This window comes from Burkholderia semiarida (assembly GCF_029268935.1).
GTDB lineage: Bacteria > Pseudomonadota > Gammaproteobacteria > Burkholderiales > Burkholderiaceae > Burkholderia > Burkholderia semiarida.
In genome coordinates this window covers 317415-373691 of the sequence record NZ_JAHLCL010000003.1, presented here as the reverse complement: position 1 = coordinate 373691, position 56277 = coordinate 317415, and the positions used below count along the sequence as shown (strand labels likewise).

The 56277-nt window shown below is 68.3% G+C and carries 52 protein-coding genes (1 of these 52 cut by a window edge); 22 read left to right on the top strand and 30 right to left on the bottom strand.

The window, feature by feature from the left end:
- Positions 1–251 precede the first annotated feature (251 nt).
- Together KPB06_RS05470 and KPB06_RS05465 are read left to right on the top strand one after the other, a co-directional pair.
- The gene (locus tag KPB06_RS05470; RefSeq protein ID WP_059585406.1) at positions 252–1538 is read left to right on the top strand and encodes a sensor domain-containing phosphodiesterase; all 1287 of its coding nucleotides are present in this window, start codon (positions 252–254) and stop codon (positions 1536–1538) included.
- Between the two features lie 232 nt (positions 1539–1770).
- Complete coding sequence (locus KPB06_RS05465; protein ID WP_059608800.1) at positions 1771–2496, top strand: copper homeostasis protein CutC; 726 nt, start codon at positions 1771–1773, stop codon at positions 2494–2496.
- Between the two features lie 29 nt (positions 2497–2525).
- Here the strand turns inward: KPB06_RS05465 and KPB06_RS05460 are convergent, their stop codons facing one another.
- The 12 genes from KPB06_RS05460 to aceK form a co-directional block, all read right to left on the bottom strand.
- A complete protein-coding gene (locus tag KPB06_RS05460) occupies positions 2526–2927 on the bottom strand; it encodes a hypothetical protein (RefSeq protein ID WP_059585404.1) in 402 nt (133 codons plus the stop codon).
- A gap of 201 nt (positions 2928–3128) precedes the next feature.
- Positions 3129–4148, bottom strand: coding sequence for a biotin synthase BioB (gene bioB, locus KPB06_RS05455; protein WP_059585403.1), 1020 nt, complete (start codon positions 4146–4148; stop codon positions 3129–3131).
- A gap of 41 nt (positions 4149–4189) precedes the next feature.
- Positions 4190–4909: a dethiobiotin synthase gene (gene bioD / locus KPB06_RS05450; protein ID WP_059585402.1), complete on the bottom strand. Its 720-nt coding sequence runs from the start codon at positions 4907–4909 to the stop codon at positions 4190–4192.
- Positions 4906–6093, bottom strand: coding sequence for an 8-amino-7-oxononanoate synthase (gene bioF, locus KPB06_RS05445; protein ID WP_059641326.1), 1188 nt, complete (start codon positions 6091–6093; stop codon positions 4906–4908). Before bioF ends, bioD begins: the two co-directional genes overlap by 4 nt.
- On the bottom strand, positions 6090–7436 hold the full coding sequence (gene bioA / locus KPB06_RS05440) for an adenosylmethionine--8-amino-7-oxononanoate transaminase (RefSeq protein WP_275906079.1): 1347 nt from the start codon (positions 7434–7436) through the stop codon (positions 6090–6092). Before bioA ends, bioF begins: the two co-directional genes overlap by 4 nt.
- Positions 7437–7818: 382 nt before the next feature.
- Positions 7819–9168: a type II toxin-antitoxin system HipA family toxin gene (locus KPB06_RS05435; RefSeq protein WP_275906080.1), complete on the bottom strand. Its 1350-nt coding sequence runs from the start codon at positions 9166–9168 to the stop codon at positions 7819–7821.
- On the bottom strand, positions 9168–9557 hold the full coding sequence (locus tag KPB06_RS05430; protein ID WP_226290322.1) for a helix-turn-helix domain-containing protein: 390 nt from the start codon (positions 9555–9557) through the stop codon (positions 9168–9170). The genes KPB06_RS05435 and KPB06_RS05430 overlap by 1 nt, the downstream gene beginning before the upstream one ends.
- Positions 9558–9705: 148 nt before the next feature.
- The gene (locus KPB06_RS05425; RefSeq protein WP_060966589.1) at positions 9706–10977 is read right to left on the bottom strand and encodes a dienelactone hydrolase family protein; all 1272 of its coding nucleotides are present in this window, start codon (positions 10975–10977) and stop codon (positions 9706–9708) included.
- Between the two features lie 106 nt (positions 10978–11083).
- The gene (locus KPB06_RS05420; protein ID WP_275906081.1) at positions 11084–11521 is read right to left on the bottom strand and encodes a YchJ family protein; all 438 of its coding nucleotides are present in this window, start codon (positions 11519–11521) and stop codon (positions 11084–11086) included.
- A gap of 39 nt (positions 11522–11560) precedes the next feature.
- Positions 11561–12238 carry an SDR family oxidoreductase gene (locus KPB06_RS05415; RefSeq protein ID WP_059585396.1) on the bottom strand — a complete coding sequence of 226 codons (678 nt, stop codon included), beginning with the start codon at positions 12236–12238 and terminating at the stop codon, positions 11561–11563.
- Between the two features lie 102 nt (positions 12239–12340).
- On the bottom strand, positions 12341–13111 hold the full coding sequence (can, locus tag KPB06_RS05410) for a carbonate dehydratase (protein ID WP_275906082.1): 771 nt from the start codon (positions 13109–13111) through the stop codon (positions 12341–12343).
- A gap of 55 nt (positions 13112–13166) precedes the next feature.
- Entirely contained in the window at positions 13167–14984 is a 1818-nt protein-coding gene (gene aceK, locus KPB06_RS05405; protein ID WP_059585394.1) for a bifunctional isocitrate dehydrogenase kinase/phosphatase, read from the bottom strand.
- Positions 14985–15287: 303 nt separating this feature from the next.
- On the opposite strand from aceK, the gene KPB06_RS05400 reads away from it, so the two are divergent.
- Positions 15288–16367: an MBL fold metallo-hydrolase gene (locus KPB06_RS05400; RefSeq protein ID WP_275906083.1), complete on the top strand. Its 1080-nt coding sequence runs from the start codon at positions 15288–15290 to the stop codon at positions 16365–16367.
- Positions 16368–16383: 16 nt separating this feature from the next.
- On the opposite strand, the gene KPB06_RS05395 is transcribed toward KPB06_RS05400, so the two are convergent.
- From KPB06_RS05395 to argS, 6 genes are all read right to left on the bottom strand, one after another.
- Complete coding sequence (locus KPB06_RS05395; protein WP_275906084.1) at positions 16384–18027, bottom strand: ABC-F family ATP-binding cassette domain-containing protein; 1644 nt, start codon at positions 18025–18027, stop codon at positions 16384–16386.
- A 192-nt stretch (positions 18028–18219) separates the two neighbouring features.
- Positions 18220–19815 carry an ABC transporter substrate-binding protein gene (locus KPB06_RS05390; RefSeq protein WP_124659242.1) on the bottom strand — a complete coding sequence of 532 codons (1596 nt, stop codon included), beginning with the start codon at positions 19813–19815 and terminating at the stop codon, positions 18220–18222.
- Between the two features lie 407 nt (positions 19816–20222).
- Positions 20223–20996, bottom strand: coding sequence for an SDR family oxidoreductase (locus tag KPB06_RS05385; RefSeq protein WP_059585389.1), 774 nt, complete (start codon positions 20994–20996; stop codon positions 20223–20225).
- A 19-nt stretch (positions 20997–21015) separates the two neighbouring features.
- A complete protein-coding gene (locus tag KPB06_RS05380) occupies positions 21016–21654 on the bottom strand; it encodes a thiol:disulfide interchange protein DsbA/DsbL (RefSeq protein ID WP_011694426.1) in 639 nt (212 codons plus the stop codon).
- A 70-nt stretch (positions 21655–21724) separates the two neighbouring features.
- Positions 21725–22624: an SPOR domain-containing protein gene (locus KPB06_RS05375; RefSeq protein WP_104011854.1), complete on the bottom strand. Its 900-nt coding sequence runs from the start codon at positions 22622–22624 to the stop codon at positions 21725–21727.
- 120 nt (positions 22625–22744) lie between these two features.
- Positions 22745–24526 carry an arginine--tRNA ligase gene (gene argS / locus KPB06_RS05370; RefSeq protein ID WP_124659243.1) on the bottom strand — a complete coding sequence of 594 codons (1782 nt, stop codon included), beginning with the start codon at positions 24524–24526 and terminating at the stop codon, positions 22745–22747.
- A gap of 200 nt (positions 24527–24726) precedes the next feature.
- Between argS and KPB06_RS05365 the strand changes: the two genes are divergently transcribed.
- Positions 24727–25050 (top strand): DUF1840 domain-containing protein, encoded by a 324-nt coding sequence (locus tag KPB06_RS05365; RefSeq protein WP_006489103.1) that lies wholly within the window; start codon positions 24727–24729, stop codon positions 25048–25050.
- 314 nt (positions 25051–25364) lie between these two features.
- Here KPB06_RS05365 and KPB06_RS05360 read toward each other — a convergent pair whose 3' ends face one another.
- From KPB06_RS05360 to KPB06_RS05335, 6 genes are all read right to left on the bottom strand, one after another.
- On the bottom strand, positions 25365–25952 hold the full coding sequence (locus KPB06_RS05360) for a hypothetical protein (protein WP_275906085.1): 588 nt from the start codon (positions 25950–25952) through the stop codon (positions 25365–25367).
- Between the two features lie 143 nt (positions 25953–26095).
- On the bottom strand, positions 26096–28813 hold the full coding sequence (gene metH / locus KPB06_RS05355) for a methionine synthase (protein ID WP_179231745.1): 2718 nt from the start codon (positions 28811–28813) through the stop codon (positions 26096–26098).
- 41 nt (positions 28814–28854) lie between these two features.
- Entirely contained in the window at positions 28855–29922 is a 1068-nt protein-coding gene (locus tag KPB06_RS05350; protein WP_034189174.1) for a homocysteine S-methyltransferase family protein, read from the bottom strand.
- Between the two features lie 200 nt (positions 29923–30122).
- On the bottom strand, positions 30123–30380 hold the full coding sequence (locus KPB06_RS05345) for a BTH_I0359 family protein (RefSeq protein WP_006477667.1): 258 nt from the start codon (positions 30378–30380) through the stop codon (positions 30123–30125).
- Positions 30381–30628: 248 nt separating this feature from the next.
- Complete coding sequence (locus KPB06_RS05340; protein ID WP_089465299.1) at positions 30629–31876, bottom strand: DUF3108 domain-containing protein; 1248 nt, start codon at positions 31874–31876, stop codon at positions 30629–30631.
- A 114-nt stretch (positions 31877–31990) separates the two neighbouring features.
- Positions 31991–32857 carry an IclR family transcriptional regulator gene (locus tag KPB06_RS05335; protein ID WP_124863404.1) on the bottom strand — a complete coding sequence of 289 codons (867 nt, stop codon included), beginning with the start codon at positions 32855–32857 and terminating at the stop codon, positions 31991–31993.
- A 129-nt stretch (positions 32858–32986) separates the two neighbouring features.
- Here KPB06_RS05335 and KPB06_RS05330 point away from each other — a divergent pair, with 129 nt between their 5' ends.
- The 6 genes from KPB06_RS05330 to rfaE2 all read left to right on the top strand — a co-directional run bounded on the left by KPB06_RS05330 (position 32987) and on the right by rfaE2 (position 38993).
- Positions 32987–33979, top strand: a complete 993-nt coding sequence (locus KPB06_RS05330; protein ID WP_059585383.1) for a fumarylacetoacetate hydrolase family protein — start codon at positions 32987–32989, stop codon at positions 33977–33979.
- A gap of 118 nt (positions 33980–34097) precedes the next feature.
- Positions 34098–34925: an enoyl-CoA hydratase/isomerase family protein gene (locus tag KPB06_RS05325; RefSeq protein WP_059837340.1), complete on the top strand. Its 828-nt coding sequence runs from the start codon at positions 34098–34100 to the stop codon at positions 34923–34925.
- A 78-nt stretch (positions 34926–35003) separates the two neighbouring features.
- The gene (locus KPB06_RS05320; RefSeq protein WP_059585381.1) at positions 35004–35750 is read left to right on the top strand and encodes a PhaM family polyhydroxyalkanoate granule multifunctional regulatory protein; all 747 of its coding nucleotides are present in this window, start codon (positions 35004–35006) and stop codon (positions 35748–35750) included.
- A gap of 24 nt (positions 35751–35774) precedes the next feature.
- Positions 35775–37001 (top strand): patatin-like phospholipase family protein, encoded by a 1227-nt coding sequence (locus KPB06_RS05315; RefSeq protein ID WP_059641366.1) that lies wholly within the window; start codon positions 35775–35777, stop codon positions 36999–37001.
- A gap of 466 nt (positions 37002–37467) precedes the next feature.
- Positions 37468–38346: a ferritin family protein gene (locus KPB06_RS05310; RefSeq protein ID WP_275906086.1), complete on the top strand. Its 879-nt coding sequence runs from the start codon at positions 37468–37470 to the stop codon at positions 38344–38346.
- Between the two features lie 161 nt (positions 38347–38507).
- Positions 38508–38993 (top strand): D-glycero-beta-D-manno-heptose 1-phosphate adenylyltransferase, encoded by a 486-nt coding sequence (rfaE2, locus tag KPB06_RS05305; protein ID WP_012329309.1) that lies wholly within the window; start codon positions 38508–38510, stop codon positions 38991–38993.
- A gap of 16 nt (positions 38994–39009) precedes the next feature.
- On the opposite strand, the gene KPB06_RS05300 is transcribed toward rfaE2, so the two are convergent.
- The 3 genes from KPB06_RS05300 to KPB06_RS05290 form a co-directional block, all read right to left on the bottom strand.
- Entirely contained in the window at positions 39010–39252 is a 243-nt protein-coding gene (locus KPB06_RS05300; protein ID WP_059575981.1) for a hypothetical protein, read from the bottom strand.
- A 201-nt stretch (positions 39253–39453) separates the two neighbouring features.
- On the bottom strand, positions 39454–40254 hold the full coding sequence (locus tag KPB06_RS05295; RefSeq protein ID WP_059642779.1) for a type III pantothenate kinase: 801 nt from the start codon (positions 40252–40254) through the stop codon (positions 39454–39456).
- Positions 40251–41171 (bottom strand): biotin--[acetyl-CoA-carboxylase] ligase, encoded by a 921-nt coding sequence (locus tag KPB06_RS05290; RefSeq protein WP_059575984.1) that lies wholly within the window; start codon positions 41169–41171, stop codon positions 40251–40253. The genes KPB06_RS05295 and KPB06_RS05290 overlap by 4 nt, the downstream gene beginning before the upstream one ends.
- A gap of 277 nt (positions 41172–41448) precedes the next feature.
- Here KPB06_RS05290 and KPB06_RS05285 point away from each other — a divergent pair, with 277 nt between their 5' ends.
- Together KPB06_RS05285 and KPB06_RS05280 are read left to right on the top strand one after the other, a co-directional pair.
- Entirely contained in the window at positions 41449–42246 is a 798-nt protein-coding gene (locus KPB06_RS05285; RefSeq protein ID WP_275906087.1) for a PAAR domain-containing protein, read from the top strand.
- A complete protein-coding gene (locus KPB06_RS05280; RefSeq protein WP_081066517.1) occupies positions 42222–42809 on the top strand; it encodes a type VI secretion system amidase effector protein Tae4 in 588 nt (195 codons plus the stop codon). Before KPB06_RS05285 ends, KPB06_RS05280 begins: the two co-directional genes overlap by 25 nt.
- A 365-nt stretch (positions 42810–43174) precedes the next feature.
- Here the strand turns inward: KPB06_RS05280 and KPB06_RS05275 are convergent, their stop codons facing one another.
- Together KPB06_RS05275 and KPB06_RS05270 are read right to left on the bottom strand one after the other, a co-directional pair.
- On the bottom strand, positions 43175–44020 hold the full coding sequence (locus KPB06_RS05275; RefSeq protein ID WP_124658668.1) for a tetratricopeptide repeat protein: 846 nt from the start codon (positions 44018–44020) through the stop codon (positions 43175–43177).
- An 8-nt stretch (positions 44021–44028) separates the two neighbouring features.
- Positions 44029–46098, bottom strand: a complete 2070-nt coding sequence (locus KPB06_RS05270) for a bifunctional 2',3'-cyclic-nucleotide 2'-phosphodiesterase/3'-nucleotidase (RefSeq protein WP_275906088.1) — start codon at positions 46096–46098, stop codon at positions 44029–44031.
- Positions 46099–46433: 335 nt separating this feature from the next.
- Here KPB06_RS05270 and KPB06_RS05265 point away from each other — a divergent pair, with 335 nt between their 5' ends.
- From KPB06_RS05265 to KPB06_RS05220, 10 genes are all read left to right on the top strand, one after another.
- Positions 46434–47558 carry an MlaE family ABC transporter permease gene (locus tag KPB06_RS05265; protein WP_059575991.1) on the top strand — a complete coding sequence of 375 codons (1125 nt, stop codon included), beginning with the start codon at positions 46434–46436 and terminating at the stop codon, positions 47556–47558.
- Positions 47555–48469 carry an ABC transporter ATP-binding protein gene (locus KPB06_RS05260; RefSeq protein WP_099316859.1) on the top strand — a complete coding sequence of 305 codons (915 nt, stop codon included), beginning with the start codon at positions 47555–47557 and terminating at the stop codon, positions 48467–48469. The genes KPB06_RS05265 and KPB06_RS05260 overlap by 4 nt, the downstream gene beginning before the upstream one ends.
- A gap of 17 nt (positions 48470–48486) precedes the next feature.
- Entirely contained in the window at positions 48487–49416 is a 930-nt protein-coding gene (locus KPB06_RS05255) for an MlaD family protein (RefSeq protein ID WP_059575996.1), read from the top strand.
- 38 nt (positions 49417–49454) lie between these two features.
- The gene (locus KPB06_RS05250) at positions 49455–50078 is read left to right on the top strand and encodes an ABC-type transport auxiliary lipoprotein family protein (protein ID WP_059575998.1); all 624 of its coding nucleotides are present in this window, start codon (positions 49455–49457) and stop codon (positions 50076–50078) included.
- Between the two features lie 43 nt (positions 50079–50121).
- Complete coding sequence (locus KPB06_RS05245) at positions 50122–51273, top strand: VanZ family protein (RefSeq protein WP_059576002.1); 1152 nt, start codon at positions 50122–50124, stop codon at positions 51271–51273.
- A gap of 144 nt (positions 51274–51417) precedes the next feature.
- Positions 51418–51735, top strand: a complete 318-nt coding sequence (locus KPB06_RS05240) for a (2Fe-2S) ferredoxin domain-containing protein (protein WP_050018157.1) — start codon at positions 51418–51420, stop codon at positions 51733–51735.
- Positions 51736–51748: 13 nt separating this feature from the next.
- Entirely contained in the window at positions 51749–52393 is a 645-nt protein-coding gene (locus tag KPB06_RS05235; RefSeq protein WP_012329296.1) for an alpha/beta hydrolase, read from the top strand.
- A 508-nt stretch (positions 52394–52901) separates the two neighbouring features.
- Positions 52902–54212 (top strand): D-alanyl-D-alanine carboxypeptidase family protein, encoded by a 1311-nt coding sequence (locus KPB06_RS05230; RefSeq protein ID WP_059642762.1) that lies wholly within the window; start codon positions 52902–52904, stop codon positions 54210–54212.
- A 48-nt stretch (positions 54213–54260) separates the two neighbouring features.
- Positions 54261–55187, top strand: coding sequence for a D-amino acid aminotransferase (locus KPB06_RS05225; protein ID WP_059576005.1), 927 nt, complete (start codon positions 54261–54263; stop codon positions 55185–55187).
- Positions 55187–55495 (top strand): HP0495 family protein, encoded by a 309-nt coding sequence (locus tag KPB06_RS05220; RefSeq protein ID WP_011546305.1) that lies wholly within the window; start codon positions 55187–55189, stop codon positions 55493–55495. The genes KPB06_RS05225 and KPB06_RS05220 overlap by 1 nt, the downstream gene beginning before the upstream one ends.
- A 22-nt stretch (positions 55496–55517) precedes the next feature.
- Here KPB06_RS05220 and KPB06_RS05215 read toward each other — a convergent pair whose 3' ends face one another.
- Positions 55518–56277, bottom strand: the 3' portion of a protein-coding gene (locus KPB06_RS05215) for a transcriptional regulator GcvA (protein ID WP_226224887.1). 230 nt of this gene lie beyond the right edge of the window; the window shows 760 of its 990 coding nt (coding positions 231–990); the start codon falls outside the window, past its right edge; the stop codon is at positions 55518–55520.

The window sequence follows — 56277 nt, the reverse complement described above, 5'->3', positions numbered from 1 at the left end:
CGGATGCGTTCGAGCGGCCGGTGCGTGCGCACGGAAACGGTGCGCGGATGGCGCGCCACGATGGTGCGGCGGCGCGGCGCGGCCATGCGGCGCATGGGTTCCGCACGCCTTGCACGGAGCTTGCTTGAAGGTGGGCAGCCGCCCGGCACGTGTCGGGCAACCGAGGGTCCAACCATGACATTGCGCGCGCCGTCCCGGTCGTCGTCCATGACGCCGGACGTCGCGTTCGACTGCACCACCAGGAGGAAGGCATGACGATCGTGCAACAGGAGCGTCCGGCCGCCGCGTCGCCGTACCGGTTCGAGCGGGAGATGAGCTCCGGCTTCGAACGGCTCGCGACGCAGCACCGCGACCTGACGCTCACGACCGTGTTCCAGCCGATATTCAGCCTGTCGCACCAGCGCGCGGTCGGCTACGAGGCGCTGCTGCGCGCGCACGATGCGCTCGACCGCGCCGTGTCGCCGCTCGACGTGTTCGGCGAAGCCGCGCGCCAGGGCGAACTGCTGCAACTCGACCGGCTCGCGCAGGCGCTGCATCTGGAGAACTTCGCGCTGCTCGGCGCCGAGCGCGAGTGGCTGTTTCTCAACGTCCACCCGGGCGTGCTCACCGATCCGTTCCAGGCGGCCGCGCTGCTCGCGAACCTGAAGCGGCTCGGCATGCCGCCGCGGCGCATCGTGCTCGAAGTGCTCGAACAGCGCGCGGACGACGTCGAGCGGCTCGCGGAGGCCGTGCGCGAGTTCCGCACGCACGGCTTCCTGATCGCGCTCGACGATTTCGGCGCGGGCCACTCGAATCTCGAGCGGATCTGGCAATTGAACCCGGACATCGTGAAGCTCGACCGGATCATGCTGTCGCACGCGGCGCACCGTACGGGGCTCACCGCGATCCTGCACGGGCTCGTGACGCTGTTGCACGAGGCCGGCAAGCTCGTGCTCGTCGAAGGGATCGAGACCGAGCACGAAGCGCAGATCGCGCTGTCGTGCGAGGCCGACTTCGTGCAGGGCTACTACTTCGGCCGCCCGGCGCCGGGGCTGCCCGACAGCGCGACCGCGACCGGCTGCATCGGCGAGCTGACCGAGCGCTATCGTCAGCAGACCGAAGCGCGCGAGCGGCGCGACGCGCAGCGGCTCGCACCGTACCTGCGCGCGTTCGAACGGGCCGCCGAGCGCCTCGAGGCCGGCGAGCCGCTCGACGAGGTGTGCTGGAACTTCCTCGCGCTCGACGCGGCCGCGCGCTGCTTCCTGCTCGATGCGCACGGCCGGCAGTCGGGCCGCAACGTCGTGCTGCGCGCCGATCGCGCGCTGGCCGAGGCGCGCTTTTCGCCGCTGGCCGACGCGCAGGGCGCGAACTGGCTGCGCCGGCCGTATTTCCGCTCGGCGATCGCCGAACCGGGGCGCGTGCAGGTCACGCGGCCGTACCTGTCGATCAACGAGGCGCAGCCGTGCGTGACGCTGTCGGTGGCCGTGCGCGTCGGCGACGCGCAGCGCGTGCTGTGCGGCGACATCGACTGGATCGACGAGGACGCGCAAGTCGCGTAGCGAGGTGCGGCTCGCACGCGGCGAGCGGCCGCGCCGTTCCGGTTCGTGCCCGCCACGGCGGTGACGGCGGTGTCCGCGCGCGTCGGCGTGTGGCGCATGCGGCGCGGCTGAAATACGCGGCTGAAATACGCGGCAGAAGTACGCGGCGGAAGTACGCGGCCGCCGGCACGCTGGCGTCCGTCACGCGGCTCGGCTAGGATGCGCGAATTGTCCTGACGATTCGCAAGCCGCCATGAACCGACCCGCTGCTTCTTCCGTCCTCCTCGAAGTGATCGCCACGACCGTCGGCGATGCAAGGACCGCCGCCCGCGCGGGCGCCGACCGCCTCGAACTCGTGACCGCGATCACCGAAGGCGGGCTGACGCCCAGCGTCGGCCTGATCGAGGCCGTCGTGGCCGCCGTGCCGATTCCCGTCAACGTGATCGTGCGTCCGCACAGCCGCTCGTTCGTCTATGACGCCGACGACATGCGCGCGATCGAGCGCGACGTGCGTGCGGCCGTCGCGGCCGGCGCGAACGGCGTCGTGTTCGGCGCGCTCGACGCGCGCGGCGACATCGATCTCGGCGCGCTGGCCCGCGTCGCGGCCGCCGCGGACGGGCGCCCGCTCACGTTCCACCGTGCGTTCGACGTCGCGCGCGACCTGAACGCCGCGTTCGATGCGCTGCTGCGCGTGCCGGCCGTCACGTCCGTGCTGACGTCGGGCGGCCATCCGTCGGTACTCGACGCGGCCGCGACGATCACGCGGCTCGTGCGGCAGGCGGCAGGCACGACCTGCACGGTGCTGGCCGGTTCGGGGCTCACGATCGATGCGGTCGGCGATTTCGTTCGCGCCACCGGCGTGCGCGCGGTGCATTTCGGCTCGGGCGTGCGGCCGCGCGGCGAGGTGCTGGCGCCCGTCGACGGACAGCGCGTCGAGCGCGTGCGCGCGGCGCTCGACGGCGCGGCGTCGCACGTGTGATGCTGCCGCGACGCACTCGACGGCGTGTATCAGTCGTAACGAATCGCCAGATCCTTCAGGATCTCGACGTTGCCCCATTTGAACGAACAGCGTCGACCGACTTCGATCGCGTGGCCGTCCTGTGTTTCGCTGACCGGCGTGCAGCCGCCGGAGATTTTCACGGTGGGCGTGCCTTGCTGCGACAGCGGGAATTCGATCGCCGCATCCTTCGGGATCGTGTGCGTGAGGGCAACGTCTTCGATATAGTCGTCCGGCAAGACGAAGATCAGCGCGCGGTCGACCTTGAGCGTGTAGTAGTCGTGCTGGAACGGTACGCTGGTCACGCATAGTTCGCTGGTGTGTCCGTTCAGCGTCTGCGTCGAGCATTTCGGTGCCGCGGCATGCGCGGTCGTGGCGACGAGGGCGAGCAGCGTCAGTGCTGTTTTCTTCATTCGTGTTTCCCCGGATGTAACTGGATACCCGCACGTCCGACGGGTATTCGTTGCACCCGGCGATCGCAGCGGAGACGCAATGTTAGTGCGAAGTTTGCGTCGCTGCTCGCGATCGGTAACGCAATTTGACAAAGCATGAAAAAAGCCGGGGCGCGCCCGGCTTCTCCATTTGCGCACAGTACGCGTCCCACTTGCTACCGCTTACGCGTGTTCCGCCAGCGCGTCGGCCTGGCTCGCGCGGATGCCGAGGCGCTCGAACAGCGCGCGGTCGCGCTGCGTCTGCGGGTTGCTGGTCGTCAGCAACTGGTCGCCGTAGAACATCGAGTTCGCGCCGGCGAGGAAGCACATCGCCTGCATCGCGTCGTCGAGCTGCTCGCGGCCGGCCGACAGGCGCACGACGGCCTTCGGCATCGTGATGCGCGCGACCGCGATCGTGCGCACGAACTCGAACGGATCGAGCGGCGCGGTGCCTTCGAGCGGCGTGCCTTCGATCGCGACGAGGTTGTTGATCGGCACCGATTCCGGATACGGGTTCAGATTCGCGAGCTGCGAGATCAGCCCCGCGCGTTCGCGGCGCGACTCGCCCATCCCGATGATGCCGCCGCAGCACACGTTGATGCCCGCGTCGCGCACGCGGTCGAGCGTGTCGAGGCGGTCCTGGTACGTGCGCGTCGAGATCACCTGGCCGTAGAACTCCGGCGACGTGTCGAGGTTGTGGTTGTAGTAGTCGAGGCCCGCGTCGGCGAGCTGCCGGGCCTGCTCGTCTTCCAGCATGCCGAGCGTCATGCAGGTCTCAAGGCCGAGCTCCTTCACGCCGCGCACCATCTCGGTCAGCGCCGGCATGTGGCGCTCCTTCGGGTTGCGCCACGCGGCGCCCATGCAGAAGCGGCTCGCGCCGTTCGCCTTCGCCGCGCGCGCGGCGTCGAGCACCGCGTCGACGTCCATCAGCTTCTCGGCCTTCAGGCCCGTGTCGTGATGCGACGACTGCGAGCAGTAGCCGCAATCTTCCTCGCAGCCGCCCGTCTTGATCGACAGCAGCGTCGAGAGTTGCACCGCGTTCGCGTCGAAGTGCTCGCGATGCACCTGCTGCGCGCGGAACATCAGGTCGTTGAACGGCAGCTCGAACAGCGCGACGACGTCGGCGACGCGCCAGCGCTGCGGCGCCGGAGCGGCCACGGGGATCGCGTCGGGTTGCACGGCGGCGGTCTGGGCTTGGGTCATTTCTTTTTCCTGTCCTGGGCGGGATTGGGGGATCGGTTGGGTCAAGGCCGCGCGGCGCGCAGCGACTCGACGAGCGCGGCGATGTCGAGCATCGCCGCGGCGGATTCGGGGGCGGCCGGCGTCAGGTGCGCGATGCGGCCGATCAGCGGCGCGCGGTGCTCGCGCGCGAGCCAGTCGCCAATCGTCGCGACGTTCTCGTCGGCGAACGACATCGCCGGGTCGACGTGGTTCGCGACCCAGCCCGCGAGCGTGAGGCCGCGCTGGCGAATCGCATCGGCCGTCAGCAGCGCGTGGCTGATGCAGCCGAGCCGGACGCCGACGACGAGGACGACGGGCAGGCCGAGCGCGACCGCGAGATCGGCGGTGTCCTGCGTGTCGTTCAGCGGCACGCGAAAGCCGCCGACGCCTTCGACGACGACGACGTCCGCGCGCGTCAGCGCTTCGCGATGGCACGCGACGATCGTGTCGAGGTCGAGCGTCACGCCTTCGCGTGCGGCGACGATATGCGGCGCGGCCGGCGCTTTCAGCAGGAACGGCGTGCGCAGCTCGGGCGGCAGCACGACGTTCGCGGCGGCGTCGAGCTGGTCGGCGTCCTCGTTGCGCCACACGCCGTCGCGTTCGTACGCGCCGGCCGCGACCGGCTTCAGCGCGGCCGCGCGCAGCCCGTGCCGCGCGAAGCCGTGCAGCATCGCGGCCGACACGAAGGTCTTGCCGATTTCGGTGTCGGTGCCGGTCACGAAGACGGAGAGCGGGGCGGTCATGCTGCGGCCTCCTCGCTGGCCTGGATCAACGCGGCTTCGAGCCTGGCGAGATCGTCGAACGAATGCGCGGCCGACAGCGACACGCGCAGCCGCGACGTGCCGGCCGGCACCGTCGGCGGCCGGATCGCGGGCACCCACAGGCCGTGCGCGTCGAGCGCGCGCATCGCGGCGAGCGTCGCGTCGTTGCTGCCGATCACGAGCGGCTGCACGGCCGTGTGCGAATCGACCGGCTGCCAGCGCGTGTTGCGCAGCAGCGCGCGCGTGCGTTCGATCAGCGCGGCGAGGTGCGCGCGGCGCGCGTCGCCTTCGTCGCCCGCGATCACCTTCAGGCTCGCCGATACCGCGTGCGCGACGGCCGGCGGCGCGGCCGTCGTGAAGATGTAGCTGCGCGCGCGCTGGATCAGCCATTCGATCACGGTTTCGTGCGCGATCACGAACGCGCCGGCGACGCCGGCCGCCTTGCCGAGCGTGCCGACGTACACGAGATGCGGCGAACGCAGCGCGGCGGCCGCGAGCGCGCCGCGACCCTGCGGGCCGAGCACGCCGAAGCCGTGCGCGTCGTCGACGACGAGCCACGCGCCGTGGCGTTCGGCCAGCGCGACGAGTTCGGCGAGCGGTGCAATGTCGCCGTCCATGCTGAACACGGTGTCGCTGACGATCAGCTTCGTTTCCGCATCCGATGCGTCGAGCAGCGCGGCGAGCGCGGCGGTATCGGCGTGCGGATAGACCTGCACGTTCGCGCGCGACAGCCGCATGCCGTCGATCAGCGACGCATGGTTCAGCGCGTCGGAGAAGATCGTCGCGCCCTTGCCGGCGAGCGCGGTCATCGCCGCGAGGTTCGCCATGTAGCCGGTGCTGAAGTACAGCGCGCGCGGCGCATCGGAGAAGCCGCCCGCGAAGCCCGCGAGTTCGTCCTCGAGCCGGGCGTGCGCGCGCGAATGGCCGCCGAGCAGGTGCGAGCCGCCGCTGCCGGAGCCGTAGCGCTGCGCGCCTTCGGCGAACGCGGCGACGAGCGCCGGATGCGCGGCGAGGCCGAGGTAGTCGTTGCTCGCGAAGCCGACGATCTCGCGGCCGTTCACGGTCATGCGCGCGTCGCACGCGGTGTCGGCGATGCGGCGCACGCGGCGCAGCCCTTGCGCGTCGAGGTCGGCGAGGCCGCGTTGCAGGGTGTCGAGCAGGCTCATCGGCCGAGATCCTCCAGCGTGGCGTCGAGCGTGTCGCGCGTGCGCCGCGCGAGCCACGCGATGTCGTCGTCGCTCATCACGTACGGCGGCATCAGGTACACGGTCGTGCCGATCGGGCGCAGCAGCAGTTCACGTTCGAGCGCGCGCTCGAAGAACCGCCGCGAGAAGCCGTGCGCCGCGTCGCCGTCGAGCGCGACGTCGAACGCGAACAGCGTGCCGCGCTCGCGCAGGTGGCGTACGTGCGGATGGGCGCCCAGCGGCGCGAGCGCCGCGCGCAGCGTCGCCGATTTGCGGGCGTTGCTCGCGAGCACGTCGTCGCGCGCGAACAGGTCGAGCGTCGCGAGCGCCGCGCGGCACGCGAGCGGGTTGCCCGTGTACGAATGCGAGTGCAGGAAGCCGCGCGTCGTGTCGTCGTCGTAGAACGACGCGAACACGTCGTCGCGCGTGAGCACCAGAGACAGCGGCAGGTAGCCGCCGCTGATTCCTTTCGACAGGCACATGAAATCGGGCCAGACGCCCGCCTGTTCGCACGCGAAGAAGGTGCCCGTGCGGCCGCAGCCCACCGCGATCTCGTCGGCGATCAGGTGCACGCCGAATTCGTCGCACAGTGCGCGCAGCCCGCGCACGTACGACGGATCGTGCATGGCCATGCCGGCCGCGCACTGCACGAGCGGCTCGACGATCAGCGCGGCGATCCGGTCGCCGCGTTCGACGAACAGGCGCCGCACGTCCGCGAGCGCGCGGCCCGCGACGTCGGCGGCCGTCTCGCCCGGCAGCGCGCCGCGCGCATCGGGCGACGCGACCACGTGAGCGTGGCGGATCAGCGGATCGTACGCATCCTTGAACAGCGCGACGTCGGTCACGCCGAGCGCGCCGATCGTCTCGCCGTGATAGCTGTTCGCGACGCAGACGAATTCCTGCTTGTTCGCGCGGCCGCGGTTGCGCCACGCGTGGAAGCTCATCTTCAGCGCGATCTCGACGGCCGACGCGCCGTCCGACGCGAAGAACGCATGGCCGAGCGTGCGGGCGGTCAGCGCGTGCAGCCGTTCGGCGAGCTCGATCGCCGGTTCGTGCGTGCAGCCGGCGAGCATCGCGTGCTCGAGCGTGTCGAGCTGGTCCTTCAGCGCCGCGTTGATGTCCGGGTTCGCATGGCCGAACAGGTTGACCCACCACGAGCTGATCGCGTCGAAGTAGCGGCGGCCGTCACGGTCGACCAGCCACACGCCCGCGCCGCGCGCGACGGGGACGAGCGGCAGGCGCTCGTGATGCTTCATCTGGGTGCAGGGGTGCCAGACCGCGCGCAGGCTGCGCGCGACCCAGTCGTCGGTGGCTGGCGTACTCAAGGCGACTCCGGGGGGTAAAACGGCCGCGCGGTATCGACGGGGGCCGCGCGGCGGGATACGAAACGCGCAGAGATTAGCGTGTTCCGCCGGACGTTGCACTAGCGGTTACAAACGCCGCGCAGCCTTGCTGGGCGGGAGTTCGGCGCAGTTCGGGGGGGCTCGGAACGGAACGCGGCGGATCGGCCGAAATGCACGCAGATGACGACGGTCGAGTGACACCCCCCGACAGAAAAAAATCGCGGGGCGGGGCGGCCGGGCAGCGAAATATGGGGAAGGATGATGGTGCGGTGTTGGCGGCGACAAGGGGCGAACTTGCTGCGCGCAGGGTCGATCGACCGGGTGGTGCAATGCCGGACCACTGAGCGAAATCGAGCGGTCAGGTTCAGGGCAATGCTTTGCGAAGTGCCGCGTCGGCCACGTGGTCGATGTGACGGAACGCCGGCGCAATCTTGTCGACTTCCTTGTCAGGCACGCCATGCTCTTCGAAACACGTCTTCCATTCGCGTGTCGGTTGCCAGACTTCAGCAATCGCGAGTCCGGCGTCTGATTTCGAAAGGCCGAATGCATCCCGGGCATTGAACGCGTTATCCAGGGTGGCGAGCCGCCCCTGCGGGCCGATGCCGAGGTGGAGATAGCGCTCGTGTGCAGTGCTCGGCCGGGGCAGAACATCGTATAACGGGCTGAGACGCCAGCCGGGGAGACGCGGGTCGCGAATGAATCCGTGGTTGCGCAAATGGTCATCGTCGTTGCTCACGAGGATGTTAAAGACCATCCGCTTGAACAGTTCCCGGTTGTCGGCTCGAATTGCGTCCACGTGCCCGTGCTGCCGGATCGCGTGAGCCACGTCCTGATAACTTTTCTCCATCGATTCCATCTCGGAACAGCCGACCAGCGTCAATGCGCTCGCGAAGGGCACTCTTCGCTCGGTTGCCCCGGCACGGGGAGGCAGATAGAGCGCGTCGTCCCCTCGAAGGGCGTCGAATTCGGGGTGAGTCCAGTACCGGTCGAATCGGCGGATCAACATGACTTGTCGGCCGCCGACGTCGACGATGCGGGTAGGTGGGACCCGAATGCCGCACCGGGCCGCAAGACGAAGCGTGGCCTCTTCGATGACCGTCACGTTCAGCCGGTCGCTACGACTCGGGAATTTGGCCAGCCAAAGCACGCCGTTTTCGTCCCGCACCGTAGCCTTTGGCCGGGCGCCGCCGAGACCGCTGCCCTGTACGAAGATGGCTTCGAGTTCGGCCGGCACGGGCTCGCCTTCCTCGATGCGCGCTGCCGAATCGATCAGATATTCGAGCCTGTGCAGGCCCTTGCCGGCTTGCGGGCCTGGAGGGGTGTCCAGATTCGCCCGGATATCGAGCGCACCAATCCGCTGACTGCCCGCGTGGAGGAGATAGGTGGATTCGGGCAGTGTGTTGGCCCGGACTTTGAGTTTGGCTTCGATGACACGCCGTCCCCATGCATCGGGCGCGGCGTCGCGAATCCCGCCGAACTGCGTCAACCCGCCCGCCGGGAAGTTCATCTTGCCGCGTGTCTCGTTCTTTCTCGCCAGACTCAGGCTCACCGGGTCGATTTCGATGGCGTTGGGCCGATCGATATAGCGCAACCCGTACGCGAAGCTCGATGCCTGTAGATCCGCACCGTCTTCGGTCATTTGAAGCAGCCCCGCGGGTGCCCAGTCATCGTCGAGATAGGCAAACACGGCGAGTCTTTTGACGACGGCGACCATCAGAAATCAAGATCCTTGAGTTCGTTGTCCGTGAGAGATCGTACGCGTCGACTGCGTTCGCGGGCCGCCTGTGCCTTGAGCGACGGGTCTGTTCCGGAGAGCAGTTCCAGCAGGGTCGTTTCCGGTGCAATCGCGTCGAGATACCGCAGCCACTGTCCCAGCGCGACGCCAGGATCGCCTTTCTCGATGCGATAGGCGGTATTGCGTGAAAGCCCGGCCCGGGTGGCCGCCTCGCTCTGCTGGATGCGCCGCGAGATGCGCAGACGGGCGAGCGCTTCTCCGACACGCGCGGCTTCCGCGAGAACGGTGGGGCTGGCGGCCGCAGCTTGATTGACCTTCATGCTCGTAAAATCGATCGTTAAGTCGATTATGATCGAAATAACGATCATGATAGATCATGCCAGCTCGAATTCAAGCCGATTGCGCGTAAAAACGAGCATTACGCGGTGAGTGCTCGATTTGACGAGCAGGCGGGAGCGTGCCGCGATGACCTTGAAAGGACGGGGCGTGCGAGGCGGGAAGAACGACAGCCGCGCGTCAGCGCGAAGCCAGCGCGCGCGTATCGGTGTCGCGGATGTGATCGTCGCCGTTGTCGGCCGTCTGCGTCGGGCTGGCGTTCCACACGACGCGGTCGTTGACCGCGTACAGCCGGCACGCGCCCGCGCCTTGCTTCGCGCAGTTGTCGAGCGCGAGCGCCATCGGGTCGTCGCCGCCTTCGGCCCACGACCACGCGCCTTCCGACGACACCGCGAACGCGCGGCTCGGATGCTGGTTCAGGAAGCGGCGATAGCCTTCGCGGCCCGCTTCGTCGACGTACGGCACCGCGTTGACCGCGTCGATCGACGCATAGCCGCTGGCCTTCGGCTCGTGCGGGTTCGCGACCGCATAGCGCACCGCGGTCGGCAGGTTCAGTTCGGCGAGGAATGCGTTCACGGCCGGCCACCAGACGGGCACGCCGTCGCGATCGACGATCAGCCGGTGCGCGTCGTCCTTGTAGCGGCCGAAATCGATGAAGCGGGCTTGCGTGCCGTGCGACACGTACGCATCGTGCATCTGGGCGACGAGCGCGGGCGTCCATACCGAATCGTTGTCGCCGTACAGCCACAGCGACCGCACGGCCGTATGCGCGCCATACTGGTCGAACGCATCGACGAGATTGCGCTGCCAGCCGTCGCACAGGTCCTGGCGCAGCCCGCCGGAGAAGTTGATGATGCCGCGTACGCCGGCTGCCGCTTCGGTGCCGTATGCGACCGACACGAGCCCGCCATGCGACGTGCCGGCGACGACGATGCGCGACGCATCGACGTACGGCTGGCGCGACATGTAGCGCACCGTCGCGTCGACGTCGGCGGCCTGCGCGAGCCCGTTCTTGCCGACGTTGCAGCCTTCCTGCCGGTACGTGCCGTCCGAACCGGCGAAGCCCTGGCGATTCGGCGCGATCACCGCATAGCCGCGCCGCACGAATTCGCGCGCGAACGCGAGCGGCCGGCTGCGCGGCTGCAGATGGAGATCGCCGGTATTTTTACCGTGGTTGAAGACGACGAGCGGGAACGGGCCGGGGCCGTTCGGCTTGAAGAGCGTCGCCTCGAGCGTGACGGCGCCCGAAGCATCGGCCGGAATGCGCAGGATCTGTTCGTTGAGGTCGGCGGCGACCTGCGGCAGGTTCGCGTCGGCGTAGTCGAAGCGCTCGGCGTGCGCGAGCGATCCGCTGGCGCCCGCCCCCGTAGCGGCGCCCGGCAGCGTACCGGCCTGAGCGGCCGACAGCGCACAGGCCGCCATCCATCCCACCAATACCTTGCTGAACGCCATCCGTAAGCCCTGCCATGCAACATGACCAATTCGAGGCCATCGTAGCCCGACAAAATCAGGTTGTGCAATGCGGGAATTACCCGGCGTCTGACATGGCAACTATTTGTCAGCGTTCATTTACTTCGCCGTCGACATAACGCCAGAAACCGTGCTCGTCGCGCTCGAAACGGCTCGTCTCGTGGAGCCGGTAAGCGCGCCCGCCAACCTTGTAGCGCGCCACGAATTCGACCTCCGCGTGCCGCTCGTCGAGCGGCACGTGGCGTTTGACCGCGAGGCCGAGCCAGCGCGGCGCGTCCGGTGCTTCCGGGTCGGTGTCGAGATCGGGCGGGCAGGTGCGCGCGGCCCACGTCGCGCGCAGGTAATCGGTCGCGCCGAGCACGTACGCGCTATACCGCGAACGCATCAATTCGAGTGCGGTGGCGGCGGCCTCGCCGCCGTCGATGAAACGGCCGCAGCAGGCCGCGTAGCGCGGCGCCGGGGCTTTGCGGGCGGGCGCGGGAGACGCGCCGCCGCACGGGCACGCGTCAGGTCGGTTCAAAATCATGCGAAATGTGAATTAACAACGATCGGTTGCCGGTGCCGCTCACCAGCTCAGCTCGACGCCGTCGTACTGGAAGAACCGGCCGTTCGCCTGGGACACGTCGGAACCCGATTCGGCGATCACGCGACGCATGCCGGTCACGCTCGTTTCCGGGTCGATCGCGGCCTGCGCGCCGCCCATGTCGGTGCGCACCCAGCCGGGATGCAGCGAAATGCACGCGGCATGGCGCGTCTGCAGCGAAGCGATGCGCAGCGCGTCGTTCAGCGCGGCCTTGCTCGCGCGGTACAGCCAGCCGGTCGTGCCGGTCGCCTCGGCGATGCTGCCCATCCGGCTCGACACGACGGCCAGCACGCCGCGCGCGTCCTCGACGAGCGGCAGCAGGATCGGCAGCAGCTGCATCGGCCCGCGCACGTTCGTGTGCATCACCGCGTCGAAATCCTCGGCGGTGATCGTCTCGACGCCCTCGGTGCGCGGCCCGTACACGCCGGACACGAGCACGGCCGCATCGAGCCGCTCGCCGTCGAGCTTCCAGCCGAGCGCCGCGATCTGCTCGGGCTGCGCGATGTCGAGCGCATGCGGCTGCGCGCCGAGCGCGCGCAGCGCATCGAGCGACGCCGCGTCGCGCGCGGTGGCGATCACGTTCCAGCCGTCGCGCCGGTATTGCCGGACGAATTCGCGGCCGAGGCCGCGCGATGCGCCGACGATCAATACGGTTTTCATGCCTGTCGCTCCTTGCGGTGGCGCCACCGAGGCAGTGCCGTTGTCAGATCCGTTCGACGCGTGCCGCGGCCGCGTCGCAGCCGCCGCCCGGCGGCTGGCGCGTTACTGCTGCGCGTCGTCGCACGGCTTGAGCGTCGCGGCGACCGCCTGCGCGACGCTTTCGAGCCGGGCGGCGTCCGCCGCGACCATGTCGTTGTCCGGCGCATGCTCGCCGCCGGCGGTGAGCGCGGCCACGCAGCGCCGGTAAGTCGAGTCGAGCGCGTCGAAGTTCGACACGGCCATCCCGAGGTTGCGCATCCGGCCGTCATGCACGCCGTACACGAGCCCGTGCACGGTGAGCGACTGGCCGCGCGCCCACGCGTCGTTGACGATCGTCGTGCGGCACACGTTGACGACCTGTTCGATCGCATTCAGCTCGATCAGGCGACGGTAACGCGCTTCGCCGACCGGCCATTCGTCGAGCAGCGCCGCATGGCGCTCGCGTACGTCCTGCACGTGATGCAGCCAGTTGTCCGCGAGGCCGACACGGCGGTTGTGCAGCGCCGCGTTCACGCCCGAGCAGCCGTAGTGGCCGACGACCATGATGTGCTTGACGCGCAGGATGTCGACCGCGAACTGGATCACCGACAGGCAGTTCAGGTCGCTGTGCACGACCACGTTCGCGATGTTGCGGTGCACGAACACTTCGCCCGGCGGCAGGCCGATGATCTGGTTCGCCGGCACGCGCGAATCCGAGCAGCCGATCCACAGATATTCCGGCGCCTGCTGGTCGGCGAGTCGTGCGAAGAAATCGGGATCGTCGGCGAGCTGGCGCTTGACCCAGGCATCGTTGTTGTCGAACAGATGTGAAAGCGGATTGTCTGGAGTAGTCATCGGTGTGGCTTCCGTTGGCGGAAATCGGTCGATATCGGATTCGGTGTTGCCGGCGTCAGGCGGCGCGCTGTGCGTCGCCCGCGCCGTCGTCGAGGCCCGTCGCGCCGAAGCGCGCAGGGTAGCGCACGCTAAAGCGCAGGGCCGCATCGTACGGATAAAAATCGGGCAATTCGCCCTGCATCAGCTTGTCCTTGCTCGCCTGCCACAGCGCCGGATCGAAAAAGTCCGCGTGATGCTTCATGAAGACGCTGCGCACGCGCGGGTCGCCGAGCAGGAACGGCCCGTAGGTCTCCGGAAAGATGTCGTGCGGGCCGACGGTATACCACGGTTCGCCGGACAGCTCGTCTTCCTCGTTGCGCGGCGGCGGCACGCGCCGCACGTTGCAGTCGGTCAGGTACTCGATCTCGTCGTAGTCGTAGAACACGACGCGGCCGTGGCGCGTGACGCCGAAGTTCTTGTACAGCATGTCGCCGGGGAAGATGTTCGCCTTCATCAGCTCCTTCACCGCGTTGCCGTATTCCTTCACGCCGTGCTCGACGTCCGCGTCGCTGCCGTTCTGCAGGTACAGGTTCAGCGGCGTCATCCGGCGCTCGATGTACAGGTGCTTGATCACGAGCTTGTCGTCCTCGTACTCGAGCAGCGACGGCACTTCCTTCTCGAGTTCACGCACGAGCGCATGATCGAGCCGCGCGAGCGGCAGCGCGACGCTCGAATACTCGAGCGTGTCGGCCATTCGCCCGAGGCGGTCGTGGCGCTTCACGAGCTGGTACTTCTCCATGATTTGCGCGCGCGTCGTTTCCTTCGGCGGCGGGAATTGATCCTTGATGATCTTGAACACGTACGGGAACGACGGCAGCGTGAACACGAGCATCACGAGGCCCTTGATCCCGGGCGCGATGATGAAGCGGTCGCTCGAATGCGACAGATGGTGCAGCAGGTCGCGGTAGAACAGGTTCTTGCCCTGCTTCTGCAGCCCGACCGACGTGTAGATCTCGGCCTTCGGCTTGCCCGGCATGATCGTGCAGAGGAACTCCACGTACGCGGACGGCACGCCCATGTCGACGAGGAAGTACGAATGCGAGAAGCTGAAGATGATCTGCAACTGCTCGCGGCGCAGCAGCACGGTATCGAGCGCGAGCACGCCCGGGCGCACGTGGCGGATCGGCACCGCGAACGGCAGCACGCGGTCGGCGTTGATGATGCGGCCGACGATGTACGCGCTCTTGTTGCGGAAGAACAGCGACGACAGCACGTGGATCTGGAAATTCGGCGCTTCGTCGAAGTGGCCGAATTCATCGTCGATCGCCTGCATCACGCAGCCGATGTCGCGCGTGAGATCCTCGAACGCCGGCTCGAGCTGGAAGTTCGTGACGATGCGCTCGAGCGTGGCCGCGAGCCCGTCGGTGCCCGGATAGTACGCGCGGTACGTCGGTTTCGCGGCCGGCTCGTCGTTCTCCAGATACTCGGTCGAGATCGCCGGGCGCACGAAGATGAAATCGTTGCTGAAATACGAGCGGTGCAGGATCTTGCAGCACACCGAATTGAAGAAGGTTTCCGCGCACTCGGGCTGGCGGTGCGACGTGAGCAGGCCGATGTAGTGCAGCTTGATCTGCTGCCAGACTTCGTCGTCGATGTTCTCCGCGTCGTATTCGTCTTCCAGCACCTCGACGCATTCCTTCACGCGATCGTCGTACGACGTGATCCGCTCGCGCGCGAGCCGCTGCAGCCCGTGCCAGTCGCCGCGCTCGAACAGCGTCTTCGCATCGACCGCCGCCTCGCGGAAGATCCGGTAATGGCGATCGAAGTATTCGAGCATCGTCTGCGCGACGTCGAAACCGATCTGCGACGACAGCAGTTTGGGGAAGTGATTCATCGCGTGCAGGCTCGTTCAAGGGGCTGTAAGCACTCGCCATTTTAGCGCCCAAGTCGGCGTTTCAATGACTTTCGCGGTGATGCGCGAATGGTCGTCAATCGGCGTGTTGATCGCCGTTGGGCGCCGTTCAATGCATCTTCGCGTAAAGATACGGGTACGGAACCGATTCTGACACGAACTTTTTTTGGCGCGTCGGCAGGGGCCGGGCACGTGTTTCGCGCGACGGCGATAGAATCGACGCACCGCCCGCCGCACCCTGCCGCCGGCGCGCCTTCGCACCGATAACGACGAGACGCCCCACCGATGAATGCCCTGGAACACCAACTCGACTACCCCTTCGCCGATACGCTGCCCGCCGCGGGCGACACGTTCGAGGTCGCGCCCGGCGTGCGCTGGCTGCGCATGCCGTTGCCGTTCTCGCTCGATCACATCAATCTCTGGCTGCTGCGCGACGAGATCGACGGGCAGGCCGGCTGGACGGTCGTCGATTGCGGGATCGCGTCGGACGCGATCCGCACGCACTGGGAGCAGATCTTCGACACGCAGCTCGACGGCCTGCCCGTGCTGCGCGTGCTCGTCACGCACTGCCACCCCGATCACTTCGGCCTCGCGAACTGGCTGTGCGAAGGCGGCGACAAGGGCCGCTGGAACGTGCGGCTGTGGATGACGCTCGGCGAATACCTGTTCGGCTGCCTGATGGCGGCCGGCAACGGGTCGAACGCGGGCGGCGCGGCCGCCGCCGATCACTTCGCGCGCCACGGCCTGACCGATCCGGCCGCGCTCGACAAGCTGCGCAACCGCCGCAGCTACTACTCGGATCTGGTGCCGGCCGTGCCGCCGCGCTACCGGCGCCTGCGCGAAGGCGACGAGGTGACGATCGGCGCGCGCACGTGGCGCGTCGTCACCGGCTTCGGCCATTCGCCTGAACATTGCGCGCTTCACAGCGAAGCCGACGGCGTGCTGATTTCCGGCGACATGGTGCTGCCGCGCATTTCGACGAACGTGTCGGTGTTCGACCTCGAGCCCGAAGCGAACCCGCTCGCGCTGTACCTGGAATCGCTCGGCCGCTACGAGACGATGTCGCCCGACACGCTCGTGCTGCCGTCGCACGGCAAGCCGTTCCGCGGCGTGCGCACGCGCATCGCGCAACTGCGCGAACACCACGATGCGCGCCTGGCCGAAGTGCGCGTCGCGTGCGCGGAAAAGTCGATGAGCGCGGCCGACATCGTGCCGATCATGTTCCGCCGCCGCGAGCTCGACATCCACCAGATGACGTTCGCGCTCGGCGAGGCGCTCGCGCACCTGAACCTGCTGTGGCTCGCGGGCGAACTCGTGCGCGAGCAGGGTGACGACGGCGTGCTGCGGTTCCGCGCCGCCAGCTGAGCGCGCTTCGTCATCGTTACACGACGGGTTCGTAACGCCATCCGTCGGGATGCCACTGCATCGTGTGCGTCGGTTCGAGCGCCGCGAGAAACGCGGCGTCGTGCGACGCGACCACGAGCGCGCCCGGGAAACCCGCCAGCGCGGCTTCGATCGCACGCACCGATTCGAGATCGAGGTGATTGGTCGGCTCGTCGAGCAGCAGCAGTTGCGCGGGCGTGCCGCGCCACAACGCGCACGCGAGCGCGGCCTTCAGCCGTTCGCCGCCGCTCAGTTGCCGCGCCGGTTGCGTCGCACGTGTCGCGTCGAGCTGCAGCAGCGCGAGACGGCTGCGCAGGTCGCCTTCGGCGAGCGGCGTATCGAGCAGCCCGAGTTGCTCGACGATCGAGCGCTCCGGGTCGAGCAGTGCGAGCCGCTGGTCGAGATACGCGGCGCTCACGTGCGTCGTGCAAGTGCCTGAGCGCGGCGCCAGCTCGCCCGCGAGCATCCTCAGCAACGTCGACTTGCCGCAGCCGTTCGGGCCCGTCAGCGCGATGCGCACGGCGCCGCTGGCCGACCACGTGATCGCGTCGGCGTCGCCCGCGACGCGCCACGGCAGTTGCGCGCGTTCGAGCGTGAACAGCTGGCGGCGCGCGCTGACCTCCGTGCCCGGCAGCGACACCAGTACGGGCGCGTCGGTTTCGACGCGCGCGGCCGCTTCCTGCACGCGCGTGTCGAGCGTCGCCTTGAAGTCGCTCTGATGACGCCGGACCGTCCCCATGATGGCGCGCGCGGCGCCCTTGCGGCGCTGGCGCGCCATCGACGACAGGTTGGCCGCCTTCGCGTCGCGCAGCGACGCGGCCGCATGGCGCTGGATCGTGTCGTGTTCCTGTTCGAGCCTGCGCCGCACGCGCTCGCGCTCGGTGCGCACATGGTCGAGCGCCGCTTGCGCGGCTTCCTGTTGCGCGTCGCGCTGCGCACGGTAGAGCGCGTAGTTGCCGCCGTACGAGCGCGCGCCGTGCGGCGTCAGCTCGACGATGCGCTGCACGCCGGCGAGCAGCGCACGGTCGTGGCTCACGATGACCACGCCGCCGCGCCAGCCGTCGAGCGCCGTGCGCAGCCACGCGCGGCCCGGTGCGTCGAGATGATTGGTCGGTTCGTCGAGCACGAGCAGGCCGGCGCCGGACAGCAGCGCGCCGATCAGCGCGACGCGCGCGAGCTGGCCGCCGCTCAGCGTGTGCGCGGGCGTGTCGGCGCGGACATCGTGCAGGCCAGCCGCGTCGAGCGCCGCGCGCAGCCGCTCCGCGAGATCCCAGCGATCGCCGATCAGGTCGAAGTCGTGCGGCCCCGCGCGGCCGTCCGCGAGACGCGCGAGCGCGCCGAGCGGCGCATCGAGCGCGGCGATCTGCGCGACGGATCGCGGGGCGGCCGTGGCGTCGTGGTCGTGCTGCTGCGCGACGTAGACGACCTGCGCATGTCGCTCGACCGTCCCCGCACTCGGCGCGCGGCGGCCCGCGATCAGTTGCGCGAGCACGCTCTTGCCGACGCCGTTGCGGCCGACGATGCCGGTCGGCGTGCGATCGATGGTCAGGTCGAGCGAATCGAACAGCGTGACGCCGTCGTCGAAGCGGAAGGAAACGTGATGAAGCGCGACGAGCGCGCCGGTGGGCGTGGCTGCAGCCATAAGCACCTCCAAAAATGCGTGAAGACCTTCGCGCGCGGCGTGCGTGGCACGGGCGGCGAAAACATTTCGGGAAGGCTTAGTTGTTCACTTTGGCTGGCGTCCGGTGTGAGGAATGAGCGCGCAGTGTAGCAAGCGCGGCGCGCGGGCCGCAAGCGAGCGGCATGTGCGCCGTCGCTTGCGCGCCACGCGAGGTTACTGCACCGCGACCGTCGCGAAGTTCTGCCGTCCGAACGGACTCACGTGATAGCCGCTCACGTTTGTGCGCGTCAGCGCGGCCGCGGTCGGGTAGCCGAGCGGGATCCACAGCGCCTGGTCGTGGATGATCTTCTGCGCGCTTTCATAGAGCTTCGCGCGCTTGGCCTGGTCGGCGGTCGACTTGCCGTCGGCGATCAGCTTGTCGAGCTGCGCATCGCAGAAGCGCGCGAAGTTGATGCCCGACTTCACCGCGTTGCAGCTGAACAGCGGCGACAGGTAGTTGTCCGGATCGCCGTTGTCGCCGGCCCAGCCCATGAACAGCATGTCATGCTGGCCGAGCTTCGCCTGCTTGATCAGTTCGCCCCATTCGATCACTTTCACTTCCGCTTTCACGCCGATCTTCGCGAGGTCGGCTTGCAGCAGCTCGGCGCCGGCTTTCGGGTTCGGGTTCAGCACGCTGCCGGTCGGGCGCGTCCAGATCGTCGTCGAGAAGCCGTTCGGGAAGCCGGCCTGCGCGAGCAACTGCTTCGCCTTCGCGGGATCGTACGCATACGGCGCGATGTCCTTCGCGTAGCTCCACGTGTTCGGCGGATACGGATTGTTCGCGGCCGTCGCGGTGTTGTCGAACACGACCTTCAGGTAGGTCGCGCGGTCGAACGCGAGATTCAGCGCCTCGCGCACCTTGTCGTTGTCGAGCGGCTTCTTCTGCGTGTTCAGCGCGACGAACGCGGTCATGAACGCGGGCGTCTGCACGACCTTCAGCGCGCTGTCGCCCTTCGCGGCGAGCACGTCTTGCGGCTTCGGCGACAGCGCGATCTGGCATTCGCCGGCCTTCACCTTCTGCATGCGCACCGATGCATCGGGCGTGATCGCGTAGATCAATCGATCGACCTTCGGCTTCGCACCCCAGTAGGTCGGGTTCACGTCGTAGCGGATCAGTGCGTCCTTCGTATAGCTCTTCAGCACGAACGGGCCGGTGCCGACCGGCTTCGCGTTCAGGTCGGCCTGCTTGCCGGCCTTGAGCAACTGGTCCGCGTACTCGGCCGAGTAGATCGACGCGAAGCCCATCGTCAGGATCGGCACGAACGTCGCGTTCGGCTCGTTCAGCACGAACTTCACCGTGCTGTCGTCGACCTTGGTCACCGATTTCACGAGCTTCACGAGGCCCATCGACTGCGCATGCGGAAAACCGCTCGCGCCGGCCACCTTGTGCCACGGATTCGCATCGTCGAGCATTCGCGTGAACGTGAACACGACGTCGTCCGCGTTCAGCGGGCGGCCCGGCTTGAAGTAGTCGGTGGTCTGGAACGCGACGTTCGGGCGCAGGTGGAACGTGTACGTGAGGCCGTCGGCGCTCGCTTCCCATTTGTCCGCGAGCGCGGGCACGACCTTCTTCGCGGCTTCGTCGTAGGACACGAGCGTGTTGAAGATCACGTCGGCCGACGCGTTGGTCGTGACGAGCGAGTTGTACTGCACGACGTCGAAGCCGTCCGGGCTCGATTCCGTGCAGACGGTGAGCGGCTTGGCGGCGGCGAGGCCGGGAGCGGCAAGGGCCGCGGCCACGGCGGCCGCGGCGAATAGCTTGACGTGCATAGGATCTCCCACGTGGCTTGTGTTTTTCGCTGGATGACGGAGGCGGGCGCGGCCCGGCAGCGGGCAGGGCCGGCGCGGCTGGCGAATAGGATACCGTCAAAGCGCGCGACGCGTGGAAAAAGGCGCCGGAACGCGACGAATTGACCGAAAAAAGGCTGCGATGGCGACGGAACGGGTGTTGATGCGGCCGTGCGGGGAGGGCGAGCGCGGCGCGGCAGGCGAGGGGCGAGGCGGGCGGCTGCGAATGCGCGGCGCGAGCGACGGAACGGGCAGGATCGCGGCAGCGGTGCGCGGTATGTGGCGCGACACGAAGGTAGAGGCCCGCGCGGATTCGCGCGGTATGGCGAGGCAGATCGGGCCAAGGCCCGACAGGACCCGGCGACGCGCACGCCGGATCCGCGGCGCACTCAGTGCGCGCCGGCCTTCGGCTTGCGCGGCGCCTTCTCGAACAGGCGGTCGTACAGCCAGCGCGGCAGCACGTGCAGCACCTTCGCGACGACGCCCATCTGCCACGGAATCACGCGGAACGCGTGCTGCCGGGCGATCGCCCGCGCCGCGCGCGCGGCGAAGCGGTCGGCGTCCATCAGGAACGGCATCCGGTACGGATTGTGCGCGGTCATCGGCGTGCGAATGTAGCCGGGCGCGATCGTCACGACGCCGACGCCGGCCGGGCGCAACTCGACGCGCAGCGATTCGAGATACTTGATCGCGGCCGATTTCGACGCGCTGTACGCGCCGGAGCCGGGCAGCCCGCGCACGCCGGCGACGCTCGCGACGCCGACCAGCGTGCCGTGGCGCGCGGCCGTCATCGGGCCGACGAACGGCTCGAACGTCGCGACCATCCCGTAGTAGTTGATGTCCATCACGTCGCGGAACGTCGCGAGGTCGCCCTGGCCCGTGACGGCGCCCTGGCTGATGCCCGCGTTCGCGATCACGACGTCGGGGCAGCCGTGCGCGGCGATGAACGACGCGGCGGCGGTGGCCAGCGCATCGGCGTCGCGCACGTCGGCGGAATAGACGGAGATGGAGAGCTTGGGGAACCGCCGCGCGAACGCATCGAGTGCATCGGTGCGGCGCGCGACGAGCGCGAGCGTGGCGCCCTGGCGGGCGTATTCCTCGGCCATCGCGAGGCCGAGGCCGCTCGACGCGCCGGTGATGAAGACCTTCAGCGGAGTAGTCATGCCGGCGCGCGGGCAGGGATCAGAGCTTCTTGTCCTGAACCTGCTTCACGAGGAAGTCGAGCACCTGGGCGGTACCCGGGATGCTGTTCGTGTAAGCGGGTCCCGTCTTGTACTTGCCCTGGACGACGACCGTCGGCACGCCGTCGATCGCGTAGTCCTTCAGCAGCTTGGCCGACTGGTTCACCTCGCCCTGCACGCTGAACGAGTTGTACGCGTCCATGAACTTCTTCTTGTCGACGCCCTGCGTGGCCAGGAAGTCGGCCTGCGCCTGCGGCGTCAGCAGGTAGTTCTTCTGCTTGTGGATCGCGTTGAAGATCGCCGGCGTGACCTTCTCGGAAATGCCGAGCGCGGACACCGCGTAGAACAGCTTCGAGTGCGGGAGGAAATCGTCACGGAATGCGACCGGCACGCGCTTGAAGTCGATGTTGTTGCCCTGCTTCTTCACCCAGGCCTCGATCGTCGGCTCGAATTCGTAGCAGTGCGGGCAGCCGTACCAGAAGAACTCGATCACCTCGACCTTGCCGGCCGGCGCCGACACCGGCTGCGGCGACTTCATCACCTCGAAATCCTTGCCGGCGGCCGGCGCGGCGGGCGAAGCCTGGGCGAGGCCGGCGGCCAGGCCCAGGGACAGAAGGAGCGTGCTAAGCAGTTTTTTCATGTTGTGAACGTCGAATCGGTTGCTCGGGTTACGGAACGTAACGGGTTCTGCGTGGGCGCGGCCGGTTGGCTTACTGCTTCGTGAAGCGGATCACCGCCGTGTCGACACCTGCATCGGACAGGCGCTGACGGGCCGAGTTCATATCCTCGAACTTCGAGAACGGGCCGACGCGCACGCGGAAATAGGTCACGCCGCTGACGTCGCGCTTCGACACCTTCGACTCGAAGCCCTGGAAGCCGAGGCGCGCACGCTGCTGTTCGGCATCGCCTTCCGTCTTGTACGCGCCGACCTGCAGGAAGTAGCCGGTGTTCGCGTCGTTCGCGGTCGGCGGCTTCGCCGCTGCCGCCGCGGCGGCGGCCGACGACGTCGGCTTCGGCGTGTTCGCGGCCTGCTGCTGTTGCTGCTGCTTTTGCGCGGCGGCCTGCTGCGCCTGCTTCTGCGCGGCGAAGCGTGCGAGGTCGTCCTCACCGCCTTGCTGCTGTTGTTGCTGCGCCTGTTGCGTCTTCTTCGGCGGCGGCGTGGTGTCGGCCGGCTTCGGTGCGACGGCGACGCCGTTGCCCGACGACGGATTGTTCGACGCGGTGGCGTTGCTCGAGCCAGCGGCGCCGTTCGCGTTGCCCGACGGCGGCACTTCGACGATCTGCGGCTCGGGCAGCAGGCCGCCGCCCTGAGTCTGGTTCGCGGCCTGGCCGGGCGCGGTGTTCGGCGGTGCGGATTGCGCGGCCTGCGGCACCGGCTGGCCGGGCGTCTTGCCCTGCAGCGCGCGGTTCGGGTCGAACTGCTGCGGCTGGCTCGCGCCGTTGTCGGCCTGCGGCGGCGCGACCTTCGACACGAACGGCGACGGCGAACGCGTGATGTAGAGCGCCACCACCACGGCGATCGCGAGGCCGACGATCAGGCCCAGTACGATTCCAAGAAATGTCCCTCCGGCTTGTTTCGATTGCTTCGAAGTTCGGCGTGGTTGTGCCATTGCTTGAGTCACCTGCAAAAAGAATCGTGAGAGGGCTGCGACGGGCGCCCGACGGCGGGCAATCCGACGGCGGGCGTTGCCGCAGCCAGTCGCGGCCCGGTTCGGGCCGCGCGGACATCCTTACATCTTGGCGGGGGCGGACACGCCGAGCACCGTCAGGCCGTTCTCGAGCACCTGACGGGTCGCGGCGAGCAGCGCGGCGCGCGCATTGCGCGGCGCTTCGTCGTCGACCAGCACGCGCTCCGCATTGTAGAACGAGTGGAATTCGCCAGCGAGATCGCGCAGGTAGAACGCGACCGCGTGCGGCGCCAGCTCGTTCGCCGCGTGCGTGAGCATGTCCGGATACTCGGCCAGCTTCTGCATCAGCGATGCCGCCTGCGCGCTCGTCAACTGCGACAGGTCGGCGCCCGGCAGTTGCGCGACGTCGACGTTGTAGCGCGACTTCAGTTCGTTGAGCACCGAGCAGATCCGCGCATGCGCGTACTGGACGTAATAGACCGGGTTTTCGTCGTTCTGTTTCAGTGCGAGATCGATGTCGAACACGAACTCGGTATCGGCCTTGCGCGAGATCAGGAAGAAGCGCACCGCGTCGCGGCCGCGCGTGATGGTTGCTTCGTCGATCAGGTCGGGGGCCGCTTCCTGGCCCGCCGCCGCGCCGCCCGACCATTCGATCAGGTCGCGCACCGTCACGTAGCTGCCCGCGCGCTTCGAGATCTTCACTTCCTGGCCGTCGCGCATCACGGTGACCATCTTGTGCAGCACGTAGTCGGGATAGCCCTTCGGGATCCCGATGTGCAGCCCCTGCAGGCCGGCGCGCACGCGCGCGATCGTGCCGTGGTGGTCCGAACCCTGGATGTTGATCACCTTCGTGAAGCCGCGTTCCCACTTCGTCACGTGGTATGCGACGTCCGGCACGAAGTACGTGTACGTGCCGTCCGACTTGCGCATCACGCGATCCTTGTCGTCGCCTTCGTCGGTCGTGCGCAGCCACAGCGCGCCGTCCTGCTCGTAGGTCATGCCGGCCTTGACCAGCGCGTCGACCGTCTTCTCGACGCGGCCCTCGCTGTACAGCGACGACTCGAGGTAGTACTGGTCGAACTTCACGCCGAACGCCTGCAGGTCCATGTCCTGCTCGCGACGCAGGTACGTGACCGCGAACTTGCGGATCGCGTCGAGATCCTCGACGTCGCCCGCACCCTTGACCGGCTCGCCGTCCGATGCGGCGACCGTTTCGCCGTTCAGGTAGTCGCGCGCGATGTCGGCGATGTACTCGCCGTTGTACGCGGCTTCCGGCCAGCCCGCGTCGCCCGGCTTCAGGCCGCGGGCGCGCGCCTGCGTCGAGATCGCGAGGTTGCCGATCTGCACGCCCGCGTCGTTGTAGTAGAACTCGCGGTGCACCGCATAGCCCTGGCTCGCGATCACGTTGGCGAGCACGTCGCCGAGCGCGGCCTGGCGGCCGTGGCCGACGTGCAGCGGGCCGGTCGGGTTGGCCGACACGAATTCGAGCAGCACCTGCTTGCCTTTCTCGCGATCCGACGTGCCGAATGCGCGGCCCTGCTCGAACACGGCGGCGATCACCGCCTGCTTCGCGGCGGCCGACAGGCGCAGGTTGATGAAGCCGGGGCCGGCGATCTCGGCGGCTTCGACGAGGCCTTGCGCGGCCGGCTGCGCGGTGAGCGCGGCGACGATCCGTTCGGCGAGCTGGCGCGGGTTCGTGCCGAGCGGCTTCGCGAGCTGCATCGCGACGTTGCACGCGACGTCGCCGTGCGCGGCGACCTTCGGGCGCTCCAGCGTGATGGTCGGGGCGACGAATGCTGCGTCGGCGCCTTTCAGCGCGTGTGCGACCTGCTTGACGCTATCCGCGAGCAGGGCTTCGAGGGTCTGTTTGTGTGCTGGCAGCATGCTGGTAGAAGGCTTCGTTGGTGGGGGCCGGAAATGCTGGCCCGCCGGCGCGCTTTTTAAGCGCGCGTTTCAGGGATCGCAGAATTTTAACAGGTGCTAATATGCCGCTCAGGCGGCCCGCGTCCGCGAGGCCGGACGCCGGTCTGCCGGCGTTCCCCAACCTCGCCGCGCAGGCACAACAAGATGAAAAGGGAATTGTCATGATTACGTTCAAGAGCAAGGCGGCACAGGATCTCGACGTGCTGAAGGATTTCGCCGTGTATGTGCTGGGTCTCGTCGGCAAGCAGCTGGGCGAGCGCGGTGTCATTACGCACGACGAACTGGACCACGCGATCGCCAAGCTGGAAGGCGCGGTCGCGCAGGCCAAGCAGGAGCGCGCCGAGCACGCCGGCCATTTCCACGAGGACGAAGCCGACCACGCGCACCACGAAGTGCCGCCGAGCCTGGCGCAGCGCGTCGCGCCGTTCCTGACGATGCTGCGCGAAGCGAAGGCTGGCCAGGCCGACGTGCACTGGGGCTTCTGAGCTTCCTTCTTCCTTGCCGGGCGGATCGAACGGTCGGCCAGACAGGAAAAAGCCCGCTTTCGAGCGGGCTTTTTATTTTGTCTGATGAAATGGTGGCGGGGCAGTAGGCGGGCGCGACGAAATGGGGCGGCAGTGCGGGCCTGCCTTGACCGATAGGTGAAATTCCTTATAATTCAATGCAAGACTATGTGAAAGCGGGTGCGAAAACATAGCGCCGCCCGGGCAACCGGGTCCCACCTGGAGTGGGTATTTCGTCGAAAGACGGAAAGAGAATCCCGCATGCGACGGCTGCCGAAAGGCGGCCGTTGGTTTTTCTACGCCCGGATCTTGCGGCCTTCCAGGCTTGCGCGCAGCAACGTGCGCAACGCGACTTTCCGGGCTTCCCGCTGGCGTCGGGTGAGTCCGCCATCCAGCACGTAGGCCGACTGCACGCGCAGGATGAGCCGGCGTTTCCTGATCCGGTCCTTCGCCACCTCGAAGAACACGGCATACACGCGCTGCGTGCCGTCTGACGCGACCTCTTCCACCGTCACGAAATTGGGCTGCCGTTCATCCGCGACAACGATCCGCCGCGTCGCCAGCCCGACGATCACGCCGCGCAACAGCTGCCGTGACGCGCGATACCGGTCCGCGCAGAGCACACGTGTCTCGCGGCCGTCGTCGTAGATCTCGTCGTCAGGAATGGTGTCGCGGGTCCGCCCGTCCCATTTGAGGCTGCGTGTGAAGCAGTGACAGGAGAACAGGACCAGAACCGTCACGTCGAAGCCGGTTTCCAGATCGCAGGTGAACGTCAACGGGCGCAAGTGGCTCAGGTCCCAGCTTTCGCCGCGATAGCGGGTGGGCGGGAACGGGGTGGCGGCGTCGAGCGGTGTTTCGGTGATCCTGATCTCGAAGGAAGGCATGGCTGCGGGGGTGTCGGGTCGAGAGATTGCAGCGTTGATCGACGAATATTGAGATTAGTTATCCTGAATAAGTGGTGGGGTAGACAACGCGCCCCGAGATCGGGGCGCGTGACGGTAAGTCGCGGCTGCGCGCCGCGGCTCGATTACAACTGCGGCGCGAGCGCGCGGCGTGCGTCGTCGAGCGACAGCGCCATGCGCCGTGCATAGTCCTCGAGTTGATCCTGCCCGATTTTACCGACCGAGAAGTAACGGCTGTCCGGATGCGCGAGGTAGAAGCCCGACACGCTCGCCGCCGGCAGCATCGCCAGCGAGTCGGTCACGCTCATGCCGATCTCGTCCGCGTGCAGCACGTCGAACATGTCGCGCTTCACGAGGTGGTCGGGGCAGGCCGGGTAGCCGGGCGCCGGGCGGATGCCCGCGTACTTCTCGGCGATCAGCGCGTCGTTGTCGAGCGTCTCGCCGCTCGCATAGCCCCACAGCTCGCGCCGCACGCGCGCGTGCATCGCTTCGGCGAACGCTTCCGCGAAGCGGTCGGCGAGCGCCTTGAGCATGATCGCGCTGTAGTCGTCGTGATCGGCTTCGAACTGCTTTTCCTTCACGTCGACGCCGAGGCCGGCCGTCACCGCGAACATCCCGATGTAGTCGGTGACGCCCGACTCTTTCGGCGCGATGAAATCGGCGAGCGAGCGGTTCGGCCGCATCACGCCGTCGACCACCGGGCGCACGCTCTGCTGGCGCAGGTTGCGCCACGTGAGCAGCACCTCGGAGCGCGACTCGTCGCTGTAGATCTCGATGTCGTCGTCGTTGACGGTGTTCGCCGGCAGCAGCGCGATCACGCCGTTCGCGGTCAGCCAGCGCCCCTGGATCAGGCGCGCGAGCATCGACTTGGCGTCGGAGAACACGCGCCGCGCCGATTCGCCGACGATCTCGTCATTCAAAATCGCCGGGTACGGGCCGGCGAGATCCCAGGTCTGGAAGAACGGGCCCCAGTCGATGTAGTTCGCGAGCTCGTTCAGGTCGTAGTTCCTGAACACGCGGCGGCCGATGAACTTCGGCTTCACCGGCTGGTAGCCGGCCCAGTCCACCTTGGTCTTGTTCGCGCGCGCCTCGGCGAGCGTGACCATCGGCTGCGCCTTGCGGTTCGCGTGCTGGTCGCGAATGCGTTCGTAGTCGGACTTCAGCTCGTCGAGATACTTCGCCGCGCCTTCGTCGGACAGCAGGTTCGACGCGACCGACACCGAGCGCGACGCATCGGGCACGTAGACGACCGGGCCTTCGTAGTGCGGCGCGATCTTCACGGCCGTGTGCACGCGCGACGTCGTCGCGCCGCCGATCAGCAGCGGAATCTTCTTCACGCGGAAGTAGTCGTCGCGCTGCATTTCGGACGCGACGTACGCCATTTCCTCGAGGCTCGGCGTGATGAGGCCCGACAGCCCGATGATGTCCGCGCCTTCGACCTTCGCCTTCGCGAGGATCTCGTTGCACGGGACCATCACGCCCATGTTGACCACTTCGAAGTTGTTGCACTGGAGCACGACCGACACGATGTTCTTGCCGATGTCGTGCACGTCGCCCTTCACGGTCGCGATCACGATCTTGCCCTTCGCGCGCACGTCGCCGCCCGCTTCCGCGAGCAGGCGCTTTTCTTCCTCGATGAACGGGATCAGGTGAGCGACCGCCTGCTTCATCACGCGCGCCGATTTCACCACCTGCGGCAGGAACATCTTGCCCTGGCCGAACAGGTCGCCGACGACGTTCATCCCGTCCATCAGCGGCCCTTCGATCACGTTGATCGGACGGCCGCCGGCCGCGGCGATCTTCGCGCGCGCTTCTTCGGTGTCCTCGACGATGAAGGTCGTGATGCCGTGCACGAGCGCGTGCGCGAGGCGCTTCTCGACCGGCTGGTTGCGCCATTCGAGGTTCTCTTCCTTCTTCGCGGCGCCGGTCTTGAACTTGTCGGCGATCTCGAGCAGGCGATCGGTGGAATCCGCACGGCGGTTCAGGATCACGTCCTCGACGCGCTCGCGCAGCTCGGCGTCGAGATCGGCGTATACGCCGAGCTGGCCCGCGTTCACGATGCCCATGTCCATCCCGGCCTGGATCGCGTGATACAGGAACACGGTGTGGATCGCCTCGCGTACCGGGTCGTTGCCGCGGAACGAGAACGACACGTTCGACACGCCGCCGCTCACCTTCGCGTACGGCAGGTTCTGCTTGATCCAGCGCGTCGCCTCGATGAAGTCGACCGCGTAGTTGTTGTGCTCCTCGATGCCCGTCGCGACCGCGAAGATGTTCGGGTCGAAGATGATGTCCTCCGGCGGGAAGCCGACTTCGTTCACGAGGAAGTCGTACGAGCGCTTGCAGATCTCGGTCTTGCGCTCGTACGTATCGGCCTGGCCGGTCTCGTCGAACGCCATCACGACCGCGGCCGCGCCGTAGCGGCGGATCAGGTTCGCGTGGTGGCGGAACGCGTCCTCGCCTTCCTTCAGCGAGATCGAGTTCACGATCGCCTTGCCCTGCACGCACTTGAGGCCGGCTTCGATCACGTCCCACTTCGACGAGTCGATCATGATCGGCACGCGCGCGATGTCCGGCTCGGATGCGATCAGGTTCAGGAAGCGCACCATCGCCGCCTTCGAATCGAGCATCGCCTCGTCCATGTTGACGTCGATCACCTGCGCGCCGTTCTCGACCTGCTGGCGCGCGACGGCGAGCGCCTCGTCGAACTGGCCGTTGAGGATCATCCGTGCGAACGCCTTCGAGCCGGTGACGTTGGTGCGTTCGCCGACGTTGATGAAGAGCGTCCCGGGCGTGACGTTGAACGGCTCGAGGCCGGCAAGGCGCATCATGTGATCGGTCATGGCGGTGCGAATTTGGTGATGAAGGACGTGGGGCAGGCGGGTCAGGCGTTGTCGCTGTACTGGTTCGGCCAGCGGCGCGGCTTCACGTCGGCGAGCGCCTTCGCGATCTCGGCGATGTGCTCGGGCGTCGTGCCGCAGCAGCCGCCCGCGAGGTTCACGAGCCCGGCCTGCGCGAATTCCTTCAGCAGGCCCGACGTGACGTCCGGCGTTTCGTCGAAACCGGTGTCGCTCATCGGGTTCGGCAGGCCCGCGTTCGGGTAGCACGACACGTAGGTGTCGCACAGCTTCGCGAGCTCGGCGATGTACGGACGCATCAGCGCCGCGCCGAGCGCGCAGTTCAGGCCGAACGTGAGCGGCTTCGCGTGACGCAGCGAATTCCAGAACGCCTCGACGGTCTGGCCCGACAGGATCCGGCCCGACGCATCGGTGACGGTGCCCGAGATCATGATCGGCAGGCGCTCGCCGGTGTCCTCGAACAGCTCGTCGAGCGCGAACAGGGCGGCCTTCGCGTTCAGCGTGTCGAAGATCGTCTCGACGAGGAACAGGTCGACGCCGCCGTCGAGCAGCGCCTTCGCCTGCTGGTAGTACGACGTGCGCAGCTCGTCGAACGTGACGTTGCGGGCGCCCGGATCGTTGACGTCCGGCGAGATGCTGGCCGTCTTCGGCGTCGGCCCGATCGCGCCCGCGACGAAGCGCGGCTTGTCCGGCGTCGCGTATTTCGCGGCCGATTCGCGTGCGAGCTTCGCCGATTCGACGTTCATCTCGACGACGAGATCTTCCATCCCGTAGTCGGCCTGCGCGACGGTCGTCGCGCCGAACGTGTTGGTTTCGACGATGTCGGCGCCGGCCGCGAAGTACTGGTCGTGGATCTCGCGGATGATCTGCGGCTGCGTGAGCGACAGCAGCTCGTTGTTGCCCTTGATGTCGCGCGGGAAATCCTTGAAGCGCTCGCCGCGATACGCGGCCTCGTCGAGCTTGTAGCGCTGGATCATCGTGCCCATCGCGCCGTCGAGGATCAGGATGCGCGATTTGAGCAGCGCGGGCAGGGCGGCGCCGCGCGTGTAGGGCGCGTCGAGCGGGACGGAAGCGGCGAGAGGAGTCGCAGACATGGGCGGAAGACCGGCGAAGACGGAAAACCGTCATTGTAGCCGGTGCGTCAAGCGGTCGCCGCCCTGGCCGCGCCGGCCGGGCGGCCGCCAAATGAAAGCCCCCGCCGGCGAGCCGGACGGGGGCAGGATCGGAGTGCACGCGGCGCCGCGTCGATGCGCGGCGAATGGCCCGGCCGCGTGGCGCGCCGGGCCGCGAGTCGTCAGTGCAGCACGACGGGCATCATCATCAGGCTGTCGAATTGTCCGAGGAATTCGTCGACTTCGTCGAGCGACGGTTCATCCTCGATCAACTGCTTCACGTGCGCGCGGAATCGTTCGGCAAGTTCGCCGTCGATGAAGATCTCGCGCTGCGCGTTCTTGTCGACGATTTCATATCCGCCGGCATTCATCAGGTGATGGCCGGCCTGCGGCGCAAATTCGACGACGCAGTAGTTGGGGCTGTTGTAGATCATTTGCATGGCGGCACTCCTCTTCGCAGTGGCATCTGGCCTTGTTGTCCCCTAGGTGGGGCAAGCCTTGCCGGTTTCAAGGGGCTTGCGCTGCACACCCCGTTCCTCCCGTTCGCGTGGGGTGTATCGGTTAGAAGCCGATGTCTATCAAACGTTTCTCATTGTGAGCCGGTGGACTGAAATAGTTGTTAAAGAGTGTCATCGGCCATTTCCGGGAAAACTGTAATCGGTCGAAATTGCCGATTCGTGCATGTTTTTTACTGTGTGACAACCGAGGAGGCCGGTGGTTGCACGGTTGCAGCGGGCGTGGACGGCGCCGCTTGCGCGGGCGGCGCGGCCGGCACATCGGGCGCCGGTGCGGCGTCGGGCGCGCTCGTTGCGCCGCCGGGCGGTGCTGCATCCGCAGGCACGTCCGGTGCGGCGAGGCGGCCGTGCCACAGCAGCTCGATCTGCGCGCCGTTCGGCTCGGTCTGCACGAGCCGCGCGGGCAGCCAGCCGAGCGACGGCGCGAGCCACATGTCGATGCGGCGCGTGTCGCCGTCGCGGCGCGGCAGGCGCATGAAGTGCCGCGCGGCGATGATGCCGGCCTGCGTCTGCACCTGCTCGTCGCCGATCACGGTGATCGGCCAGGTCTCGCCGCTGTTGTTGTCGATCACGAAGAACTGCTGCGTGACGCCCGGCTTGTACGCGGAAGGATTGCCGCGCACGAGCCCCGACAACTGCATCAGCATGCTGAAGCGGTCCTGCACGCCATCGGGCAGCGGCGCGTTGTTCGGCGTGCGCGTGAACACGACCTGCCGGATCTCGCGGTTGAAGATCGCGATGTCCTCCGGCCGCTTGCCCCGCTTCTCGACGTAACGGTCGGGCGCGACGCCGAATGCATCGATGCGGCCTTCGCTGCGATAGGCGAACGGGCCGACGAACGGCACGGGCATCGACACCGACAGGTCGTAGGTGTGCCCGTCGGTGCGCCAGCGGATCGTGCCGATCATGTTCTGCATGCCGTTGTAGAACGTGTCGTACTGCAGGTCGCCGGACGGCGGCGCGGCGAACTTCACGCCGCTCGCGGCAGGCCCCGGCGTCGCGGCGCTGGCGCCGGCGGCCGGCGCGGCGTGCGCGCCCGAGGCGCCCGGTACGCCGCTCGCGGCGGACGCGGCGGCAGCCGGCGGTTCGCCGTGCTCGGCCGTCTGCGTCGACGTGAGGACCGGTTCGTCCGGCGGCGCGGGTTTCGGCGGGGCCGCCTTCGGCGCGGCGGGTGCGGCCGGACGTTCGACCGGCTTCGACTCTGGCGGCGCAGGCTGGCGTTCGATCGGCCGCGGTTTCAGCAGTTCGATCTGCACGGGGATGTCGGCGGGCGGCGGCGGCGTGAACGATTCGCGGTTGCGCATCAGCCAGAACCCCGCGAGCGCGTGCAGCACCAGCACGGCGACGAGCGCGACGCCGACGCGCAGCCAGCGGCGGGGCGGGGCGTAACTCGGGCGAAGGTCGGCAGGCTGCATGGGCATCGGAACGGGGTCGGGGCGCGTGCGTGACGTCGGGCGCGCGGCGCGCGCCACAGGAATCGGACCGCCGGATGCGCCGCGCGTTCGCGACGCGTGACGTGGGGTGAGCCGGAGGCGTCAGGCGTCGCGTGCGTCGGGACTATAGCCGAGTTCGTAAGACAGTTTCCGCGCGCACGCGCGCAGCGCCGTGTCGATCTCGCCGCCCCACGCGATGTCGAACGAGCCTTCCTGGCCGAGCGCGACGATCGCGAGCGCGAGTTCGCCGACCGCGTCGAACACCGGCATGCAGAACGCGTGGATCGTCGGCAGCAGCATCCCCTCGACGCGCGCGGCCTGGTGCCGGCGCACGTCGGCGAGCACGGCGTCGACTTCGTCGAGCGTGCGCGGGCCGCCGTGGTGCGGCGAGCGGCGCGTATCGGCGAGTTCGCGCTCCAGCATCGCGGCGGTCTTGCTGCGCGGCAGGTACGCGGCGAACAGCAGGCCCGTCGCGGAGCCGAGCAGCGGCATCACGTCGCCGAGCTTCAGCGACGCCTTCGCCGGATGGCTCGATTCCATCCAGTGCACGATCGTCGGCCCCTGGTTGCCCCATACCGCGATGCCGACCGTCTGGTCGAGGCGGTCGCGGAATTCGGTCAGCGCGATCCGCGCGAGCTTCACGCCGTCGACGCGCGCGAGCCGCGCGAGGCCCATCTGCAGCGCGAAGCCGCCGAGCTCGTAGCGGCCCGAGACGGGATCCTGCGACACGACGCCGAGCCGCGAGAAGCTGACCAGGTAGCGGTGCGCCTTCGCCGGGCTCATGCCCGCGCGCTGCGCGAGATCGCGCAGCATCATCGCGCGCGGCTCGCTCGTCAGCACGTCGAGCAGGCGGAAGCCGACCTCGATCGACTGGATGCCGGAACGGACCTTCTCGCCGTGTTCGCCGGACGCGGTGTCGTCGGTATCGGAGTCGGTGAGATCGTCGTCGGGAAGCGGGCTGGCGGGCATGGGCAACGGGTGCGCGAAAATGCGGCAGGAAACGGGGTGAAAACGGCGCGCGCGATCGGGGCGCGCCGCATGGATTCACCATCGTAAAATAGATTCCCTCCATCGTCACTACAACGGCAGATCCTCCCTATGAAACTTGCTTCGCTGAAGGACGGCACGCGCGACGGCCAGCTGATCGTCGTGTCGCGCGACCTGCACACCGCGGCGATCGCCGATGCGGTCGCGCCGACGTTGCAGCGCGTCCTCGACGACTGGGCGTTCTACGCGCCGCAACTGCGCGACCTGTACGACGCACTGAACCACGGCCGCGCGCGCAACGCGTTCGCGTTCGATCCGGCCAACTGCATGGCGCCGCTGCCGCGCGCGTTCCAGTGGGCCGACGGCTCCGCGTACGTGAACCACGTCGAGCTCGTGCGCCGCGCGCGCGGCGCGGAGATGCCGCCCGAGTTCTGGACCGATCCGCTGATGTATCAGGGCGGCAGCGACGATTTCCTGGGGCCGCGCGACGACGTCGTGTGCCCGTCCGAGGAATGGGGCATCGATTTCGAGGCCGAAGTCGCGGTGATCACCGGCGACGTGCCGATGAGCGCGTCGCCCGACGCCGCGCTGAAGGCCGTGCGGCTCGTCACGCTCGCGAACGACGTGTCGCTGCGCAACCTGATTCCGGCCGAACTCGCGAAGGGCTTCGGCTTCTTCCAGAGCAAGCCGGCCACCGCGTTCGCGCCGGTCGCCGTCACGCCGGACGAGCTCGGCGACGAATGGCGCGAGGGCCGCGTGCACCGCCCGATGATCGTTCACTGGAACGGCAAGAAGGTGGGGCAGCCCGATGCGGGCACCGACATGGTGTTCCACTTCGGCCAGCTGATCGCGCACGCGGCGAAGACGCGCAACCTGCGTGCCGGCTCGATCGTCGGCTCCGGTACGGTATCGAACAAGGATGCGAAGCGCGGCTATTGCTGCATCGCCGAGAAGCGCTGCCTCGAGACGATCGAGCACGGCGCGCCGCAGACCGAATTCATGCGTTACGGCGATACCGTGCGCATCGAGATGTTCGATGCGGCCGGCAAGTCGATCTTCGGCGCGATCGAGCAGTCGGTTTCCCCACCCGACGGCGCGGCATAGGCAACGCGGCGGCGGCACCCGGCCTCGGCCCGCGCGCCGGGTTTCGCCCGATGTTTGACCGCGCGGGCTTGGCTACACTCGATTCAAGCGTTCGAGCGCCTCGAACAAGGAGCAGCAGATGGCCGATCTCGCCGCGTACGGCGGTTACGAAGCACTGAAGGTGACGCGCCGCGATCATGGCGTGCTCGATATCGTGATGAGCGGCGAGGGTGCGAACCGCAGCGGCCTCGCGACCGCGAACGCGCGCATGCATCGCGAGCTCGCCGACATCTGGCGCGACGTCGACCGCGATCCCGACACGCGCGTCGCGGTGATCCGCGGCGAAGGCAAGGGCTTTTCGGCGGGCGGCGATCTCGCGCTCGTCGAGGACATGGCGAACGATTTCGACGTGCGCGCCCGCGTGTGGCGCGAGGCGCGCGACCTCGTCTACAACGTGATCAATTGCAGCAAGCCGATCGTGTCGGCGATGCATGGCCCGGCCGTCGGCGCGGGGCTCGTCGCCGGGCTGCTCGCCGACATCTCGATCGCCGCGAAGGATGCGCGCATCATCGACGGCCACACGCGGCTCGGCGTCGCGGCCGGCGACCACGCGGCGATCGTGTGGCCGCTGCTGTGCGGGATGGCGAAGGCGAAGTACTACCTGATGCTGTGCGAGCCCGTGAGCGGCGAGGAGGCCGAACGGATCGGGCTGGTCTCGCTCGCGGTCGAGCCCGCCGACCTGCTGCCGAAGGCGTACGACGTGGCCGAACGGCTCGCGCACGGTTCGCAGTCGGCGATCCGCTGGACCAAGTACGCGCTGAACAACTGGCTGCGCACGGCCGGGCCGACCTTCGATACGTCGCTCGCGCTCGAATTCATGGGCTTTTCGGGGCCCGACGTGCAGGAAGGCATCCGCTCGCTGCGCGAGCGGCGCCCGCCCGCGTTTCCCGGCGACGCGCCGTTCTGACGCGCGCGCTATGATCGAATCATGGGCGGCCGCGCGACGCACGGCCGCCTCGCTCCCCCAGTCAACCAGGATGCCCGTATGACGACCGATGCCTCCGGCGCCAACCCTTTCGCCGGCTTTGCCGGGTTCCAGCCCGCCGACATGATGGACCGGATGTGGGACATGATCCGGATGTCGCCGTTCGGCGGGATGGCGCCCTTTCCGGGCGCCGCGCACGGGCTGCCGCCGTCGCTGTCGAGCATGTCCGACATGATGTCTCCGCTCACGAGCGTCGAGGAGCTCGACAAGCGGATCACCGATCTGCGCGCGGTCGAGCAGTGGCTGAAGCTCAATCTCGGGATGCTGCAGTCCGCGATCCAGGCGCTCGAGGTGCAGCGCGCGACGCTCGCGACGCTGCGCGCGTTCGGCGCGTTCGCGCAGAGCTCGATGTCGGCGGCCGAGGACGCGGCGGTCGCCGCCGCGCAGGCCGCGAAAACCTCGGCGGGCGAGGCCGCGCCCGCACCGGATGCGGCGGCTCCGGCGGCGGATGCGCCGGAAGGCGACCCCGCGCAGCAGCCGTTCGATCCGGCCGGCTGGTGGAACCTGCTGCAGACGCAATTCAACCAGCTCGCGAGCCTCGCGATGGCGCAGCCGGGCATGCAGCCTGCGGCGCCGGGCGCCGCGTCGCCCGAGCCCGCCGCCGCGCCGGAACCCGTCGCGAAGCCCGCCGCCGCCGCGCCGCGCAAGCCCGCGGCCAAGCGCGCCGCGAAGCCGTCCGGTTCGGCCGCGGCGCGCGCGGCGGCCGCTTCGTCGCCCGAAACGCGTCCGCCGAAGCGCTCGACGTGATGCGGCGCAGGTAGCAGGTCGATCATGCGACTCGCGCTCGTTCTGATGGGAGGCGGCGCGCGCGCCGCATACCAGGTCGGCGTGCTGAAGGCGCTGGCCGAGATCGCGCGCGAGGCCGATCCGCGGCGGCACACGGTGCCGTTCACGGTCGTATGCGGTTCGTCTGCCGGCGCGATCAACGCGACGTCGATCGCGAGCCACGCGGACGATTTTTCCCATGGCGTGCGGCGCCTGCTCGAATTCTGGGAGCCGTTGCGCGCCGATTACGTGTATCGCACCGACTGGCTCGGCATCGCGGGCGCCGGCGCGCGCTGGCTCGCGACGATGACGTTCGGCTGGGCGGCCCGCCGCTCGCCGCGCGGGCTGCTCGACAACACGCCGCTCGCGCACCTGCTGCAGCGCGAGCTGAGCTTCCACCGGATCGAGCAGATGCTCGAGGCGCGCCTGCTGCACGCGCTCGCGGTTACCGCGCTCAGCTATTCGAGCGGCCGGCACCTCACGTTCTACCAGGCCGCCGAGCCGATCCAGGCGTGGCGGCGCGCGCAGCGCACCGCGCGGCTCGTCGATCTGTCGGCGTCGCACCTGCTCGCGTCGTCGGCCATTCCGTTCGTGTTTCCCGCCGTGCCGCTCGTGCTCGACGGGCAGGTCGAGTACTTCGGCGACGGCTCGATCCGGCAGATCGCGCCGCTGTCGCCGGCGATCCACTTCGGCGCGGACCGGATCGTCGTCGTGGGCGCCGCCGACCCGCGGCCCGAGATTCCGGCCGCGAACGGCGCGGGCCGGGCGCGCGGCTACCCGACGCCCGCGCAGATCGGCCAGCAGGTGCTCGCGAGCGTGTTCCTCGACTCGATCGGCTCGGACATCGAACGGATCGAGCACATCAACCGGATGATCGAGCACTTGCCGCACCAGGTCGAGATCGACAGCGGCTGGCGGCACGTCGACGTGCTCGCGATCGCGCCGTCCGAGCGCATCGAGCTGATCGCCGCGAAGCACCTCAAGCAGATGCCGGCGACGATGCGCGGGCTGCTCGGCGCGATCGGCGGCAGCCAGCCGGCCGGCGCGTCGTTCGCCAGCTACCTGCTGTTCGAGGAAGCCTTCACGCGCGAGCTGATCGAACTCGGCTACCGCGACGGCCGCGCGCAGCGCGAGACGCTCGCCGGCTGGATCGCGCAGGCGGACGGCAGCAGCGCGCCGGCGGCCGGCACGCCGCCCGAAGACGGCCTCGCGACCGACGAAATACGGGTCTGACACGCGCAGGCGCAATGCAAGGTTGCGTTTTCGCGACGGCCGGCCGCGACCGATCGCCGCATTCCGGTTGGCGGCGCGCGACCGGGCCGGCGTCTCGGAAGCGTCATGCACGCGTGCTATCATGGCCGCCGCCGTATACACCATATCGAGCAGCCCGCCGATCCGGCATCCGCACGGGACCTTTCGGGGAACCCGCCTGGGGCAGGGGACGGGCGCGCCAACGAGCCGGCCAGCGCCGGCCCCCCACTCAGGCAAGCGCGGCCGGCTCCGTCCGAACGGAGCGGGTTGCGGCATGCCCAACGGCGGCGACGCGGCCGCCCGGCGGCCGGACGAGGAATCAGCGTCCGGCGGGCCGGTTTCCCGCGTAAAATTAGAGTCTTGGCTGCAAAAAGCGCGCGTGGCGCGCTTGCGCGGCAACAGTCACGTTTAGAGAAGTCGCATTGCGCAGAACAGGGGTGGGACCATCATGAACACCATGCTTTATCCGGAACTTTACAGGTCGCTCGAAGCTGTCCGCTGGGACATGGAGAAGGACATTCCGTGGGACAAGTTCGACGCTTCGCTGCTCACCGACGAGCAGGCGAAGACGATCAAGATGAACGCGATCACCGAATGGTCGGCGCTGCCCGCGACGGAAATGTTCCTGCGCGACAACCAGCACGACAGCGACTTTTCCGCGTTCATGAGCGTGTGGTTCTTCGAGGAGCAGAAGCATTCGCTCGTGCTGATGGAATACCTGCGCCGCTTCAAGCCGGAGCTGGTGCCGACCGAGGAGGAACTGCACGCGGTGCGTTTCCAGTTCGATCCGGCGCCGCCGCTCGAGACGCTGATGCTGCACTTCTGCGGCGAGATCCGTTTGAACCACTGGTACCGCTGCGCGGCCGACTGGCACACCGAGCCCGTCATCAAGCAGATCTACGAAACGATTTCGCGCGACGAGGCGCGTCATGGCGGCGCGTACCTGCGCTACATGAAGAAGGCGCTGAACAACTGCGGCGACGTCGCGCGTGCGGCCTTCGCGAAGATCGGCGTGCTGATGGCGTCGGCGCGCCGCACCGAGAAGCCGCTGCACCCGACCAACCTGCACGTGAACCAGGCGCTGTTCCCGCGCGACACCGTGCAATCGCGCCTGCCGGATCCGGAATGGCTCGAGCGCTGGCTCGACGAGCAGATCCGTTTCGACGGCGAGTGGGAGAAGAAGGTGGTCGACCGGATCCTGCACAACCTGTCGATCCTGTTCGAGCGCACGTTCGCCACCGCGCAGGAGCTGAACCGCTATCGCAAGGAAGTCACCAGCCGCCTGCAGGCCGAAAGCGGCCCGTCGTCGGCCGCGCAGCCGGCCTGAGGCCGGGAGGTGCCGGCGCCGGCGCGCGTCGTGCCCGATTCGCGCCCGGCTCGCGGCACCGTGTCGCGTGTGTTGCGTGAAGCCCGCCCGGCCGGTCCGGCGGGCTTTTTATCTGGCGCTGCCGTCGCGCGCGCCGTGGTCCATTCCGTCCTGTCGCCATTATGTCCGCCACCTTCGAACGCAAGCTGATCACCCGTGACGCCCTCGTCGCGCTGCGTGCGTCGCTGCCGTCGCCCGTCGTGTTCACCAACGGCGTGTTCGACATCCTGCATCGCGGTCACGTCACGTATCTCGCCGATGCGAAAGCGCTCGGCGCGTGCCTGATCGTCGGCGTGAACAGCGATGCGTCGGTGCGCATGCTCGGCAAGGGCGACGACCGGCCGATCAACCGCGAAGAGGATCGCGCGGCATTGCTCGCGGCGCTGGAAAGTGTCGACTGGGTCGTGACGTTCGGGGAAAAGACGCCCGTGTCGCTGATCGAGGCCGTCCGTCCGGACATCCTCGTGAAGGGCGGCGATTACGACATGGACGCGCTGCCGGAATCGGCGCTCGTGCGCGGCTGGGGCGGCCGGGCGCTGGCGATTCCGTTCGAGCACGATCGCTCGACCACCGCGTTGCTGAAGAAGGTGCGCGCGCAACAGTCCTGAGCGCGGCGCGGGGCCGTCACGGGGCCGATGCCGCGAGCGGCGCGGTCGTGACGGCCGGCGCCGCGATCGGGCCGCCGACCACGGGCTGGTCGGTCGCGCGCATGAGCGGTGTCACGCGCAATGCGTCGGGCCGCACCTGCCGCGACAGCACGCCGGGTTCGCGCGGGCCGGCCGCCGGCAGCGGCCCGAACACGCCGCGCGCCACCACGAACGCGAGCATGTTGGCGAGAAAGAGAACAGCGATCAGCCAGCGCAGCATCGTCGAAACTCCTTGTCGTCATTGACGTGGTTCACGTCGTTCAGTCGAGCCGGCCGAAGGGCCGGCTTTTTTCATGGCTTCCGTTGACCTGACCGTTCGTGCGGGCCGCAGGCGCGGCGTCGCGCGTATTGCATCGTCGGCGTGACGCGGGCCCGCCTGGGCTTGCATCGGCCCGCGCCGCCGCGCGCCGGCACGCGCGCGTCAATCCGGCGCCGTTGCCGGGTCGCCCGCATCGGCTGCGATCAGCGCGAGCCCGGACAGGATCAGCGCGTCATGCCGCGTATGCGCGACCGTCAATGCACGTGCGACGTCGTCTGCCGCACCGCCTGCCAGCACGAGCCGCACGGGCGCCTGCCAGGCATCGGCGAGATCGCGCCATGCGCGTTCGATGAGGCCGGCCTGCGCGTACAGGCAGCCGGCCGACAGCGAGCGCGGCGTATCGACCTGGAACGGCTCGGCCTGCGCGCCCGCGAGCAGCCCGCTTGCGATATCGGTGGTCAGCGTCGGCAACTGCGCGGTGTGCGTGCCGAGCGCGCGCATCATCAGCGCCCAGCCCGGCGCGATCAGCCCGCCGGTGAACCGGCCGTCCGCGCGCAGTGCCTCGAGCGTCGTCGCGGTGCCGAACGTCGCGATCAGCAGATGCTCGCCCGGAAACGCCGCGTGCGCGCCGATCAGGCCGGCCCAGCGGTCGCTGCCGAGCTGTTCGGGCGTCGTATAGCCGTTCGTCACGCCGCATTGCGCGGGCCGCGAGCGGATCGTCGTGCGCGGCAGGCCCGGCCAGCGTGCGTCGAGCAGCGCGTCGATCCGTGCGGCCACGTCGGCGCCCGCGACGTTCGAGATCCAGGCGCCGCGCGGTCTCGGCACGCGCGACCAGTCGGGATCGGCGCCGCCGTCGCGCGTGTGGCCGAACGCGCCCGTGTCGACGAGCGTGCGCCGCGTGTCGGCGAGCGCCCATTTGATCCGGCTGTTGCCGGCGTCGATCAGCAGGTACGGTTCGCTCATTGCGCTTCGCGCAGCGACACGTCGCCGGCCGCGATCGTCTGCACGCCGTTCGGCGTGTCCAGCAGCAACTGGCCGGTCGCGTCGATGCCCGTCGCGATGCCGCGTGCGCGTTCGACGCCCTGTTCGAGCAGCACGACTTCGCGGCCCGCGTATGCGTGCAGCGCGTGCCAGCGCGGCAGGAACGGCGCGAGGCCGTCGGCGCCGAATTGCGCGAGCGCGGGCGTGAGCGCGTTCAGCGACGCGGCGAGCGTATCGGTGAGGTTCGCCGACGCGCACGCGATCGACAGCGCGGCGGGCGGCAGCCCGCTTGCGAGCGTCGCTTCGCGCGCGCGCAGCGCGTCGACCTGCGCGGCCACGGCTTGCGCGCCGCGCACGTTGATGCCGAAGCCGATCACGACGGCGGTGGCGTCGGCGGTGGTCCAGACGGTTTCGATCAGGATCCCGGCGAGCTTGCCGACGATGCGCGGCGCGCCGTCGTCGGCGGCCGTCAGCAGCAGGTCGTTCGGCCATTTGAGCGCGACGCGCATGCGGGCGTCGAGCGGCAGCGTGGCCAGCCCTTCGGCGAGCGCGACGCCGATCGCGATGCTGAGGCCGCCGAGCGCATCGACGGCGCGCGGCACGATGCAGCCGACCGAGCACAGCAGCGCATTGCCGGGCTGCGCGAACCACGGGCGGCCCTGCCGGCCGCGGCCGGCCGTCTGCTCGAACGCGACGCGCACGAGCGGCGCGGGCAACGCGTTCGGGCCGCGCGGCAGCGCCTTGAGCCGGGCCGCGACGTCGGCGTTGGTTGAGCCGGTGGCGGCGACGATGTCGAGCGGCCACGCGCGCGGCGCGGCATCCAGGTGCGCCTCGAGCCGGTTGCGCGCGATGTGCGCGTCGCCGGATTCGGGCGTGTCGGAGGAGGTGGGGGCGTTCATGGCGCCTATTGTAGCGACAGGGGGGCGGTGGGAGTTGGCAAGTGGGCAGGCGTGTGTCGAGGCGCTTGTCCGGATCGTCGCGACAGGTCCGCTCGAATTGCGTCGCCGCCAGGCGAAGGTATCGCGTTCTCAAGCGGAAGGGCATCGTCACGATAGGTGAAGTCGCCCGGCTCTTGTTCGTGATGAAAACATATAGTCGACCCATATTAATTGATTGCGATTTCGAATACGTCTGATTGATTGCCTCGTGCGGATTGGGCATTTTGGATTCCAGCCATTGACGACGAGGAATCCAGATGAGCAACGGGCAAGCGTCACCAGCATTTTCTTTCATGGTTATTTGCCGGCTTGCTGCGCAGAGTGGTCGGCTTGTCCTGGACGGCAAGAAGGCAGTCATCGCGTCGGCAGCGGTTCATTCCGCTACGGACGAGAAGCGTTCGGGCCGGACGTTCCGTGGCTGGCCGGCATGATTCGCTATTTCCTTGCCAAAGGCGACCGGGGCGGTAACGCCGTGATTACGGAAGGGCTGGAGTTCGTCACGTGTTCCAGTCCACCCCCACGTGTACAGATCGCCACGCTTTACATGAAAACCTACTGCGCGGCTTGCAAACAGGAAGGGTTCATCGCGCCGGAAGGTCCGCGTTTGCCGGGTACGGGGCCCAATGGTCGGCAGTGGGCATTGAGTGGCGATGTCAACGTATGCGGATGTAGTCCGCCCCCCGTCTTCTATGCCGAGCGTGGCATGAAGATGATTCTGACGTCACGAGATGCAGCCGGCGCCGAGAAGAAACTGCGAATGGGAGAGATCGACGAAAAAGAAGATACCGCACCACGATCTCGCACTGCTCCCATCTATGACGAACAGGTGCGCGCCTGCATCGGCACTACGCTATCTCAGAATTATCCGTATTTGATAGAAATGGCCGATGGGCGGACGATCGCGGGCCGCGTCGATACCAACGGTCGGTTGCCGCGCATTCATACCGAGATCTCCGGAAGTTACCAAGTATATTGGGGTGAGGATGCGCTTGCCCACGAGGACTGGCCGCCATGCCAAACAGACCGACAACCGTAACAACGAACACGACGCCTGATTCGATCAAGGGTGTGCAACTCAGGGCAGTAACATTCAAGGAACTGTGGGCCGCGTATCCGTCGGGCAATCCTTATAAGAATCCCGCTTATACCAATCAATGCGCCATTCGGTTGAGCGTCGCGCTTCACCGGGTCGGCATAGAAATGAAGTCCTTTTCGTCGAAACTGGTCAAGCCGCTTGGCGGTCAGTCGAGCATCGGGCGTATCCTGTTGAACGGGCGAGCAACTGCCACGCGCGCCAACGAGCTCGGCGAGTGGTTGAGGCTGCAACCATTTGCAGGGCTGGGGAAGGCGGAAAACGTCACCGGCACCAATTGGAGGGATAGGGTCGAAGGACGAACAGGCATCATCATGTTTGACGGCTACTGGACTCGCGAGGGCGAGGCAGATGCAAATGCAAGCGGTGGGCACATTGATCTATGGAATGGCGAAAAACTCACGGGATTCGGTACTGGAATTCGAATCCGCTGGAATATCGTGATTCCTGGATTTTGGTCCGATTTTCGTGTTTCGAAAAGAATCCTGTTTTTTCCGATCAAATGAAACTATTGGGATTTACCATCGGTGCAATTGCCGGCTCGGCCGTGACCACACTCGTTTGTTGGGGTGGGTTGTATTTGTTCGGCGTTTTGATTCTTCACGGAAGGGGCAGTCTGTTCGATACGCACCCGAGAGTCGCCAACCTGTTTTTTTTCGGCTGGTTGGTATCCGTGGCTGTGGTCTCGGTAATCGGCGGCTGGTGTGGTTGCGTCTGGGGGAGAAACCGGGAAGGAAAAATGCGGGAACGGGATTGAGGTGCGCTCGCCCGGGCCCCGCAACCGATTCCGCGTGACGGCGATCGATGAGCGGGGCGTTAGATCATGCGGAGGACTCGCGCCACGGCAAGCGCGAGCCGAAGGACTATCGCGTCACGGCGCGACGACCGGATGCTTCAGCGCATGCGCGGTCTCGATCCACTGCGCGTGGAATTCGTCCGCGTCGGGCCGAAGCCCGAGTTCGCCGTTGCGATAGGCCATCGCGAGCGTCTGCACGGCTTCCGGTAGCTCGTGCTCGGCGGCCCGGCGATACAGCGCGAGTGCGCGCGCGTCGTCGCGCGGCACGCCGCTGCCGTCGCGGTACGCGTTCGCGAGCATGAAGTCGGCAGCCGGAATGTCCGCGCGCGACGCGACGTCGAACCAGTGCGCGGCCTGCGCCGGGTCGGCCGCGATGCCGTAGCCGCTGCGGTAGATCAGCCCGAGGTAATACGCGGCGGCCGGGTCGCCCTGTTCGGCCGCCGCGCCGAGCAGCGCGCGGGCGCGTGCATAGTCTTTCGGGAAGTCGCCGCTGCCGAGCAGCAATGCCTTGCCGAGCGCGAGCCGCGCGCGCCGCGCAGCCGGCGCGTCGGCCCGGCCGTCTGCCGCCGCGGCCGTTTCCAGCCAGCCGCGCCCCTCGTCGCGCAACCCCGGTTCGTGCGCATCGACGAGCGCGATGCCGAGCGCCGCCTGCGCGGCGCCCGAGCCGCGGCGCGCGAGCGTGCGCAATTGGGCCAGCGCATGCGGCTCGGTCGCCTGCGTGACCATCGCCTGCCATTCGTCGAGCTGCGCGGCGCTCGGCGCGGGGCCGGCGCCGCGCAGGCCGGCGGCCGCGACGACGGCCGCGACGGTCACGGCCGCCGCCGCGAGCAGCGCGGCCGGCGGGAGTTTCGCGCGCAGCACGCGCCGCGCGGCGGCGGCGAGGCCGGTTTCGGCGGGCCGCATCGTCCGGATCGGTTGCATCGCGTGTCTCATTGCGTGAGGTCGATTTCGTAGGTCGCGAGGTTCTTGCCCGAGCCGTCGTCGGCCGCGACCTGCGTGATGCCGGTCAGGCCGGCCGCCGCCGCGTCGCCGAGGCGGTTCGGCGCGGACGCGAACCGCACGTGCGCGACCGAGCTCGCGAGCTTCGTGAAGCGCCAGCTGCGCTGCGCGCCGTCGGCCGCGCGCGTGATCGCGCCGCGCTTCTTGATGAACGCGATCAGCACGTCGCGGTTCGCGTCGGGCGACGCGAAGATCGTCTTGCTGCCGTCGAGGCCCGGGAAGTTGCCGCCGCCGCTCGCGCGGTAGTTGTTGGTCGCGACGATGAACTGCGCGTTCGGGTCGATCGCCGCGCCCTTGTACGTCAGGTTCCTGATCCGGCTGCCGACCGGCTGCGTGACGTCGACTTCATACGCGAGATCGGCCGACGTGAACATGTCGAAGTTGTAGCCGGGGAAGGTGCTGACGAGCGGCTGCACGGTCGCCTGCGTCGGGTCGATCCGGTTGAAGCGCTTCGCGGCCGTCTCGAGCCAGTTCTTCACGTCGGCGCCGCTCACCTTCACCGCGTACACGGTGTTCGGATACAGGTACAGGTCGGCCGCGTTGTTGATTGCGAGCGCGCCCGGCGCGACGTCGGTGTAGTCGGTGCCGCCGCCGAAGCCGCTCTTGAACGGCGCGCTGACCGACAGCACCGGCAGCGACGCGTACTGCGGCAGGTTCGCCTGCACGTACGTCTTCACGTAGTCGGCCTGCGCCTCGTTGACGATCTGGATCGCGCCCGGATCGCCGACGTCCGCGAAGTACGTGTTCATCCGGTAGTCGGTCGAGCCGATCGGCGTCTTCACGTAGTCGATCGTCGCCTGGTGCTCGGCCGCGATCGCGGCGGAGACCGACGGGTCGGCCGCGACGTAGCTCTTGTCGGCGTTCTGGATCGGCCGCGCCTCGACGGTCGTCTGCGATTTGTCGACGGCCCACGTCTTGCCGTCGAACTTCAGGCCGAGCTTGATCACGCCGAGGTGCTTGCCCCAGTAGTTGGCCATCACGGTCGGCACGCCGTTGACGGTGCCCTTGACCTTGTCGACGCCCGGCAGGTTGAACTGCGCCACGGTGCTGTTCGCGTCCGGGAACACCTGGTGCGAGTGGCCGATCAGCATCGCGTCGATGCCGGGCACCTTCGACAGCCACCAGCTGCCGTTTTCCATCGTCGGCGAGTACGCGGAATTGTCGAGGCCGCCGTGCGAGATCGCGACGACGAGATCGGCGCCCTTCGCGCGCATTTCCGGAATGTACTTCTCGGCCGCTTCCTTCAGCCCGGTCGTGTAGACCTTGCCGTCGAGCCAGCGCTTGTCCCAGTTCATGATCGCGGGCGGCGTGAAGCCGATGATGCCGATCTTCACGGGCGCGCTGACCGTCTTGCCGTCCGGCGTCGTGGCCGTCACCGTGCGCGTCAGGATCGTGTACGGCGCGAACAGCGGCGCGTTGGTCTTCGCGCTGATCACGTTCGCGAGCACCTGCGGGAAATTCGGGCCCGCGCACTTCTTCTGCTGGGCCGGCGCCGGCAGGCCGTCGACCTCGAACGTGTTGCCGGTCACCTGCGACAGGTACGGCAGCCCGTAGTTGAACTCGTGGTTGCCGATCCCGCCGCCGTCGAATTTCGCGGCGTTCATCACCTTGTAGATCGCGAGCGTCTGGTCGCAGCCGACCGGCTTCACGAGCGCCTGGTAGTCCGACAGCGCGGTGCCCTGGATCGTGTCGCCGTTGTCGAGCAGCAGCGTGTTCGGGTACTGCTTGCGCGCCTGCGCGATCAGCGTCGCCACGCGTTCGAAGCCGAGCGAATTGTCGGCGGCGAGCTTGAAATAGTCGTACGACAGCACGTTGGTGTGCAGGTCGGTCGTCTCGAGCAGCGCGAGCGTGGCCGTCGTGCCGGCGGGCGCCTGGGCCTCGGGCCGCGACGGCGGCGTGGCGGTGACGTCGTCGCCGCCGCAGCCTGCGAGGGCGAAGGCGAGGCTGGCGAGCGCGGCGGCGGCCGGCGCGTGGCGGCGGGAAAGCGGGGGGAGACGCATCGGATGTCCTGTTCGGTGTTCTGTTTTATCAAACGCGAGGTACGCACGAATGGCGGCGCGGCGCGCCGACGGCCTGACGTGCGGCGCGTGAGAGTATCGAAAGGAAACGTGACGGAACAATGAAAGGTCGCGATACCGGCCACGGGCCCAGGCCCGTTATTGGCATGAACAGGCCCCGCGACGCTCGGCGGCGTCGGGGCACGGCCCAGCCGCCCCGGCTCCGGCCCGGCGCCCCGGCCGCGCCCCGAGCCCGGTGCCCCGCCCACATCCTCACGTCGCGGCGCCGGGCGGTTCGCTACAATGGCCGCTGTCATCCTTTTGCAAACAACCTGCCCTTGGACTTCGAGACCCCTCCCGGCCTGTCGGTCGACGCCGGCGGCCAGGGCCAGACGGTGCGCCTGACCGGCCAGTGGACCGCGCTCTCGCTCGCGCGCAACCGCGGCGCCGTGGCGCGCCGCATCGCGAGCATCGCCGCCGGGCGCGTCATCGAATGGGATCTGTCCGGCATCGAGCGGCTCGACCACGTCGGCGGTCAGGCGCTGTGGCGCGTGTGGGGCCGCAAGCTGCCGGCGGGCGTCGCGCTGAGCGCCACGCAGCGCACGATCTTCGAGCGCATCGAGCGGCTCGACAGCGCGCGCGAGGCGCCCGAGCGCGTGGTGCGCGTCGATCCCGTCACGCGGCTCGGCCAGGCGATCTTCGCGTTCGGCGAACACCTGCAGGGCGGCATCGCGATGTTCGGCCTCGTGATCCTCGACGCGCTGTCGGTGCTGCGCCGCCCGAAGACGATGCCGTGGAAGGAAACCTCGGCGAACATCTACAGCGCCGGCGCGCAGGCGCTGCCGATCACCGCGCTCGTCGCGTTCCTGATCGGCATCGTGCTCAGCTACCTGTCGGCGCAGCAGCTGCAGATGTTCGGTGCGAACCGCTACATCGTGAACATTCTCGGGCTGTCGGTGATCCGAGAACTCGGCCCCGTGCTGTCGGCGATCCTCGTCGCGGGCCGGTCGGGCTCGGCGATCACCGCGCAGATCGGCGTGATGCGCGTGACGGAAGAGCTCGACGCGATGCGCGTGATGGGCATCCCGCACGGGCTGCGGCTGATCCTGCCGCGCGTGCTCGCGCTCGGCGTCGCGATGCCGCTGCTCGTGATGTGGACCAACATCATCGCGCTGACGGGCGGAGCGCTCGCCGCGAAGATCGTGCTCGGCATCGACATCAACTATTTCGTGCGTTCGCTGCCGGGCGTCGTGCCGATCGCGAACCTGTACATCGGCGTCGGCAAGGGCGTCGTGTTCGGCATGCTGATCGCGCTGGTCGCGTGCCATTTCGGCTTCCGGATCAAGGCGAACTCGCAGAGCCTCGGCGAAGGCACGACCACGTCGGTCGTGTCGTCGATCACGGTCGTGATCCTCGCCGACGCGGTGTTCGCGATCCTGTTCCAGAACGTGGGGCTCGGATGAACGCATCGAACGAAACGACCGCGCATGCCGCGGCCATCGGCGCCGGGTCGGTCGGCCCCCGGCCGGGCGCGGCCGTCGATGCCGGCGATCTCGTGATCGAGGTGCGCAACCTGACCAAGCGCTACGGGCGCAACATCATTCACCAGAAGCTCGACTTCGACGTGCGGCGCGGCGAGATCGTGTCGATCGTCGGCGGGTCGGGCTCCGGCAAGACGACGCTCGTGCGGCAGATCCTCGGCCTCGAACGGCCGACGTCGGGCACGATCAAGGTGTTCGGCGAGGATACGGCGACGATCGACGACGCAAGCGCGCGGATGATGCGCACGCGCTCGGGGATGCTGTTCCAGCAGGGCGCGCTGTTCTCGTCGATGACGGTGTTCGACAACGTCGCGCAGCCGCTGCGCGAGCTCGGCCGCGTGCCGCCGGACCTGCTGCACGACATCGTGATGCTGAAGCTCGAGATGGTCGGGCTGCCGTGCAAGCACGCGTCGAAGATGCCGGCCGCGCTGTCGGGCGGGATGGTGAAGCGCGTCGGCATCGCGCGCGCGATCGCGCTGGAACCCGAGCTGCTGTTCCTCGACGAGCCGACGGCGGGCCTCGATCCGCAGGCGTCGGACGAATTCGTCGAGCTGATCGCGACGCTGCACCGCACGCTCGGGCTGACCGTCGTGATGGTGACGCACGACCTCGACACGATGGTCGCGCTGTCGACGCGCGTCGCGGTGCTGGCCGACCGCAAGGTGCTGGTCGCGGCGCCCGTCGAGGAGGCCGCGAACGTCGATCATCCGTTCATCCACGAGTATTTCCTGGGGCTGCGCGGGCGCCGCGCATTGCAGGCGCTGCCGCCCGAGCGGCGCGCGAAGCTGCCGAAGGCGGCCCTCGAACCGGCGCTGTCGAGCGTCGAGCTGTAGAAGCAAGGAACCCGCGAATGGAAAACAAATCACATGCGTTCTGGGCCGGCCTGTTCACGATCGCGCTGACGCTCGCGATCGCGGGCACCGTGTTCTGGTTCAACGTCGACCGCACCGTGCGCGTGCCGTACGACCTGCTCGCGCGCACCAACGTGACGGGGCTCTTTCCGGACGCGGCCGTGCGCTTTCGCGGCCTCGACGTCGGCAAGGTGCAGTCGATCGGCTTCGATCGCACGCATCCGGGCCAGATCCGGATCCGCATCCTCGTCGATCACGACGCGCCGATCACGCAGTCGACCTACGGCAGCCTCGGCTTCCAGGGCGTGACCGGCATCGCGTTCGTGCAGTTGGAGGATACGGGGCGCGATCTGTCGCCGCTGCCGTCGTCGCCGAAGGCCATCGCGCAGATCCCGATGCGGCCGAGCCTGTTCGACCAGATCCAGGAACGCGGCGACGTGCTGCTGCGGCAGCTCGAACTGGCCGCGAAGAGCGCGAACGCGCTGATGTCGCCCGAGATGCGCGAGCAGCTGCGTGCGACCGCCGAAAGCCTGCAGCACGCGGCCGACGGCGCCGCGACGCTGACGAAGCAGCTCGGCCCGGCCGTCACCGCGCTGCCGGAGACGATGCACGAGGTGAACCGCGCGATGGCGTCGGCGAACACGCTGCTGCAGCCGAACGGGCCGCTCGTGTCGAACCTGAACAAGGCCGGCACGGCCGCCGAGCAGGTCGGCGTCGCGCTGAACGGCCTCAACGCGCGCGTGCAGTACGACACGCTGCCGCGCTTCAATGCGCTGGCCGACAGCGTCGGCGACGCGTCGCGGCAATTGAAGGACGTCGCCGGTGAACTCGGCCGCAACCCGCGCAGTCTGTTGTTCGGATCGCCCGGCGCGGCGCCCGGGCCGGGCGAAGCGGGCTTCGTCTGGCCGGGTGCGACGGCCGGGCACTGACGCCCATCGAAACCGGAAACCTTACGCAGGAATACGCCATGCCACGAATCCTTGACCGCGCGCTGCGCCCGGCAGCGGCCGCGCTTGCCGTACTGACGCTCGCGGCGGCAGCCGGCTGCGCCGGCAACAGCGCGGTGCTGTCGAACATCCGCTACGACCTGGGGCCTGCGTCGTCGGTGGCGACCACCGGTTCGGGCCCCGCGCTGAAGGTGCTCGACGTCGCCGCGCCCGACGCGCTCGATTCCGACAAGTTCGCGTACCGCCTCGCCTATGCCGATGCGCAGCACGTGGCCGTCTATCGCGACAGCCGCTGGACCGCGCCGCCCGCGCAACTGCTCACGCAGCGCCTGCGCGGCGCGCTGTCGTCGCGCGGCACGGTGCTCGAAGGCGTCGACGGCGTGCGCGCGCCGACCCTCAAGGTCGACCTGAGCGAATTCGAGCAGGTCTTCGACGGGCAGTCGCAAAGCCACGGCGCGGTGACCGCGCGCGCGACGCTGACGCTCGACGGCAAGGTGCTCGGCCAGCGCACGTTCGTCGCGCGCGCGCCGTCGAGCACGCCCGACGCGGCCGGCGGCGCGCGTGCGCTCGCCGCGGCCAGCGACGAACTCGTGTCGCAGATCGCCGCGTGGGTCGGCGTGCAGGCGTACGCGGGCACGCCGTGACGCCCGACGCGCAGCCGCGATTGCATCCGCGATTGCATCCGCGATGAACGTGCCGGGCACGCATCGCGCGTCGCCGCTCGCGCGGCAGGCGTTTGCCGCTTACGCGGCGCTGATCGTCTATGCGTCGCTGTATCCGTTCGATGGCTGGGTGTCGCTCGGCATCGGTCCGTTCGATTACCTGCTCGCGCCGATGCAGCGCTACGTGACGGCGTTCGACGTGGTCACGAACGTGCTCGGCTATCTGCCGTTCGGCGCGCTCGGCGTGCTGGCGCTGCACCCGCGCTGGCGGGGCGTGGCCGCGACGCTGATCGCGGGCGCGCTCGGCGTGCTGCTGTCGGGCGCGATGGAAGCGCTGCAGACCTACCTGCCGACGCGCGTCGCATCGAATCTCGATCTCGGCGCCAACGCGCTCGGCGCGCTGCTGGGCGCGGCGCTCGCCGCGCCGGCCACCGGCGCGCTGCTCGACCGCGGCGTGCTGCGCCGGCTGCGCTTCGCGTGGCTCGAGGCCGACGGTTCGACGCCGCTGCTGCTCGCCGCGCTGTGGCCGTTCGCGATCGTGTTTCCGTCGCCGTTCCTGTTCGGCATCGGCGACTGGCCGGCCGCGTTGTGGGAGCGCGCCGACGCGTCGATGCAGGACGCGCTGCTCGCGTGGCTGCCGGCCGCGTGGCACGTCAGCGAATGGCCCGAGCGGGTCGACGGCTGGCTGTCCGATTCCGCGTGGGAAGCCGTGCTCGGCGGGCTGATGCTGTTCGCGGCGCTGGCGATCGCGTCGCTCGCGATGCGCCCGCGCGCGCCGCGCATCCGGCTGCTGGTCGCGCTGGTGGTCGCCACGCTCGTGCTGAAGGCGGCCGCGACGTTCATGCAGTCGGCTACCGGCCTCGTCGTCGTGTGGGCGACGCCCGGCGCGCGGCTCGGCATCGAGCTCGGTTTCGCGGCGGCGCTCGTCGCCTTGCGCGTGCCGGCAACGTGGCGCGCGATGCTCGCGGCGCTCGCGCTTTTGGCCGGCGTCGCGCTCGTGAACCTGCTGCCGGTCAACCCGTTCTTCGACTTCACGCTGTCGGGCTGGCGGCAGGGCCGCTACGTGCACTTCAACAGCCTCGCGCGCTGGCTCGCGTGGATCTGGCCCTACGCGGCGCTGATCTGGCTCGGCCAGCGCGTCGAGCACGCGTGGCTGCCGGCCGCGCTGCGCCGCTGACGCGGCAGCCGGCGGCGGCCGCGCCGCGGGCAGCCGCGTGCGCCGGTCGCTATAATCGTCCGCATCCTCCGTTGCCGCGTCGCGCAACGGCAATTCATCGCCCCTCTTTGCGCACGGCCTCGCGCCGGGCCGCTCGTCATCACCATGGATTCCTACTACCAGCACCACGTCTTCTTCTGCCTGAACCAGCGCGATCCGGGCGCCGAGCGTCCGAGCTGCGCGCAATGCAATGCGCAGACCATGCAGGAATACGCGAAAAAGCGCGTGAAGGAGCTCGGTCTCGCGGGGCCCGGCAAGGTCCGCATCAACAAGGCCGGCTGCCTCGACCGCTGCGAGGAAGGGCCGGTGATGGTCGTGTATCCGGAAGGCACGTGGTACACGTACGTCGACCAGGCCGACATCGACGAGATCGTCGAGTCGCACCTGCGCGACGGCAACGTCGTCGACCGCCTGAAAATCTGAGCGGGCCGGCGCAATGAACGTTCATACGCAGAAATCGCTGATCGCGGGCCCGGTCGGCCAGATCGAAATCGCGGTCGACCTGCCCGACGCCGTGCGCGAGGGCGGCGCCGCGCCGCGCGGCATCGCGCTCGTCGCGCATCCGCATCCGCTGTTCGGCGGCACGATGGACAACAAGGTCGCGCAAACACTGGCGCGCACGCTCGTGCAGCTGAACTACGTCGTCTACCGGTCGAACTTCCGCGGCGTCGGCGCGACCGAAGGCGTGCACGACAACGGCACGGGCGAGGCCGACGACCTGCTCGCGGTGCTCGCGCACATGCGCGCGCAGCCCGCGTATGCGGATCTGCCGCTCGTGCTCGCGGGTTTCTCGTTCGGCACCTTCGTGCTGTCGCACGTCGCGAAGCGCCTGCGCGACGCGGGCGAGACGATCGAGCGGATGGTGTTCGTCGGCACGGCCGCGAGCCGCTGGCAGGTGGCCGACGTGCCCGAGAACACGCTCGTGATCCACGGCGAGACCGACGACACGGTGCCGATCGCGTCGGTGTACGACTGGGCGCGGCCGCAGGAGCTGCCGGTCGTCGTGATTCCCGGCGCCGAGCATTTCCTTCATCGCAAGCTGCACGTGCTGAAGCGCATCATCGTCGACGCGTGGCGCTAGCCCGCATGCGGGCGCCGGCCTGAGCCCGGTGCCCGTATCACGTACCGGCGCATCCGGTCGGTGCGCACTCCTTGCCGCGCGCAACCTCGCGCGACATCGCGCCACACTGCGCGGCGCGGTGCCGGCTCTGGGGCCGCGCAACGCGAGTGGCACGCCGCCTGCGCCCGCCTTTCGCGCGGCTTCGCGCATGCCTGCCCGCTGCACTCCCGTGTCATGCTCTTGCAGCCGATAGCCGGGCGCCTGCCGCCCGGTTCGCGAAAACGCCGTTCGCGGCCACGTATAATGGCCGCTTCCGCGTTGCCCGCGGCCCGGCTGGGCCCATGCGGCGCTCGTTTCGCCGCCTGTCCGCCCGCTCGCGACGGCCGCGAACCGAACGCGCCCGCACGAGTCCAACCGGCGCGTTTCGCGTCGCCCGACGGTGTCGGGCGAGCGCCCGACACGCCCGCCGCCTTGCCGTTCAACCCTGCGCGTTTCGCACCGCACTTTCTGCCATCAGCCTGAATCGATCATGCGTCTGTCTTCCCAAGGCCTCAAGTCCCTCGCTTCCTCCATCGCCTTCGGCACCGCCGCGCGCAACGTCGCGCTCGGCGTGATGCTGCCCGTCGCGCTCGCCTCGACGATCGTCGTCGCCGAGGCGAAGCCGGCCGCCAAGGCCAAGGCCGCGCATGCGGCGCCGGCCGCCGAGCAGTTCACCGGCGCGCCCGCGACCTACATGCCGGGCGCGGTGCCGCCGCCGGGCGTGAACGCGCGCTCGTGGGTGCTCGTCGACGCGACGAGCAACACGGTGCTCGCATCGGGCAACGCGGACGAACGCGTCGAGCCGGCGTCGCTGACGAAGCTGATGACGGCGTACCTCGTGTTCGAGGCGCTCGACAAGAAGAAGATCTCGATGGAGCAGATCGTCACGCCGAGCGAGGCCGTGCGCCGCGTCGGCCGCGACGAGTCGCGCATGTTCATCGAGGCGAACAAGCCGGTGTCCGTGCACGACCTCGTGTACGGGATGATCATCCAGTCGGGCAACGATGCCGCGATCGCGCTGGCCGAACTCGTCGGCGGCAGCGAAGGGCAGTTCGTCACGATGATGAACGACGAGGCGCAGCGCCTCGGCATGAAGGGCACGCACTTCGCCGACGTGAACGGCATGCCCGACCCGAACCACTACACGACGGCCGGCGACCTCGCGAAGCTGTCCGCCCACCTGATCCGCGATTTTCCGCAGTACTACGGCATCTTCTCGGAGAAGGAATTCAAGTACAACAACATCCGCCAGGGCAACCGCAACCGGCTGCTGTGGCTCGACCCGACGGTCGACGGCCTGAAGACGGGCCACACGCAGGCGGCCGGCTACTGCCTGATCGCATCGGCCAAGCGCGCGATTCCGGGCGTCGACGGCCAGCGCCGCCTCGTGTCGGTGATGATGGGCGAGCAGAAGGAAAGCGATCGCACGCAGGACAGCATGAAGATGCTGAACTACGGCTACAGCGCGTTCGATTCGGTGCGCCTGTTCAAGGGCGGCCAGGCGATCTCGACGCCGCGCATCTACAAGGGCAAGGACAACACCGTGCAGGTCGGCGTGAAGAGCGACCAGTGGGCGACCGTGCCGCGCGGCCTCGGCGACAAGGTCAAGACCGAAGTGGACGTCAACGCGCCGCTGATCGCGCCGCTCGCGCAAGGCCAGCAGGTCGGCACCGTGAAGATCGTCGCCGACGGCAAGACGCTGTCCGAATTCCCGGTCGTCGCGCTGCAGGCCGTGCCGGAAGCGGGTATCTTCGGTCGTATCTGGGACTCGATCCTGCTGATGTTCAGCAAGAAGAAGTAAGCGCGACGGGCCTTTGTTTTCACGACTTCATCCCCATCTGACATAGCCATGAGCCAAGCCGAATTCGAACCGATCGTCTACCTCAGCGTCTCGTCGCAGGAGGAACTGGTGCCGCTGTCCGAAGCCCGTGTGCCGGTGCTCGACCGCGGATTCATCTTCGGCGACGGCGTGTATGAAGTCGTCCCCGTTTATGCGCACGACGGCGCGCACGTGCCGTTCCGGATCGAGCAGCATCTGGACCGGCTCGCGCGCAGCCTGAAGAAGATCGGCATCGACAACCCGCACGACGCGGCGGGCTGGCGCGCGCTGATCGAGCGGCTGGTCGCGGCGAACGCCGAAGGCCTCGGCGACGGCAACGCGCTCGTCTACCTGCAGGTGACGCGCGGCGTCGCGAAGCGCGGCCACGCGTTCCCGGCGAACGCGGTGCCGACCGTGTTCGCGATGACGAGCCCGCTGCGGCTGCCGTCGGCGGAGGAGCGCGCGAAGGGCGTGCGCTGCGTGACGGCCGAGGATCGCCGCTGGCTGCATTGCGACATCAAGTCGATCTCGCTGCTCGGCAACGTGCTGATGGCGCAGCATGCGGCCGAACGCGATGCGTTCGAGACGATCCAGCTGCGCGACGACAACGTGACCGAAGGGTCGTCGTCGAACGTGTGGATCGTGAAGAACGGCGAACTGTTCGCGCCGCCGCGCAGCAACAGGATCCTCGAAGGGATCCGCTACGCGCTCGTCGAGCAGTTGGCCGAGGAATGCGGGATCCGGTTCGTCGCGCGCGAGATCAGCGAGGTCGAACTGCGCTCGGCGGACGAAATCATGATCACGTCGGCCACGAAGGAAATCCTGCCTGTCACGTCGCTCGACGATCTGCCCGTGCAGGGCGGCAAGCCGGGGCCCGTGTTCGCGGCGTTGTACGACGCGTACCAGCGTGCGAAGGCACGCGAGTTTGAACAGTTTGACCTAACCCGGAGAAAGTGATGAGCGAACCGACCAAAACCGTCGAGGTGACCGGCGCGATCGAGACCCGGAAGGAGTCGCTGCTGGAGTTTCCGTGCGATTTCCCGATCAAGATCATGGGCAAGGCGCACCCCGAGTTCAAGGACACGATCTTCAAGGTCGTCGCCGTTCACGACAACGAGATCGACGTGGAGAAGATCGAGGAGCGCGCATCGAGCGGCGGCAATTACACGGGCCTCACGATCACCGTGCGCGCGACGAGCCAGGAACAGCTCGACAACATCTACCGCGCGCTGACCGGCCATCCGATGGTCAAGGTCGTCCTTTAAGCGTCCGTTCCGGCGTGCGGGATCAGCGCAAACGGCCGCTGATCCCTTTCCATCCTCCCTCCAGCGCGCACTCGGCGGGGCATTTCCCCGCCGCGCGCCGCGCGTCCAGCTCGTCGCACAGCCGCTTGAATTCGGCCACTTCCTCGAACAGCCAGGTCCGGAACGCCTGCACGCGCGGCGTGTTCAGCAGCGGCGGCGGACACACGAAAAAATAGTGCCACGGGCTCGGCCCGTCGATGTCGAACAGGCGCACGATGCGCCCGTCGAGCAGGTCGTGCACCGCGAGCGAGCGGCGCACCAGCGCGATGCCCTGGCCCTCGATCGCGGCCAGCAGCAAGTTCGACGAATCCTGGTACAGGATCCCGCGTTTCGGCTCGGTCAACGTATCGAGCCCGGCCGCGTCGAACCACGGCCGCCACAGTTCGTCGTCCGAGCGCAGCAGCGGGTAGTGCACGAGATCGGCCGGCGTTTGCGGCAGCTTGCCGCCGTTCAGCGTCGGCGCGCACGCCGGAAAGAACACCTCCTCGAACAGCGGCTCCACATGGAGCCCCGGATAGCTGCCGAAGCCGAAGCGGATCGCGAGATCGACGTCGTCGCGCGCGAAATCGGTGAGCGAGTTGGTCGACTGCAGCTCGACGTCGATTTCCGGATGCCGTTCGATGAACGTGCCGATGCGCGGCGTGATGAAGCGCGCGGCGAACGACGACAGCATCGACACCACCAGCCGCCGGTCGCGGTCGCTCGCGCGCACGTCGCGCGTCGCGTCGGCGATCACCATCAGC

Excerpts from the sequence above, each read along its gene's own strand:
- KPB06_RS05300 (WP_059575981.1), bottom strand. The coding sequence starts at position 39,252 with ATGCTGCGCTGGCTGATCGCTGTTCTCTTTCTCGCCAACATGCTCGCG.
- KPB06_RS05345 (WP_006477667.1), bottom strand. The coding sequence starts at position 30,380 with ATGCAAATGATCTACAACAGCCCCAACTACTGCGTCGTCGAATTTGCG.
- KPB06_RS05280 (WP_081066517.1), top strand. The coding sequence starts at position 42,222 with ATGCCAAACAGACCGACAACCGTAACAACGAACACGACGCCTGATTCG.
- KPB06_RS05245 (WP_059576002.1), top strand. The coding sequence starts at position 50,122 with ATGAACGTGCCGGGCACGCATCGCGCGTCGCCGCTCGCGCGGCAGGCG.
- KPB06_RS05230 (WP_059642762.1), top strand. The coding sequence starts at position 52,902 with ATGCGTCTGTCTTCCCAAGGCCTCAAGTCCCTCGCTTCCTCCATCGCC.
- KPB06_RS05350 (WP_034189174.1), bottom strand. The coding sequence starts at position 29,922 with ATGTCTGCGACTCCTCTCGCCGCTTCCGTCCCGCTCGACGCGCCCTAC.
- KPB06_RS05435 (WP_275906080.1), bottom strand. The coding sequence starts at position 9,168 with ATGGTCGCCGTCGTCAAAAGACTCGCCGTGTTTGCCTATCTCGACGAT.
- KPB06_RS05460 (WP_059585404.1), bottom strand. The coding sequence starts at position 2,927 with ATGAAGAAAACAGCACTGACGCTGCTCGCCCTCGTCGCCACGACCGCG.
- can (WP_275906082.1), bottom strand. The coding sequence starts at position 13,111 with ATGACTACTCCAGACAATCCGCTTTCACATCTGTTCGACAACAACGAT.
- KPB06_RS05470 (WP_059585406.1), top strand. The coding sequence starts at position 252 with ATGACGATCGTGCAACAGGAGCGTCCGGCCGCCGCGTCGCCGTACCGG.
- KPB06_RS05375 (WP_104011854.1), bottom strand. The coding sequence starts at position 22,624 with ATGGCACAACCACGCCGAACTTCGAAGCAATCGAAACAAGCCGGAGGG.
- KPB06_RS05420 (WP_275906081.1), bottom strand. The coding sequence starts at position 11,521 with ATGATTTTGAACCGACCTGACGCGTGCCCGTGCGGCGGCGCGTCTCCC.
- KPB06_RS05465 (WP_059608800.1), top strand. The coding sequence starts at position 1,771 with ATGAACCGACCCGCTGCTTCTTCCGTCCTCCTCGAAGTGATCGCCACG.
- KPB06_RS05220 (WP_011546305.1), top strand. The coding sequence starts at position 55,187 with ATGAGCGAACCGACCAAAACCGTCGAGGTGACCGGCGCGATCGAGACC.
- KPB06_RS05395 (WP_275906084.1), bottom strand. The coding sequence starts at position 18,027 with ATGGCTGCAGCCACGCCCACCGGCGCGCTCGTCGCGCTTCATCACGTT.
- KPB06_RS05320 (WP_059585381.1), top strand. The coding sequence starts at position 35,004 with ATGACGACCGATGCCTCCGGCGCCAACCCTTTCGCCGGCTTTGCCGGG.
- bioB (WP_059585403.1), bottom strand. The coding sequence starts at position 4,148 with ATGACCCAAGCCCAGACCGCCGCCGTGCAACCCGACGCGATCCCCGTG.
- metH (WP_179231745.1), bottom strand. The coding sequence starts at position 28,813 with ATGACCGATCACATGATGCGCCTTGCCGGCCTCGAGCCGTTCAACGTC.
- KPB06_RS05390 (WP_124659242.1), bottom strand. The coding sequence starts at position 19,815 with ATGCACGTCAAGCTATTCGCCGCGGCCGCCGTGGCCGCGGCCCTTGCC.
- KPB06_RS05255 (WP_059575996.1), top strand. The coding sequence starts at position 48,487 with ATGGAAAACAAATCACATGCGTTCTGGGCCGGCCTGTTCACGATCGCG.
- KPB06_RS05430 (WP_226290322.1), bottom strand. The coding sequence starts at position 9,557 with ATGATCGTTATTTCGATCATAATCGACTTAACGATCGATTTTACGAGC.
- KPB06_RS05260 (WP_099316859.1), top strand. The coding sequence starts at position 47,555 with ATGAACGCATCGAACGAAACGACCGCGCATGCCGCGGCCATCGGCGCC.
- KPB06_RS05290 (WP_059575984.1), bottom strand. The coding sequence starts at position 41,171 with ATGAACGCCCCCACCTCCTCCGACACGCCCGAATCCGGCGACGCGCAC.
- rfaE2 (WP_012329309.1), top strand. The coding sequence starts at position 38,508 with ATGTCCGCCACCTTCGAACGCAAGCTGATCACCCGTGACGCCCTCGTC.
- KPB06_RS05400 (WP_275906083.1), top strand. The coding sequence starts at position 15,288 with ATGAATGCCCTGGAACACCAACTCGACTACCCCTTCGCCGATACGCTG.
- KPB06_RS05425 (WP_060966589.1), bottom strand. The coding sequence starts at position 10,977 with ATGGCGTTCAGCAAGGTATTGGTGGGATGGATGGCGGCCTGTGCGCTG.
- KPB06_RS05270 (WP_275906088.1), bottom strand. The coding sequence starts at position 46,098 with ATGCGTCTCCCCCCGCTTTCCCGCCGCCACGCGCCGGCCGCCGCCGCG.
- KPB06_RS05365 (WP_006489103.1), top strand. The coding sequence starts at position 24,727 with ATGATTACGTTCAAGAGCAAGGCGGCACAGGATCTCGACGTGCTGAAG.
- KPB06_RS05275 (WP_124658668.1), bottom strand. The coding sequence starts at position 44,020 with ATGCAACCGATCCGGACGATGCGGCCCGCCGAAACCGGCCTCGCCGCC.
- argS (WP_124659243.1), bottom strand. The coding sequence starts at position 24,526 with ATGCTGCCAGCACACAAACAGACCCTCGAAGCCCTGCTCGCGGATAGC.
- KPB06_RS05325 (WP_059837340.1), top strand. The coding sequence starts at position 34,098 with ATGGCCGATCTCGCCGCGTACGGCGGTTACGAAGCACTGAAGGTGACG.
- KPB06_RS05310 (WP_275906086.1), top strand. The coding sequence starts at position 37,468 with ATGAACACCATGCTTTATCCGGAACTTTACAGGTCGCTCGAAGCTGTC.
- KPB06_RS05235 (WP_012329296.1), top strand. The coding sequence starts at position 51,749 with ATGAACGTTCATACGCAGAAATCGCTGATCGCGGGCCCGGTCGGCCAG.
- KPB06_RS05415 (WP_059585396.1), bottom strand. The coding sequence starts at position 12,238 with ATGAAAACCGTATTGATCGTCGGCGCATCGCGCGGCCTCGGCCGCGAA.
- KPB06_RS05335 (WP_124863404.1), bottom strand. The coding sequence starts at position 32,857 with ATGCCCGCCAGCCCGCTTCCCGACGACGATCTCACCGACTCCGATACC.
- bioF (WP_059641326.1), bottom strand. The coding sequence starts at position 6,093 with ATGAGCCTGCTCGACACCCTGCAACGCGGCCTCGCCGACCTCGACGCG.
- KPB06_RS05250 (WP_059575998.1), top strand. The coding sequence starts at position 49,455 with ATGCCACGAATCCTTGACCGCGCGCTGCGCCCGGCAGCGGCCGCGCTT.
- KPB06_RS05385 (WP_059585389.1), bottom strand. The coding sequence starts at position 20,996 with ATGACTACTCCGCTGAAGGTCTTCATCACCGGCGCGTCGAGCGGCCTC.
- KPB06_RS05295 (WP_059642779.1), bottom strand. The coding sequence starts at position 40,254 with ATGAGCGAACCGTACCTGCTGATCGACGCCGGCAACAGCCGGATCAAA.
- KPB06_RS05380 (WP_011694426.1), bottom strand. The coding sequence starts at position 21,654 with ATGAAAAAACTGCTTAGCACGCTCCTTCTGTCCCTGGGCCTGGCCGCC.
- aceK (WP_059585394.1), bottom strand. The coding sequence starts at position 14,984 with ATGAATCACTTCCCCAAACTGCTGTCGTCGCAGATCGGTTTCGACGTC.
- KPB06_RS05330 (WP_059585383.1), top strand. The coding sequence starts at position 32,987 with ATGAAACTTGCTTCGCTGAAGGACGGCACGCGCGACGGCCAGCTGATC.
- KPB06_RS05315 (WP_059641366.1), top strand. The coding sequence starts at position 35,775 with ATGCGACTCGCGCTCGTTCTGATGGGAGGCGGCGCGCGCGCCGCATAC.
- KPB06_RS05225 (WP_059576005.1), top strand. The coding sequence starts at position 54,261 with ATGAGCCAAGCCGAATTCGAACCGATCGTCTACCTCAGCGTCTCGTCG.
- KPB06_RS05340 (WP_089465299.1), bottom strand. The coding sequence starts at position 31,876 with ATGCCCATGCAGCCTGCCGACCTTCGCCCGAGTTACGCCCCGCCCCGC.
- KPB06_RS05360 (WP_275906085.1), bottom strand. The coding sequence starts at position 25,952 with ATGCCTTCCTTCGAGATCAGGATCACCGAAACACCGCTCGACGCCGCC.
- bioD (WP_059585402.1), bottom strand. The coding sequence starts at position 4,909 with ATGACCGCCCCGCTCTCCGTCTTCGTGACCGGCACCGACACCGAAATC.
- KPB06_RS05240 (WP_050018157.1), top strand. The coding sequence starts at position 51,418 with ATGGATTCCTACTACCAGCACCACGTCTTCTTCTGCCTGAACCAGCGC.